55 protein-coding genes and 2 pseudogenes (1 of these 57 running past the window's edge) are annotated in these 57,035 nt (G+C 68.4%); 28 read left to right on the forward strand and 29 right to left on the reverse strand.

The annotated features are described in order from the left end of the window. Positions 1-52 precede the first annotated feature (52 nt). The 3 genes from F8566_RS22110 to F8566_RS22120 form a co-directional block, all read right to left on the reverse strand. Complete coding sequence (locus tag F8566_RS22110; RefSeq protein WP_151562788.1) at positions 53-553, reverse strand: pyridoxamine 5'-phosphate oxidase family protein; 501 nt, start codon at positions 551-553, stop codon at positions 53-55. Between the two features lie 82 nt (positions 554-635). Then, a complete protein-coding gene (locus tag F8566_RS22115) occupies positions 636-911 on the reverse strand; it encodes a VOC family protein (RefSeq protein ID WP_192809797.1) in 276 nt (91 codons plus the stop codon). Positions 912-1,005: 94 nt separating this feature from the next. Next, entirely contained in the window at positions 1,006-1,554 is a 549-nt protein-coding gene (locus tag F8566_RS22120; RefSeq protein WP_151562790.1) for a cysteine dioxygenase family protein, read from the reverse strand. Between the two features lie 104 nt (positions 1,555-1,658). Between F8566_RS22120 and F8566_RS22125 the strand changes: the two genes are divergently transcribed. The 6 genes and pseudogenes from F8566_RS22125 (at position 1,659) to F8566_RS52670 (ending at position 7,715) form a co-directional block, all read left to right on the forward strand. Continuing rightward, positions 1,659-4,310 carry an ATP-binding protein gene (locus F8566_RS22125; RefSeq protein WP_151562792.1) on the forward strand — a complete coding sequence of 884 codons (2,652 nt, stop codon included), beginning with the start codon at positions 1,659-1,661 and terminating at the stop codon, positions 4,308-4,310. 837 nt (positions 4,311-5,147) lie between these two features. Beyond that, positions 5,148-5,626 (forward strand): annotated as a pseudogene (locus tag F8566_RS53025) (phage holin family protein). Continuing rightward, positions 5,623-6,378: a DUF3618 domain-containing protein gene (locus tag F8566_RS22135; protein WP_151562793.1), complete on the forward strand. Its 756-nt coding sequence runs from the start codon at positions 5,623-5,625 to the stop codon at positions 6,376-6,378. The pseudogene F8566_RS53025 and the gene F8566_RS22135 overlap by 4 nt, the downstream one beginning before the upstream one ends. Positions 6,379-6,384: 6 nt before the next feature. Further along, positions 6,385-6,651, forward strand: coding sequence for a DUF4235 domain-containing protein (locus F8566_RS22140; RefSeq protein WP_151562795.1), 267 nt, complete (start codon positions 6,385-6,387; stop codon positions 6,649-6,651). A gap of 73 nt (positions 6,652-6,724) precedes the next feature. After that, positions 6,725-7,126: pseudogene (locus tag F8566_RS52665) on the forward strand (YihY/virulence factor BrkB family protein); the annotation flags it as partial. Positions 7,127-7,211: 85 nt separating this feature from the next. After that, entirely contained in the window at positions 7,212-7,715 is a 504-nt protein-coding gene (locus F8566_RS52670) for a YihY/virulence factor BrkB family protein (RefSeq protein WP_318836431.1), read from the forward strand. A 276-nt stretch (positions 7,716-7,991) separates the two neighbouring features. Here the strand turns inward: F8566_RS52670 and F8566_RS22150 are convergent, their stop codons facing one another. From F8566_RS22150 to F8566_RS22195, 10 genes are all read right to left on the reverse strand, one after another. Then, positions 7,992-8,231 (reverse strand): hypothetical protein, encoded by a 240-nt coding sequence (locus F8566_RS22150; RefSeq protein ID WP_225993406.1) that lies wholly within the window; start codon positions 8,229-8,231, stop codon positions 7,992-7,994. Positions 8,232-8,471: 240 nt separating this feature from the next. Beyond that, positions 8,472-9,218, reverse strand: a complete 747-nt coding sequence (locus F8566_RS22155; RefSeq protein WP_151562797.1) for a hypothetical protein — start codon at positions 9,216-9,218, stop codon at positions 8,472-8,474. A gap of 97 nt (positions 9,219-9,315) precedes the next feature. After that, a complete protein-coding gene (locus F8566_RS22160; RefSeq protein ID WP_151562800.1) occupies positions 9,316-10,035 on the reverse strand; it encodes a hypothetical protein in 720 nt (239 codons plus the stop codon). Positions 10,036-10,191: 156 nt separating this feature from the next. Then, on the reverse strand, positions 10,192-11,019 hold the full coding sequence (locus tag F8566_RS22165) for a hypothetical protein (RefSeq protein WP_151562802.1): 828 nt from the start codon (positions 11,017-11,019) through the stop codon (positions 10,192-10,194). A gap of 1,050 nt (positions 11,020-12,069) precedes the next feature. Continuing rightward, positions 12,070-12,390 carry a transposase gene (locus tag F8566_RS22170; RefSeq protein WP_264159387.1) on the reverse strand — a complete coding sequence of 107 codons (321 nt, stop codon included), beginning with the start codon at positions 12,388-12,390 and terminating at the stop codon, positions 12,070-12,072. Further along, positions 12,290-12,754: a hypothetical protein gene (locus F8566_RS51455; RefSeq protein WP_225993431.1), complete on the reverse strand. Its 465-nt coding sequence runs from the start codon at positions 12,752-12,754 to the stop codon at positions 12,290-12,292. The genes F8566_RS22170 and F8566_RS51455 overlap by 101 nt, the downstream gene beginning before the upstream one ends. A 200-nt stretch (positions 12,755-12,954) precedes the next feature. After that, positions 12,955-14,547 (reverse strand): GMC family oxidoreductase, encoded by a 1,593-nt coding sequence (locus F8566_RS22180; protein WP_151562808.1) that lies wholly within the window; start codon positions 14,545-14,547, stop codon positions 12,955-12,957. Positions 14,548-14,574: 27 nt separating this feature from the next. Then, the gene (locus F8566_RS22185) at positions 14,575-16,251 is read right to left on the reverse strand and encodes a hypothetical protein (protein WP_225993407.1); all 1,677 of its coding nucleotides are present in this window, start codon (positions 16,249-16,251) and stop codon (positions 14,575-14,577) included. 80 nt (positions 16,252-16,331) lie between these two features. After that, a complete protein-coding gene (locus tag F8566_RS22190) occupies positions 16,332-17,378 on the reverse strand; it encodes a terpene synthase family protein (RefSeq protein WP_151562810.1) in 1,047 nt (348 codons plus the stop codon). 29 nt (positions 17,379-17,407) lie between these two features. After that, complete coding sequence (locus F8566_RS22195; RefSeq protein WP_151562812.1) at positions 17,408-18,730, reverse strand: cytochrome P450; 1,323 nt, start codon at positions 18,728-18,730, stop codon at positions 17,408-17,410. 462 nt (positions 18,731-19,192) lie between these two features. Between F8566_RS22195 and mvk the strand changes: the two genes are divergently transcribed. The 9 genes from mvk to F8566_RS22240 all read left to right on the forward strand — a co-directional run bounded on the left by mvk (position 19,193) and on the right by F8566_RS22240 (position 29,779). Beyond that, a complete protein-coding gene (gene mvk, locus F8566_RS22200; RefSeq protein WP_151562815.1) occupies positions 19,193-20,101 on the forward strand; it encodes a mevalonate kinase in 909 nt (302 codons plus the stop codon). Beyond that, positions 20,095-21,162 carry a diphosphomevalonate decarboxylase gene (mvaD, locus tag F8566_RS22205; RefSeq protein WP_151562817.1) on the forward strand — a complete coding sequence of 356 codons (1,068 nt, stop codon included), beginning with the start codon at positions 20,095-20,097 and terminating at the stop codon, positions 21,160-21,162. Before mvk ends, mvaD begins: the two co-directional genes overlap by 7 nt. Further along, entirely contained in the window at positions 21,159-22,292 is a 1,134-nt protein-coding gene (locus F8566_RS22210) for a phosphomevalonate kinase (RefSeq protein WP_151562819.1), read from the forward strand. Before mvaD ends, F8566_RS22210 begins: the two co-directional genes overlap by 4 nt. Then, positions 22,289-23,446, forward strand: a complete 1,158-nt coding sequence (gene fni, locus F8566_RS22215) for a type 2 isopentenyl-diphosphate Delta-isomerase (RefSeq protein ID WP_225993408.1) — start codon at positions 22,289-22,291, stop codon at positions 23,444-23,446. Before F8566_RS22210 ends, fni begins: the two co-directional genes overlap by 4 nt. Then, on the forward strand, positions 23,443-24,549 hold the full coding sequence (locus tag F8566_RS22220) for a hydroxymethylglutaryl-CoA reductase (protein WP_151562821.1): 1,107 nt from the start codon (positions 23,443-23,445) through the stop codon (positions 24,547-24,549). Before fni ends, F8566_RS22220 begins: the two co-directional genes overlap by 4 nt. 22 nt (positions 24,550-24,571) lie before the next feature. Next, positions 24,572-25,807, forward strand: a complete 1,236-nt coding sequence (locus tag F8566_RS22225) for a hydroxymethylglutaryl-CoA synthase (protein ID WP_151562823.1) — start codon at positions 24,572-24,574, stop codon at positions 25,805-25,807. Between the two features lie 53 nt (positions 25,808-25,860). Continuing rightward, complete coding sequence (locus F8566_RS22230) at positions 25,861-27,162, forward strand: pyridoxal phosphate-dependent aminotransferase (RefSeq protein WP_192809799.1); 1,302 nt, start codon at positions 25,861-25,863, stop codon at positions 27,160-27,162. A 53-nt stretch (positions 27,163-27,215) separates the two neighbouring features. Further along, a complete protein-coding gene (locus tag F8566_RS22235) occupies positions 27,216-28,277 on the forward strand; it encodes a polyprenyl synthetase family protein (RefSeq protein WP_151562828.1) in 1,062 nt (353 codons plus the stop codon). 365 nt (positions 28,278-28,642) lie between these two features. After that, the gene (locus F8566_RS22240) at positions 28,643-29,779 is read left to right on the forward strand and encodes a hypothetical protein (protein ID WP_192809800.1); all 1,137 of its coding nucleotides are present in this window, start codon (positions 28,643-28,645) and stop codon (positions 29,777-29,779) included. Positions 29,780-29,838: 59 nt separating this feature from the next. On the opposite strand, the gene F8566_RS22245 is transcribed toward F8566_RS22240, so the two are convergent. From F8566_RS22245 to F8566_RS51460, 4 genes are all read right to left on the reverse strand, one after another. Beyond that, the gene (locus tag F8566_RS22245; RefSeq protein WP_225993409.1) at positions 29,839-31,194 is read right to left on the reverse strand and encodes a tetratricopeptide repeat protein; all 1,356 of its coding nucleotides are present in this window, start codon (positions 31,192-31,194) and stop codon (positions 29,839-29,841) included. A gap of 740 nt (positions 31,195-31,934) precedes the next feature. After that, positions 31,935-32,114: a hypothetical protein gene (locus F8566_RS22250; RefSeq protein WP_151562835.1), complete on the reverse strand. Its 180-nt coding sequence runs from the start codon at positions 32,112-32,114 to the stop codon at positions 31,935-31,937. Between the two features lie 71 nt (positions 32,115-32,185). Then, a complete protein-coding gene (locus F8566_RS52675; protein WP_318836435.1) occupies positions 32,186-32,632 on the reverse strand; it encodes a hypothetical protein in 447 nt (148 codons plus the stop codon). Further along, on the reverse strand, positions 32,523-32,786 hold the full coding sequence (locus F8566_RS51460) for a hypothetical protein (protein WP_318836434.1): 264 nt from the start codon (positions 32,784-32,786) through the stop codon (positions 32,523-32,525). The genes F8566_RS52675 and F8566_RS51460 overlap by 110 nt, the downstream gene beginning before the upstream one ends. A gap of 574 nt (positions 32,787-33,360) precedes the next feature. Between F8566_RS51460 and F8566_RS22265 the strand changes: the two genes are divergently transcribed. Together F8566_RS22265 and F8566_RS22270 are read left to right on the forward strand one after the other, a co-directional pair. Continuing rightward, positions 33,361-33,915 (forward strand): hypothetical protein, encoded by a 555-nt coding sequence (locus F8566_RS22265; RefSeq protein ID WP_192809801.1) that lies wholly within the window; start codon positions 33,361-33,363, stop codon positions 33,913-33,915. 336 nt (positions 33,916-34,251) lie between these two features. Next, positions 34,252-35,172 (forward strand): hypothetical protein, encoded by a 921-nt coding sequence (locus F8566_RS22270; protein ID WP_151562838.1) that lies wholly within the window; start codon positions 34,252-34,254, stop codon positions 35,170-35,172. A gap of 152 nt (positions 35,173-35,324) precedes the next feature. On the opposite strand, the gene F8566_RS22275 is transcribed toward F8566_RS22270, so the two are convergent. Further along, the gene (locus tag F8566_RS22275; RefSeq protein WP_151562840.1) at positions 35,325-35,690 is read right to left on the reverse strand and encodes a hypothetical protein; all 366 of its coding nucleotides are present in this window, start codon (positions 35,688-35,690) and stop codon (positions 35,325-35,327) included. Positions 35,691-35,972: 282 nt separating this feature from the next. Here F8566_RS22275 and F8566_RS22280 point away from each other — a divergent pair, with 282 nt between their 5' ends. The 5 genes from F8566_RS22280 (at position 35,973) to F8566_RS22300 (ending at position 39,790) form a co-directional block, all read left to right on the forward strand. Continuing rightward, positions 35,973-36,995: a PP2C family protein-serine/threonine phosphatase gene (locus F8566_RS22280; RefSeq protein ID WP_151562842.1), complete on the forward strand. Its 1,023-nt coding sequence runs from the start codon at positions 35,973-35,975 to the stop codon at positions 36,993-36,995. A gap of 98 nt (positions 36,996-37,093) precedes the next feature. Further along, on the forward strand, positions 37,094-37,297 hold the full coding sequence (locus tag F8566_RS22285; RefSeq protein ID WP_151562844.1) for a hypothetical protein: 204 nt from the start codon (positions 37,094-37,096) through the stop codon (positions 37,295-37,297). A 172-nt stretch (positions 37,298-37,469) separates the two neighbouring features. Beyond that, positions 37,470-38,051, forward strand: coding sequence for a hypothetical protein (locus F8566_RS22290; RefSeq protein ID WP_151562847.1), 582 nt, complete (start codon positions 37,470-37,472; stop codon positions 38,049-38,051). A 481-nt stretch (positions 38,052-38,532) separates the two neighbouring features. Continuing rightward, entirely contained in the window at positions 38,533-39,054 is a 522-nt protein-coding gene (locus tag F8566_RS22295) for an EF-hand domain-containing protein (protein WP_192809802.1), read from the forward strand. 265 nt (positions 39,055-39,319) lie between these two features. Beyond that, positions 39,320-39,790, forward strand: coding sequence for a hypothetical protein (locus tag F8566_RS22300; protein WP_151562852.1), 471 nt, complete (start codon positions 39,320-39,322; stop codon positions 39,788-39,790). Here F8566_RS22300 and F8566_RS50040 read toward each other — a convergent pair. Further along, on the reverse strand, positions 39,771-39,947 hold the full coding sequence (locus tag F8566_RS50040; protein ID WP_192809803.1) for a hypothetical protein: 177 nt from the start codon (positions 39,945-39,947) through the stop codon (positions 39,771-39,773). The two genes, F8566_RS22300 and F8566_RS50040, sit on opposite strands and share 20 nt — an antisense overlap. 10 nt (positions 39,948-39,957) lie before the next feature. Beyond that, complete coding sequence (locus F8566_RS22305) at positions 39,958-40,740, reverse strand: phytanoyl-CoA dioxygenase family protein (RefSeq protein ID WP_151562854.1); 783 nt, start codon at positions 40,738-40,740, stop codon at positions 39,958-39,960. Positions 40,741-41,601: 861 nt separating this feature from the next. Between F8566_RS22305 and F8566_RS22310 the strand changes: the two genes are divergently transcribed. Together F8566_RS22310 and F8566_RS22315 are read left to right on the forward strand one after the other, a co-directional pair. Further along, positions 41,602-44,307, forward strand: coding sequence for a helix-turn-helix transcriptional regulator (locus tag F8566_RS22310; protein WP_151562856.1), 2,706 nt, complete (start codon positions 41,602-41,604; stop codon positions 44,305-44,307). Positions 44,308-44,893: 586 nt separating this feature from the next. Further along, positions 44,894-45,526, forward strand: coding sequence for a DUF1579 family protein (locus F8566_RS22315; RefSeq protein WP_192809804.1), 633 nt, complete (start codon positions 44,894-44,896; stop codon positions 45,524-45,526). Between the two features lie 818 nt (positions 45,527-46,344). Here the strand turns inward: F8566_RS22315 and F8566_RS22320 are convergent. Further along, the gene (locus tag F8566_RS22320; RefSeq protein WP_151562860.1) at positions 46,345-47,208 is read right to left on the reverse strand and encodes a class I SAM-dependent methyltransferase; all 864 of its coding nucleotides are present in this window, start codon (positions 47,206-47,208) and stop codon (positions 46,345-46,347) included. A gap of 127 nt (positions 47,209-47,335) precedes the next feature. Between F8566_RS22320 and F8566_RS22325 the strand changes: the two genes are divergently transcribed. Together F8566_RS22325 and F8566_RS51465 are read left to right on the forward strand one after the other, a co-directional pair. After that, positions 47,336-48,031 carry a winged helix-turn-helix transcriptional regulator gene (locus tag F8566_RS22325; RefSeq protein ID WP_151562862.1) on the forward strand — a complete coding sequence of 232 codons (696 nt, stop codon included), beginning with the start codon at positions 47,336-47,338 and terminating at the stop codon, positions 48,029-48,031. 153 nt (positions 48,032-48,184) lie between these two features. Then, complete coding sequence (locus F8566_RS51465) at positions 48,185-48,748, forward strand: nuclear transport factor 2 family protein (protein WP_225993410.1); 564 nt, start codon at positions 48,185-48,187, stop codon at positions 48,746-48,748. On the opposite strand, the gene F8566_RS22335 is transcribed toward F8566_RS51465, so the two are convergent. After that, positions 48,679-49,203: a CGNR zinc finger domain-containing protein gene (locus F8566_RS22335; protein WP_151562864.1), complete on the reverse strand. Its 525-nt coding sequence runs from the start codon at positions 49,201-49,203 to the stop codon at positions 48,679-48,681. The two genes, F8566_RS51465 and F8566_RS22335, sit on opposite strands and share 70 nt — an antisense overlap. Positions 49,204-49,229: 26 nt before the next feature. Here F8566_RS22335 and F8566_RS22340 point away from each other — a divergent pair, with 26 nt between their 5' ends. Both F8566_RS22340 and F8566_RS22345 read left to right on the forward strand, forming a co-directional pair. Further along, the gene (locus F8566_RS22340) at positions 49,230-50,561 is read left to right on the forward strand and encodes an MFS transporter (RefSeq protein ID WP_151562866.1); all 1,332 of its coding nucleotides are present in this window, start codon (positions 49,230-49,232) and stop codon (positions 50,559-50,561) included. Beyond that, a complete protein-coding gene (locus F8566_RS22345; RefSeq protein ID WP_225993428.1) occupies positions 50,498-50,719 on the forward strand; it encodes a site-specific integrase in 222 nt (73 codons plus the stop codon). Before F8566_RS22340 ends, F8566_RS22345 begins: the two co-directional genes overlap by 64 nt. 4 nt (positions 50,720-50,723) lie before the next feature. Here the strand turns inward: F8566_RS22345 and F8566_RS50045 are convergent, their stop codons facing one another. The 7 genes from F8566_RS50045 to F8566_RS22380 all read right to left on the reverse strand — a co-directional run. Next, positions 50,724-50,990, reverse strand: coding sequence for a hypothetical protein (locus tag F8566_RS50045; RefSeq protein ID WP_192809805.1), 267 nt, complete (start codon positions 50,988-50,990; stop codon positions 50,724-50,726). Between the two features lie 88 nt (positions 50,991-51,078). Then, complete coding sequence (locus F8566_RS22355; RefSeq protein WP_225993411.1) at positions 51,079-52,104, reverse strand: C40 family peptidase; 1,026 nt, start codon at positions 52,102-52,104, stop codon at positions 51,079-51,081. 149 nt (positions 52,105-52,253) lie between these two features. After that, positions 52,254-53,192 (reverse strand): M56 family metallopeptidase, encoded by a 939-nt coding sequence (locus F8566_RS22360; protein WP_151562868.1) that lies wholly within the window; start codon positions 53,190-53,192, stop codon positions 52,254-52,256. A 4-nt stretch (positions 53,193-53,196) separates the two neighbouring features. Then, the gene (locus F8566_RS22365) at positions 53,197-53,577 is read right to left on the reverse strand and encodes a BlaI/MecI/CopY family transcriptional regulator (RefSeq protein WP_151562871.1); all 381 of its coding nucleotides are present in this window, start codon (positions 53,575-53,577) and stop codon (positions 53,197-53,199) included. Between the two features lie 78 nt (positions 53,578-53,655). Then, positions 53,656-55,080 (reverse strand): NADH-quinone oxidoreductase subunit N, encoded by a 1,425-nt coding sequence (locus F8566_RS22370; protein WP_151562873.1) that lies wholly within the window; start codon positions 55,078-55,080, stop codon positions 53,656-53,658. Continuing rightward, positions 55,077-56,561 carry a complex I subunit 4 family protein gene (locus F8566_RS22375; protein ID WP_225993412.1) on the reverse strand — a complete coding sequence of 495 codons (1,485 nt, stop codon included), beginning with the start codon at positions 56,559-56,561 and terminating at the stop codon, positions 55,077-55,079. Before F8566_RS22375 ends, F8566_RS22370 begins: the two co-directional genes overlap by 4 nt. Continuing rightward, positions 56,558-57,035 carry the 3' portion of an NADH-quinone oxidoreductase subunit 5 family protein gene (locus F8566_RS22380; RefSeq protein ID WP_151562875.1) on the reverse strand. The gene runs 1,385 nt beyond the window's last position, so only the last 478 of its 1,863 coding nucleotides appear in the window; its start codon lies beyond the right edge, outside the window; it ends in the stop codon at positions 56,558-56,560. The genes F8566_RS22375 and F8566_RS22380 overlap by 4 nt, the downstream gene beginning before the upstream one ends.

Here is a 57,035-nt window from a genome sequence, read left to right on the forward strand (position 1 = left end):
GTCCACCTCACCGACGCCGGACTGGAGGCAGCCAATAGGCGCATTCCTGCTCTCAGGCGCGCTGGCGTTCGGCTCGCTGCCGGATCAGCTCCTCGACCGGGCTCGGCAGAGTCGTCTCGAAGTCGATCAGCTTTGCCCAGGTCGGGGTCACGACGATCCGGACCATGCCGTCGTGGTAGAGCGAACGGATCTCTTTCTCCCACTCGACCCGTTGCTCGGGCGTCATCTCATAGGTGCTGGTCGACTGGAGATACTCGTCCGGGATGCCGTCGACGTAGTCCAGCTCGGCCCGGCCGCGGATCAGCAAGATCTTGGGCGGGTGCACCTCGGTGTCGATCGTCAGGGCGACCATCGGGTTCTCGCTCAGGGCCTGAAGCTTCGGAGCGTTCTTCGGGGTGCACACGACGATCTCCGAGCCGTTCCAGGCAAAGATGATCGGGATATTGCGGGGTGTGCCGTCCTTGGCGACGTAGGCCAAGCGGGTCATGTCGCGAGCCAGCAGTTCCTGACTGAGCGGCCGGTTCAGAACCTCGGTGATCTCGTTCGGTTGCACGGTTTCCTCCTATTGTCGTTCTCAGTCCACCCAGTGGATCGTTCTGGCGGGTCGCCGGTCGCGGGTCGGCCGCGACGGGCCGTCAGCCGAGCTCCTCGGCCAGTGCGACGACGATGCCCTGGGGGCCGCGGATGTAGCAGAGCCGGTAGCTGTCCTCGTACTGCCCCACATCCCCGGCGAGTTCGGCGCCGTGGGCGAGCAGGCGGGCGATGGCGTCGTCGATGGCGTCGACCCTGAACATGATGCGGCGAATGCCCAGCGTGTTCGCCGGAGCGTCTTTCGGCACGCCGCTGATCGCCTTCGGCGTGTGGTGCTTCGCCAGCTCGATCCGCCGGTGGCCGTCCGGGGTCCGCATCATCGCGATGTCGACTCGTTGGTCGTCGACGATCTTGCCGATATTGTCCTCCGCCGAATCGTCATGCTGGCCTTCGTTCTTTGGGCGTACGGCGCGCTCATTTGGTGGCTTCGGTCGGGAGATCGTAGAAGCGGCGGACGCTGGAGCCGACGCGGCGCAGGTCGGTTCCGTAGATGTGCAGGGAGATGGCGGTGTCGTCGCTGATGTTGCGGACGCGGTGGATATCGCCGGGCGGGGCGAAGCCGCTGACCTCGCCGGTCCGGTTGGCCTTGCTGCCTACCTCGGTAAGGGTGGTGCCGTCCTCGGAGAGCTCGTACAGATCCTCGTGCTCCACGCCGGCCAGGACGCCGAACACGCACCAGGTCACGTGGTCGTGGACACGGGTCAGCGCGCCGGGCCGCCAGACGATCGCCACCATCGAGAACGATCCGTCCGGCTCCACGTGCAGGCGATGGCTGCTTGAGGTGCCGCGCTCGCCGACGAGCGGACCCGCGGTGAGCAGTTCGGGTGGCGGCAGGTGCTCGTGCAAGGCCTCGGCCACGTATGACGCGGTGTCGCGCCAGCCGGCCTCGCGGGCGACGGCTCCGCGTACTGCGGTGATCAGTTCGTCCAGCTCCACGGTGGAGCGCACGGCTAGGGTGTTCATGGTGTCTCCCTTCCGGGTGTGCTCCCAGCGTCCGCCCCGGGGGGACCTGTGGTCATCCGTGCTGACCGCAGAGCACCACGGATGCCACCACGGAAAGGGGACCGGTGGCGGAGCGAATATCAGAGCGGGAAGCCGAGGTGCTGGCCGCGCTTGGCGCGCGGCTGTCCAACGCGCAGATCGCGCGTCGGCTGCACATTTCCGTGCGCACGGTGGAGAGCCACGTGTCGTCGCTGCTGCGCAAATACGGCATGGCCGACCGGTGGGCGCTGGCGGAGCTGGCCCGCTCCACGGAGCGGGAACCGGGTCCTGTCGTCGGCCTTCCGGTGGCCGGCACGACGTTCGTGGGCCGCGACGCCGAGTGCGCCGCCGTACTGGCCGCGCTCGAGGAGGCCCGTCTGGTGACGCTGCTGGGTCCGGGCGGCGTGGGCAAGACCCGGCTGGCCGCGGTGGCCGCCGAGAACGCCGTCGCGTCGTTCCCGTCCGGCGGCGGGTTCGTGGACCTGGTGCCGGTACGTGACGGGTTCGTGGCCCGCGCGGTCGCGACCACGCTCGGGGTCACTGAGGGCTCGCATCAGCCGCTGGACGAGGCGGTCGCGGCGCGGCTGGGTACGGGGCGGTCGCTGCTCGTCCTGGACAACTGCGAGCATGTGATCGACGAGGCGGCCGCGTTCGCGGAGCGCATCCTGGCCGCCTGCCCGGGCACCCGCGTACTGGTGACCAGCCGGGAACGGCTCGGCGTCCCGGGTGAACGCAGCGTGCCGGTCGCGCCGCTGCCGCTGGGTTCGGACGCTGAGCGGCTGTTCCACGACCGGGCGCTGAGCGCCGACCCGGAGTTCGTGGCGGAGCCCGCGGTGATCGCGGACCTGTGCGCGCGGCTGGACGGCATGCCCTTGGCGATCGAGCTGGCCGCGGCGCGGGGCGCGTCGCTGGGCGCCACAGGGCTGCTCGCCGCCTTGGAGGACGCGCTGCGGCTGCTGTCGGGCGGGCGCGGCGGCGACGAGCGGCACCGGTCCCTGCGCGCGGTGCTGTCCTGGAGCTATGACCTGCTCGGCGAGGAGGAGCAGGCGCTGTTCCGTCGGCTCGGGGTGTTCGTCGGAGCATTCGACATCGACGCCGCGGCCGCCATCGGCGGGGACCGGGCGAGCGTCGCGGACCTGCTCGGCCAGCTGGTGGACAAGAGCCTCGTGGTGCACGTGCGCGGCCGGGTCAGCCGATGGCGCCTGCTGGAGACCGTACGAGCCTTCGCGCTGGCCGAGATGACGGCCGCGGGCGAGGAGGACAAAACCAGGGCGCACCACCTTCGCTGGGCCGCCGACGCGGCGTCCGCCACCGAGGGCAGGCTCGGTGCCCCCGCGTGGCGGGAGGACTTCGACGCCATGGCCGCGGATCTGCGGGCCGCGCTGGCCGCATCCGGCGGTCCGGGCGAGGTGACGCATCGGCTGGCGAGCGCACTGGCACACCTGACTTTCGCCCGCCGGCACCTGCTGGAGTCCTTCGCGCACCACCGGACCGCCGCCGCGGTCGCGCCGGACGCGGCCTCGGCGGCACGTGATCTGCGCGCGGGAGCCGGATGCGCGCACGTGAGCACCACGTCCAACCAGCACGTGTACGAACTGCTGCTGGAGGCGGCTGAACAGGGGCTGCGGGCCGGGGACGACCGCGGCCGGGCAATCGACCTGGCCCGCGCGGTCGAGACCGCGTGCCGGTTCCCCGAGGCGTTCGAGACCGGCATACCGCACGAGCGCCTGCGCGGCCTCCTCGACGACGCGGTCGCGGCCGGGCCCGGTGACGATCCGGAGGTGGCGGCGTGCGTGGCCGTGGCCCGCGCGTGGCTGGCCGGCCCGGCCAAGGGCGCGCCGGACCCCGAGCTCGCCTCGGCCGCCGTCGCCGCCACCCGGGTGACCGCGGATCCAGTACTGATCAGCTCCGGGCTGGGCGCGGCGGCGACCGCGGCACTGCACGCCGGACGGCTGCGGGAGGCCAACCGCATCACCCGGGAACGTCTGCGGCTGCTGCCGTCCATGGACGGCGACGACCCGTACTGCGCGCCCGAGATCTGCAACACCTACGGCCGGGCCTGCATCTACGCGATCATGGCCGGCGACCTGCGCGGCGCGATGGCCGCGGCACGGGCCGGCATCGAGGACGACCTGCTGAGCGACACCCACATCACCGCCAGCCGTCTGGTCCAGCCGCTCGTGCTGACCGGCCGGTTCCGCGACGCGATCAGATACGCCGAACGGATGTGGGACCAGTGGGAACGCGCCGGACGGCCAGCCCCGCTGTGGATGCTCCCGGCCGTCTGCACAACGGTGCTGGCGTCCGCGATGGTCGAGGAAGACGTCGCGCTGTGGCGATCCCGCGCCGCGGAGGTGGCCGGCGGCACGCTCGGCACAGCCGCGGTCGCGGCGTTCGTCGACGCCCGCCTCGCCCTCCACGACGGCCAATACGACGCCGCCGCCCCCCTCGTACGCCACGCCTTCGCCGTCAACGCGCCGCTGGACCCGTACCTGGCGTACGCCCGGGCGGCGGGCGCGGAACTGGCCGTGGCGGCGGACATGCCCGACGCCGCGGCCCTGCTGGCGGCCGCCACCCCGCTCGCCGAGGAGAACGCCTGGACAGCGGCCTGCCTCGCCCGAGCCCGCGGACGCCTCCACAAAGACAGTTCCGAGCTGGCCCGCTCCATCAAAGCGTGGGAACACCTGGACGCCCAAGCCGAACAAGCCCACACAGAAACCCTGCGAGCCCAACCTTAACGATCTTGTTCCGCGAGCCAGACCACACCGAAGGCGAAGACCGTCGCCGACCGGCGCGACAGGTGAGGGTCTCGCGCTCGGAACTCGGGTCACCGCCGCGAGGAGCCCGAAGAGCATCAGGCCGCCCCTTCCGGGTCCAGGCTGTCTACAGGAATTCCGGGCACCGCCTGGCCCGCAAGATCTGCCACGGCGGCAACGGCCCGATCCGCCAAGCTTGCCTGAAGGACGAGCAGACCAACTGGCGGCGCTCGGCCTGGTCGTCAACGCCGTCGCCCTGTAGAACTCCCGCTACCTGTCGGCGGCCGGGGTGCTGGCCGCCGCGGGTGGCCCTGGTGTGCGTCGGGCGGCGGGGCGCAGGATGGCGGCGATGCTGGTGGCGGGGCCGGTGACCAATGTGATCGGCAAGCGGGTGATCGGCCGGTCCGGCAGCCCCCGGTTGCGGGGTCGGCGGCCGGGCCGGTGCCTGAGTCGGGGGCGTTTCCGTCCGGGCCTACGGCTGCCGCCATCGCTTTCGCTGCAGCGGTGGTCGCGGCAGCGCCTATCCCTGGTGTGCCGGTGGCCAGGTTGGCCGTGGTCGCCTATGCACGCGTGTATACCGGCGCGCTATCCGAGCGGCATCGGCGCCGGCTCCGGTGCGGGTCCGGCCGGAACGCTGACCGCAGGTCGCGCTAGGAACGGCCCCTTTCAGCCTCTTGTTCTCAGCCCTCTTGCTTGCGGCGGTATTTGTCCAGGTCCCAGGTTTAGGCCTTTCAGGTCGGGCACGCCCAGAGACACCCCAAGTGCAATGAATCAAACCCATGATTGGGAGCTCGACCAGGGAGCGGGAGGTGAACCGCGATGAGTTCGGTGCGGCCCTCGGCGCAGGCGAACGCCCAAGAGCGCGCCGCCCAGGCACACACCGCGCACCCGACAGGGACGTCCTCATCGACGGTCGCGGAGCAGGGCACCGGTGAGCTGATCAAGCAGGCCACTCAGCAGTTGCCGGACCTGGTGCGGGCGGAGCTGCGGCTGGCGGTGGCCGAGATCAAGGACAAGGGCACGCACGCCGGCAAGGGCGTCGGGCTGTTCGGCGGTGCCGGGCTGGTGGCCCTGTACGGAGCGGCGCCGTGGTCGCGGCGGTGATCGCTGCGCTGGCGCTGGTGCTGCCGGTGTGGGCCGCCGCACTCATCGTTGCCGGCGTGCTGTTCACCGTCGCCGCGGTGCTGGCGATGATCGGCCGCACGCAGACCGCGCAGGCCACGCCACCGGTACCGCGGCAGGCCGCCCAGAGCGTCAAGCAGGACATCACCACCATCACCGAAAGGGCACACCGATGACCGCACAGGACCGCCCCGGCACTCCCGGCACCCCAGGCACGGCCAGCGGTACCGGGGCCGGTACCGACAAGCCGGCCTCGGTGACCATCGCCGACACCGGCCAGCCGCAGGCCGGACCACGCTCGACCGCGGCGGCTTCCACCGAGGAGCCTCAGGCCGAGCTGCGGGCCGACATCGAACGCACCCGCGAGGATCTGGGTGACACCGTCGAGGCACTGGCCGCCAAGACCGACATCAAGGCCCGCGCCACGGACAAGGCCCACGAGCTCAAACAGGCCGCGACGACGACATCGCGGCACAAGTTGCACGCCGTCGGTGGCAAGGTCGCCCCGGCCGCACGGCAGGCCCGCGACAAGGCCGGTCAGTTTGGCGCCAAGGCGCGCCAGGCCACCACCTCCGACGATGGCGCCGAGCAGGCCCGCCGGGCCGGCACGGTAGTGATCATTGGCGCGGCCATGGTCGCCGCCGGGGTGCTGGTGTGGCGGGTACGCCGTGCCCGCCGGGCCCCTGCCACCATGCCCGAGCGGCTGCGCGCCAAAGCGGCTGAGCTCAGCGCCGCTGTGAAAGACAGCGACCTCTCCGCGCAGGCTGCTATGCGTGGCCAAGCCGCCGTAGCCGGGCTCACCTGCGGTATCCGCAACGCCACCAGCGCCCCGAGCATCAATCCCCGTCTTCAAGGGGCCGTAGCCGCCGCGACCGTCCTGATGGTCACTGCACGCCTGCGCCGCCGGAGCCGCTCACGCGAGGAGTGAGGAGCAATGAAGATCATTTATAAGGTGCTGTCGCTGCTGTTCAGCGTGCTCGGCGGGTTGCTGGCCGGGGTGCTGTTCAAACAGGCCTGGAAGTTGGCCGCGGGAGAAGACGACGCTCCCGACGCCGACGACCCCGACCGCAGCTGGCGCGAGGTACTCATCGCCGCGGCCATCCAGGGCGCGATCTTCGCGCTGGTGAAAGCGGCCACCCAGCGTGCCGGCGCCCAGGCGGTCCGCAGGACGACCGGGCGCTGGCCCGCCGACGAAGACTGATCCCATAACTGACCCGCGACTGACCCCGCGCCCGCCCAAGGAATGGGCCACGGCCTGGGAGAGGTGATTCATGATGGCCAAACACACCACGACACCGCGCACGTCCCGGCCCGCGCCGGAAGCTCCCACCGCCCTGCCGACCACCTCGTGGTGGGGCGCGGTCAAACGCAGTTTCGCCGAGTTCAAAGACGACAACCTCGCCGACTGGGCCGCCGCCCTCACCTACTACGGCGTCCTATCGATCTTCCCCGCCATGCTGGTCGTGGTGTCCCTGGTCGGACTCGGCGGCCAGCAGGTCTCCCAGGACCTGATCACCAACGTCGGGCAGATGGCTCCCGGATCGGTCAAACAAGTCCTGGTCAACGCCCTCACCGAACTGCAACGCGGCCAAGGCGGCGCTGGCCTGGTGGCGCTGCTCGGCCTGGCCGCCGCGCTGTGGTCGGCGTCGGGCTATGTGGCGGCGTTCATGCGCGCCTCCAACGCCGTCTACGACGTGCCCGAAGGCCGTCCGATCTGGAAGACCCTGCCGATCCGCGTCGCGGGTCACCCTGGTCACCCTGGTGCTGCTGGCCGCCTCCGCGATCGCGGTGGTGATCTCCGGGCCGCTGGCGCAGAAAGCCGGCGACATCATGGGTCTCGGATCGGCCGCAGTGACGACCTGGAACATCGCCAAATGGCCCGTGCTGCTGCTGGTGGTCAGCTTCCTGTTCGCGCTGCTGTACTGGGCCTCCCCCAACGCCAAACACGGCTTCAAATGGGTCACCCCCGGCGGCATCCTCGCCCTGGCCCTCTGGCTGATCGCCTCGGCCGGTTTCGCCTTCTACGTCGCCAACTTCTCCTCCTACAACAAGACCTACGGCAGCCTCGCCGGACTGATCATCTTCCTGGTCTGGCTATGGATCACCAACATCGCCATCCTGCTCGGCGCCGAACTCAACGCCGAACTCGAACGCGGCCGCGCCATCGCCGCCGGACACCCCGAACAACACGAGCCCTACGTCGAACCCCGCGACACCCGAAAGATCGACGACGACCGACGCGACAACGACCTGGGCGCCACCTGACCGTTCCAGCCCTCAGCGGTGTTCCCTCGGCCCGGCAGGAGAAGATCTTCAACGCCCCGACCTGCCCTTCGTAACCCGCCAGGCACCATCAACTGTCCAAAGATGTCCCCACCGGGCGGACGATGCGGAAACCCCAGCCACAGCGATTCCCCAAGTCCGAGACGGACAGGCAAAGTAGCGTGCGCGCACCACTGGCCCTCTTCCCTGGGAAGAGTCGCCCGTCGGAAGCTCACTGGACAGCGATCGATCCTCGACAAGGCCAACAGCCTCACCGGGTCATCGGACGCACACATCACGGCCAGATTGCGGAATCGCATCCTTATCTTGAGTGGCGGGTAACACTCGCAGCGACAACGTCAACCCGGTTTCGAACGACTCGTCCGGGACCGGTTTGAGCAGTGGCCGCTCGACGGCCAGGTGCTCGCCGATGGTCCGTGGCCGGGCACCGATCCGGCGTGCCTCGTCCTCGATGTCCCACTGGTCGACCAGCGCGTTGAGCTCGGCGAGGGAGCTCACCTCCGGGACTGGGACCAGGTGGTTGCGGCGGAACCAGCCGATTGTCGCCTTCCACTCCGCCCTTCGTGCGCGCCGTCGGGGCCTGGGCGGCCGGCCGCGATGATTCCGCCCCGGCGTATTCCGGCCGTGCCCCCTCCGAACCGGTGAAGATCACCGGTTCGGCGTGCGCGCCGTCAACACCCACTTGGTGAAGACGGGAAAGGTGCAGGCGATGTGGGTGGCGGGGCTGCCGCGATCCCGTCAGTGCAGCTCGGCGCGCTGCCCGTCGAGTTTGGTCTTGACCTGTTGGCGCAGAGGGCCTTTGACGGGTTGGGAGTGGGCGTACTCCTTGGTGATGTGCTCCAGGTCGGCGGTGGAGACTTTGATGGTGTGCTCTTCGGGGTCCAGCGGGGTGGTGAGCAAGTTTTCCTCGGGTGCGGGGTTGGCGTGTCCCGCGGCGATGATCATGCGGGGTCCGGACCGGCCGGTGGTGACGTAGGCGACGATGACGCTGCCATAGGTGAAGCGTTCGGGGTCGGTCGGATCGGGTTGTTCGTCTTCGCCGTCGGTGGAGGCGTCGGGTGGATCGGCCAGGGTTTGGGTGAGGTGGTCCAGTTGGTCGTCGCTCAGGCGGTCGGCCAGCTTGGCGATCACTTCTTCGCGTAGTTCGACGATCGGGGAGACGCAGGTGGTGAAGGCGAACGGTTCCTGGGTGCGCCACATCCCCGGCTTGTTCAGGACGTGGGCCCAGGCGGTGAACCATTTGGTGTCGTCGGTCGGAAGCGGTGTCTTCTTGGTGGTGGCGAGAGTGGCCAGCAGCACAGTGTTGTAGGTGTCCTCCCATTGCTGGTCGGTGATCTGGGGGTCGAACACCAGCAGCACGGCGTCGGCCAGGATCACCAGCGGTGCCGTTTCCCGTACCGCTGGGGTCGTCGGGCCGGTGCTGGAAGCTGTGCCGGTTGCGGGCACAGCGCCGATGGTGGCGCTGGTGGGTGGGTGTGTGGACATGGTCGTCCCTTCCTGTTGGGTTGCGCTGGCGCTGACAAGACGGCGGCAGCGGCGGGTGATGACCAGCGTGGCGGTGGCGGCGCACAGGACGGTGGTGTCAGATCTGCAGGTCCTGCAGGCCCTGCTCCGCGTTGGCGGCCAGGGCCTGTTCCACTCGCTGTCGCTGCGTGGCGTACTCGCGGCGGTCCAGGCGGCGGATGCCGTAGGAGGTCGACACCACGGTGGTGGCTTCCCGGATGGTGTGGAACAGCCCGTTGGTGACGTGCTCTTGGGTGTCGTACCAGAAGTTCACCATGTGGAAGACCGGGCCGTTGGCCTGGTGATCGACGTGGGTGAGATAGAAGCAGCCTCGGCGGGCACCGCTGGGCGCGGTGCCGAATCGTGCCAGGGCCGGGTTGCCGGAGGTGCGGGCCTGTCCGAGGCGGGCCAGGGCTCGGTCGACCAGGTTGTGCATCTGCGGCGCCGATCCGGGGATGGCGGCGAACCTTTGGCGGATGATCTGGTCGACTTCCAGCGGTCCGGCCGGTCGGTCCCACTTGGCGTTGCCGCTGAGGTACTCCCAGCCGACCTGGTCCAGGTACTGGCTGTGGTTTTCGAACCACTGCCGCGGGTCGCCGAAGATGTCACCGTAGGTATCAGCGCAGTTTTGGCCGTACAGCAGACTAGCGTCCACGTCGTGGCGGTCGCGGGCCTCAGCGGCCAGTCGCGCGGTGGTCACCACCGCGCCGGTGCGTCCCAGCACGCGCAACCGCGCGGTGGCCGCGACGGCGCCGGGCATCGGGCGGCCCGGCCGACGTTGGGTGTGGGGCGGGTTCATGGGCACCTCATTTCACCAAGGGGTGGAACCGACCGGCAGTAGGTACTGCTGGAGCATCAGCTACGAGGGAAGCCTTACGGATCACAGGCTGCTCGGCGGGTGGTGCGGTGCCGGTCGCCTCGGTGGAGGCCTGGCACCGCACCGGTCGGCAGCCGGTCAGATCTCCAGTTTGTTCAGCTCATCTTCGGCGGCCTTGCCGAGCTTGATCCGCAGCAGCTCGCGTTGGGGCTTGCCGCTCTTGGGTTGCGGTTTGGTGAACAGGGCGGTGGACTGCTCCATCTCGGCGCTGGAATACCACACCCGGGTCTCCTGGGTGCGCCACTTGGCCACCAACAGGTTGGTGACGTTCTTGTCGGCCTTGAAGTAGAACGCCGACATCACGATCCGCGGCCCCGACTGGCCGGGGTAGGCGTACCCGATCGCAAGCTTGACCGCCTGGTCGCCGTCGTGCCCCCTGCCGAAAATGTTGGCCCTGGGGTCGCCCTTCTCGGCCAGCTTGACCAGCTTGTTGATGGCGTCAGCCACCGTGGTCCTGATGGCCGCGGCGTTGGGAAGGTTGCGGACGATCTGCTCCAGCACCTCCAGGGCGACCGAGTTCAGCGAGAAGGTCGCCTCACTGCTCTTGTACTCCTGGAACTCCAGCCCGTGGATCGTCCAGTAGCAGAGCTTGCCCATCACCTGCTTGTAGTTGCGGTACCACTCGGGCATCTGCGTTTCCTGGTCGTACCGCTTGTCGGAGTTGGCCTGCGCCAGCAAAGTGGACAGGTCCACATCGCTTTGCTGCTCGGCCGTCAGCTTCGGGTCGCTGACCAGGAGCATCCGGTTCTTGACCACCGTGGCGGTTTTGGCCTGGCCGTCGCCGGAGTAGACGACCGCCTCCGCATCGTCGAAACGCTCGCCTTGGCCGCCGGTGAACTCCGGCAGCTCCAGCGTCTGCAGCAGGCCCTCGGCCTCGCTCGCCGACGCGACATCGCTTTGGGTCATGTCTTTCCCTCTTTCGGCGATTTCCCGGCACATTGCAGCCGGGCTTCCGCGCCCACTCCTGCCCCGGCCGCAACATCACCTAACCGCCGAAAAGAGCTCCCAGTAGCGAAGTTTACCTAGATGACGCCATTCTCCAACGAAGGACGCAGCAAAGGAGATAACCCTTGGAACTAGGCTACTGATACGGTGGCGAGGCGGATTCGCGTCGATCTTCCTCCCGGGCGAGTCGATGTCGACATCTGATTCCGCAAGGGCAGCAAAGTAGCTTTCTATCGTCCTCGCGAGGTGGTCGTCTTCTCATGCAGCTGGTCGGCACGAGGTAGTGGACCCGGCGGCCGGGCATGCAGCTGAAGGTGCCACAGGGCGGCGGAACGCCGGTCGTCGACAGCGCGCCCGCAGCCACAGCGGGCGCGGACTTCAAGGGATCCGCGGCCAGGCGTAGGCCCAGCACCCCGCCCGCCGTCCGTCAAAACGCCCTCGATCGGCGGGAACCTGGCACAGGTGCGTCTTGCGCGCAATGGCGCGCGGTTCGTTGCTCGAAAAGAAGAAACTTGGCCAGCTCCCCTGGCATCGATTTGCGAACGGCGGCCTCAAACCCTTAATGGCACATGGATATTTCATATTGTGAAAAACGATGGTGCTGGTCAGGTTAAATGGCAGAGGTCGGAGTCGCCATGCCTTGGTGGCCGATCCTGCCTTGATCAGGAGGATGGCCTTGACGCCACGCGCAGCGCGTTCCGCCTCCGCTTCGACTCTGGCCGCCACAATCGAAACGGCACTTCGGTGTCAATGTCCTCGGACCGGTCACTGACGCCGTCAAGATGATGCTTGTCGGTGGGTAGAGGCCGCCGGGCATGTAGACCTTCATGAGGCCCAGCGGACACCTACAACGACCGGTCGGAGGTCCGCGCGGTGGCCAGGACCGATGGCATGACTCTTTTCTGATCGGCTTCTGAACCTGGCTGTAGCGGCCGGGGCCCTCCGGGAATCTGACGTCAGGTGATCGTCTCGGGAAGCTGACGGGTGAACCGAATACACGCCCGTACCCCGTCAATGCGCCGTGACTAGTGGATGTGCGGCCACCTCTTGCCCTGTTGCCCCGGCCGCAAGGTGCGAGTCGGCGGCCGGGGCCTGCCCGGGAGCACTCCCGGCCAGCTGGGTGAGGTGGATCAGCGGGAGGGGATGTCCAGGACCCAAGCGAGGATCGTGCGGGCGCTGGTGCAGGTGCCGCGCAGGGCGGCGGCAACCAGCAGCAGCCGTTCGGTATGGGTTAAGGGAAACCTCGGCCAGGTCCTCGGGCCCGATCTTCCAGCCCTCGACCTGCAATTGCCGGACGACGTCGGCGATGTCGAGTGTGTTGTGGAGGATCACACCGTTGGCGAGCAGCGAGTTGAACTTCATCGCCTTCGGTGCCGGCGGCGGTCCCGTACAGCATCCGCCACAGCACCCGCTCGCGCAGCCCATGCTCGTCGCCTGTGAACAGCTTGTCCAAGCGGCCGCGCGGGATGGCGTGGTCACCGCGGCGGGCGGTCTTGCGGCGCTCCATCCGCTGGGCCGGATTGGTCTCCAGGACCTCCTGGCGCTGCGCCCATGTCGCGAACAAGGCGAGTGCGGGCAGGTGCCGGTTCCAGGTCGCGGCCGCCGCGGTGTCCCACCGCTCCATCACCGCGGCGAAGTACTCGGGCGTCACCTCGGCGACGGGACTGGCGCCGCCGGGGAAGGGGACGACGGACACGACGGGTCTCCCGGGTTGATGTGACACACACAACGGTGCCGAGCCACCCCGTGCCCGTCCAGCGGCGAACTCGGCGGACGCGAACCGCCGCAGGCCGGTGTGACAAGTAAAGCTAATGCTGTAGCGAAGGTCACCCCGTAGTACGGCTCGGTCAGCCATATCCACCCGATCTTTCCCGAGTACTACGGCGACCGCGTCTTCTATGGGTGTTGTGCGCGTATGAGATCGGCTGCGCGTTCCGCTAGGGCGACGACGGTCGCGTGGGGGTGGCCGCGTCCGATATGGGGGAAGACCGAAGCGTCAGCGATCCTCAGACCGGTAATGCCGTGGACTCGTAGGGACGTATCCACTACCGAGGTCTGGTTGTCGGATCCAAGGCGGCAGGTTCCGACTGGGTGAAAGCCGGTGCTCGCGTTCCTTCGGATGAAGGCTTCGATCGCGGTGCGGGTGGCGTCCGGCGCGGGGGAATCCATCCAATCCCCAGCGTGGACTGCGAGGGCTTCGGCATCGAAGATATCCATCGCGCTGCGGATACCCTCCACAAGGACGTTCAGGTCGCCGGGCTCAGTGAAGTAGCCCGGGTCGATCCGCGGCGGGTGTGCCGCCTCGGGATCGCGCAGGACGATCGATCCCCGCGATACCGGCTGGAGCAGGTTGATGGCCAGGCTCATCGCATGTGCCGTCGGCGTGCCGTAGCCACCGTCGACGAAGGGTCCCGGGACGAAGCCCAATTCGATGTCGGGGCCGTCCAGGCTCTCGTGGGTTCGCAGGAACGCCAATGCCTCCGCGGCGTTCGAGGCCAGCGGGCCCCGGCGCAGAACCGCCCACGAGAGCAGGTCGCGCACTCCCCCGGCGCCATAGAGGGAGATGGGCCGGCGGCAGGCGCGGACGAGGAATACCAGAGGGTGATCCTGCAGATAGTGACCGACAGCCGGCAGTTCGTGGAGGACGGTCGTTCCCGCTGCCGTCAGATCTGAAGGGCGGCCGATTCCTGAAATCTGCAGCAGGTGCGGCGTGCTGATCGCGCCGGCGGCCAGGATCACCTCACCGTCGACCCGGACTCTGATGGTCTGAGACCCCTGCCGGAGGGTGACCGAGACGGCTTGCCGGCCATGGATCTCGATGCCGGTGCACAGGGTGTCGGTGAGGACCGTCAGGTTCCGGCGCTTGGCGGCCGGCCGCAGGTAGGCGTCTGCGCTGCTCCAACGTCGTCCTCGCCATTGGTTCAGCGGACTGTGGCCCACCACGTCCGTGCCGGGCTCGGAGTTCAGGTCGTCCACGTGCTGCAATCCGGTCTGCTCGGCGGCTGCGACGAACGCGGCTGTGAGCCGGTGGGGTCTGCGTGGACGTGTGACATGGAGCGGACCGGCATCACCGTGCAATGCCGGTGTGCCGTATGAGGAACGCTCTGATCGCCGGAAATAGGGAAGCAGATCATCGAAGGTCCAGCCGGGCTCCCATGACCGGAAATCAATGGCCCGGTCGCGGCAGTAGACCTGGCCATTGAGGGATGAGCTCCCACCGAGTGTCCGGCCTCGAGGCCAGCGGACGCTGCGTCCGTCCAGCTGCTTTTGCGGTTCGGTGCGGAACGCCCAGTCGTATTCGCTGTCGAACAGTTCCGCGAATGCCAGGGGGATTCTCATCTTCAGGCTCTTGTCGCGTGGTCCCGCCTCGACGAGCAGGACGCGAGTTCGTGGATCTTCGGTCAGCCGGCTTGCGAGCACGCAGCCGGCGGATCCGGCGCCGACCACGACGTGGTCATATGAGCTTGATCTGCTGGAATTGCGCTTCATGTCTCCATCCCGGCGTTCGCTGCCGCTCTAGCCATCCAGTTCGTCGCCGGCGACTGCGTCGCTTCGGTAGCCCACGCAGTTCCAGAGGAAATGCGGGTGTGCGCAGCCGAACATGTAGGCGAGGAGCGCCGTGTCCTCCTTCCAGGTCGGAGGTGCGTTAAGGGCGTGGAAGAGCTCTGCTCCCACGGCACCGGCGTTCAGCTGGACCTCGCGAGCGCCGTTCCCTCCTGCCAGGCAGGCTCGGACTGCTGCGACGTAGGTGCGGCTGAGGATCTTCCAGGTGATTTCGAGGTCTCCGTGCCATTCGCCGTGGAGTGCCTCAAAGGCGGCCAGCTCTCGATCGAAGAGGCGCCAGACATCGGGTGCGTACGTGCGGCACAGATTCGAGAGACGACGGGCTTGAGAGCTGAGGCTGTTCACACGGATCTGCGGCCCGGATTTCAGGGTGATGCCACCGGAGAGGAGTCCGGTGCAGGAGTTCGGTTCGATGCCGCACAGCGGGCAGTCCTCCAAGGGCGGCAGTTCATCGATGATGCCGTCGAACCACAGTGCGTGGCGGCCGGTGAGGGCCATCCAGACGATGGTGGTGTCCATCAACCACGTGTTCCACAGAACGCCATGTGATTCGGGCATGCAGCCGTATTTGACGAGTGCGATGGCGCTCGCGGCGTACATGGCCTTGTCGTGCGTGGACACGGAGCCGAGCCAGAAGTTGCTGATCTCGCCTGTGACGGCGTCCGCTCTGGTGTCGGTCATGTCGTCCAGCACCCGGCACAGGACCAACGAGGCGAGATTTCCCTCCTGCCACAGCTCCGCCTCAGGCGGCACATGCCAGAACAGGCAGTCGAGCGTCTGCAACAGCGCGTAGGTCAGTTTGTCGAGCGGATTCGCCTGCGGGAGCGTGATGGCTCCGCGGGTGTGGCGAGTGAGCCAGTATTCGTCCACGGCGCGCTTATGCGTGGCGTAAAGCCCGCTCACCAGCGCACGGGCCCCGTTCGTGCTCGCCTGGTGCGTAAGCTCCTGACCGACCTTGCGGTGCAGGCCTGAGATGTCGACGGAGTTCGCGACACGCTTGTACTCCTGGAAGACGAGGATGTCGTCCTCGTTTCGGAATCGGAGCCCGAGGTCGTGGTCGGAGTCGCTCATTTTCCTGGTCCATGCCCATCCCCCGGACAGGACGCTGTCGAGTTCTCGCCGATACGGCCACGTCTTGACCAGGAGTGGTGCACCGGCGCTCTTCCTCCAGTCGTAGTCCTCAAGCCGGCGCGGAGGTGGCGTCGGCAGATGCGAGCAGAGCAGACAGGTGCAGCCGGTGGAGTCCGCAGTTTCCACGGGCGCGGCCTCGGCTCGCTGGCGCCAGGCCGATTCCAGCAATTCACATGCGAGCCTGCACATCCGCGTATCGGTGGACGCGAACGGGAACGCATCCCGGATGGCCGCCAACCTCTGGTCCAGTGCCAGCAGCCGGGCCTGTCCTTGCTCGTCGGGGCGCATGAGTTCCCTTGACGGATGGGCCAGCGCGCCATCGATGAAGATCTGCTCCCGCCGCACCGGCCCAGACTGGTCGCCTGAGGCGGCGAAGCGGGCGAGTCCAGCCGCCTCTTGCCGCAGATACTCCGGGTGGCGGACGCTGATGTGCGACCCGACCAACTTCCGGAACTCCTCTACGACCCCTTCTGCTTGGAGTGGTCTTGTATCGGTCATGCTCACCTCTGGGTGATGGTCATCGGGGCGGGCAGCCGGGCTGTGTACCGCCGCATGAAAGGGTTGCCATGGCTTCTCGGTCAGGCTCTGGAGGTCGATTCCATGCCGGGAACTCCGGCTTGGAAACCTGGTGACAGAATGTCCTCGGTATAGGCGCTGCTGTCTGGCGCGAAGGTCTTGTAGCGACCGGAGTTGATCGCCCAGTCGTGGTTGCCGCGAATCCAGTCCTTCACACCGTCCAGGAAGCGGTCCGCTGAGTCGCGCTGGACGTCGTCGAGGCGGAGCTCCTCGTAGGCTTCGGGCACGTTCGACTCGAGGGTCATGAACCGGGCGAGAGCCTCCCGTGTCATCTCAGCCGCTCTGGCGACGGCTTCCTCTCGCGAGAGACCACACCGCTGATGCAGCACTATGACGAGGTTGTGCGCTTCGTGCCGGCTGGTCTCCCGCTCGTAGGAGTGAATGTCGTTCATAAAGGCGATCGTGTCCGTCGCGGCCACTCGCAGCTCGCGGAACAAGGGATGCGCGGCGGCGGCCGCCGGCATCTCGAATCCGTAGGTCCACTCGGCGATGTCGTAGCTGTGATCCAGCCCGACCGACTGCCGGCGGAGCCTGATGTAGCCGTCCAGCTCCGGAATGTATCCCTCCGCGGTGAGGCGTACCTCCCACACGTGCGCGGTCAGCCATTGCGCGAAGTGCGCAGCGAACCTCTCCTGCCAGGTCGCCGGTGTTCTGGCCGCGATCCGCTGCCAGAGCGCCGCCCACGCCTCGGTCACCGGGCAGACGAATTCCACGGAGGCGCCGACCGGACGGAACGGGACGACGGCCATTTCGGCCGCGGTCCGTGCCACGCGCGGCAGGCGGCCAGGCATGTCCGGATCGAACTGGTCGTCAAAGAGGAAGCCGATGGAGAAGAAGTTCAGGGTCTCTGCCAATGCGTCGGGGTCCGCGGCGTGATAGATGCGGGCGGCTGCATCGGCGAGATTCCACAGCCTGTACCGTTCCCGGCCTTCCTCTGAGGCGGTCAGTCCGCTGGCGGCCAGCCACTCCACGTTCCGCTCTCGCGCCCAGTCACGAAACGGGGACACGTGCGGGGCGAAGGGGATCTCGAATCGAACTTTCTGCGGCATCGTTGATCAACTCCAGATGGCGTCGAGAGTCACCGGCGGGCCGGTCGCATGGGAAGGGAACGCGGAGCGAGAACGGCGCGCCACGCGGCACGGACGCGGAAGCTCGGTGTGAGCTGAAGTCGCCAGCGCGCGGCGATGGAGGCAAGGGTGAGCGCGGCCTGGTTCTTGGCGAAGCCGTCGCCGATGCATTTGCGCGCCCCCTCTCCAAAGGGGACGAAGGCGCCGCGCGGTAGCCGCATCTCGCCGTCCAGCCACCGGTCGGGGTCGAAACGGCCGGGATCGGGGAAGAGCTCGGCTCGGCGGCCGAGGAGGTACGGGCTGAAGACGATCGTCGTGCCGGCGGGGACGGGGTGCCCGGCGAGTTCGACGTCGGCCGTGGTCGTCCGCGTGAGCAGCCACCCTGGCGGGTAGAGGCGCAACGTCTCGGTGACGACTCGTTGCGTCAGGCCGAGCCTTGGCAGGTCGTCGTGCTCGGCGACGCTCCCGGCGAGCACCGCGTCGGCTTCGTCCTGCAAGCGTGCCTGGATCTCGGGATGGCGGCCGAGCAGGTAGCAGGCCCACGACAGCAAAGCGGGCGTGGCCTCGACTGCGGCGAGGAAGAACATCAGGACCTGGTCATGGATCTCCTCGTCGGTCATGCCAGGCCCGTCGTCATCTTCGGTGGTCAGCAACATCGACAGCAGGTCGCCGTGATCGACGCCCGCACGCCGGTAGTCAGCGATGAGCCCGCCGGTGAGCCGGTGCAGGCGGTCCCGTGCCCGGTCGAACCGCCGGTTGCCCGTGGTGGGGATCTTCCCGATGAGCGTCACGGGCAGCACCACGCGCCGGGCCACGCCGCGGGTGACGGCCTCGACGCAGCGTCCGATCTCAGTGATCAGCGGCGCCTCGACCGCGTTGGCGAACAAGGTCCGGGTCACCGTGGCCATGGTGAGATCGTGCATTTCAGCGGGCACGTCGATCATCTGCCCGTGCTGCCACGACCGGATGACCGCGTCGATCCGCTCGGACGCCACCGCGCCATAGCCGGGCATCCGCCGTCGATGGAACGCCGGTTGCACCAGGCGCCGCTGCCTGCGGTGATCCCGATGCCGGCACGTCCCCAGGCTGTCACCGACCACGTCCCGGAACCTGTCGATGAAGGGACCGCCTTTGTCGAAGGTGCGGTCGTCCACCAGGACCTGGTGGACGAGGTCGGGATGGCAGAGCACATGAGCCCGCCACGGACCGAGCTTGATCTGGACAAGATCCCCGTGCGCGGGCAACGAGTCCAGAAAGTCCAGTGGCCTTCTGCCGAGCTGGTACGCGTGCCCCAGAACGGGCACAGCCCAAGGAGCGGACCCTGTCGTGAGCATGGTCACCACCAGTTCGGCGGCACATGCCGCCGGTTCCTCGATTTCGACAGCGAAAAGTCATGGACCAGTTCCACTGTCACCGCTCTGTTAGCTGACTTTGTTGGTTCCGGTACTATCGCCCGCCGTTTCGGCTCGTAACTCCCATCCAATGTCGAACATGTCGCGCTGATGGCCATGTCGCGCTTTGCGCCTTGACCAGCGCAGGTGCGCGGCACGCTGAGCGTCGAGCATGGCGGTGATCGACCACCGCCTGGCACGTTGCCTCTGTCGGTACGCCGAGGGCAGGGTGGCTCTGTTGGCTGGTCAGGGCGGAAGGCGCGACACCGGGGACGAAGCGCGACACATCTCGGAGGCGGATCGTGTTGGTCGGGCGCGCGTGGGGTGATTCTTCAGGGACGTCGGCAGTCCCGCCGGCGGAGTGAACCGATTCTCTGCTTCGGAGTGGTCATTGTGCGCGGGTCGATGTTCGTCCAGGAGGAACGTGTCGGTGCCGGCGTTGCTCACGGTAAGGCGGTTCTGCTGGGTGAGCACACCGTGGTTTATGGGACGCCGGCGATCGCGGTTCCCATTCCGGCGCTGGCTGTTTCAGCCTCGGCTCGTCTACGTCACTACGCAAGCGACAAAAGAAAGCCGGACTTGGAGGTCGCGCTCGATGACGCGCTGCGGTATTGGAAAAGGGATGGCGACGATCTGGAATTCACGTTCGACAGTTCTATTCCGTCCGGGCGAGGTCTGGGGTTCAGCGCCGCATGCGCCGCGGCAGCCGTACGTGCGGCCGCCGACCTGTACGGCGAGACGATGGATGCGGACACACTGCATGACCTGATCCAGAAGAGCGAACGTGTGGCGCACGGCCGGGCCAGCGGCGTCGATGCTCGCACGGTGGTAGCCCGTGGGCCGATCTGGTTCGAGGACGGGGATGCTCGCCCGCTTGCCGTCGGAGCCGACGCGGTGGTCGTCGTGGCCGACACCGGGATCCCGGGCGCCACCCGGAAGGCGGTAGACCACGTCCGTGCACGTCTGGCGGCCGATCCGAGGTGGGCTGAGGACACAGTGGCGCAGGCAGCGTCGCTGGTGAGAGGGGCCGTCGAAGACCTGGCCGCGGGCCGCGTCGCGGCGCTGGGGCAGCGCATGCTCGATTTCCACGACGTGCTCGCCTGTCTGGGTGTGAACACTCCCGCCACTGATCGACTGGTGACCGCGGCGGTCGAGGCCGGGGCGCTGGGCGCGAAGGTCACCGGCGGCGGGTTGGGCGGCTGCGTCATCGCGCTTGCTGACCCCCATGGTGACGCCGCGCATCTGTGCGAGGCGCTGCAGCAGGCCGGGGCGGTACGGACGTGGCCCGTCCAGATGGGGAGCGCATCATGCTGAACGAGGCGTCAGTGGATGTTCGCGCGGGTGTCACGGCGGTGGCGCATCCGAACATCGCGCTGGTGAAGTACTGGGGCAAACGGGACGAGTCGCTGGCGCTGCCGGTCACCGGCAGCCTGTCGGTGACGTTGGACATCTTCGCGACCACCACCCACGTCACGCTCGCTCCCCCGGTGCCAGCGGACATGAACGGTGACGCGGGCCTGACCGGTGATGTGGTCACTCTGAACGGCCGCCCGGCCGGGGGTGCCGCTGCTGAGCGGGTCCAGGGATTTCTGGACCTGGTCCGGGCACTGGCGGGCCGGCGGGAGCGTGCGGTGGTGGAGTCAGTGAACCAGGTTCCGACCGGCGCTGGGCTGGCGTCGTCGGCGGCCGGGTTCGCGGCGCTGGCCGCCGCCGCGTCGGCGGCCTACGGGCTTGACCTGGACGGCCGTGCACTGTCGCGGCTGGCTCGGCGGGGGTCGGGATCGGCGTGCCGTTCGGTGTTCGGCGGGTTCGTGCAGTGGCACGCGGGCACCGGGAGTGGCAGTGCGGGTGATGTGAGCTCGTTCGCCGAGCCGGTGCCGGTCGGGCCTCTCGATCTGGCCCTGGTGGTCGCCGTCACCGACGCGGGCGCCAAGGAGGTGCCGAGCCGGGAGGCGATGCGGCACACGATGGCCACCTCCCCGCTGTATCGGGCCTGGGCTCAGGCCAGCAACACCGATCTGACGCGGATGCGGCACGCCCTGGCCCGCGGGAACCTGACGGCGGTCGGCGCGATCGCCGAAGGCAACGCGCTAGGTATGCATGCCGCGATGCTGGCCGCGCGTCCGGCCGTGCGCTATCTGTCGGCGGGTTCGCTGGCGGTGCTGGACGCGGTGAATGCGCTGCGGGCCGACAACGTGGACGCCTACGCCACGGCCGACGCAGGCCCCAATGTCGTCGTGCTCTGCCCACGCGCCGATGCCGACCGCGTCGCCGAGACGGTGGACGCGATCGAAGCGGTCAGGTCGGTTCATCTCGCACGCCCCGGTCCCGGCGTCCGGCTCCGGAGCGAACGCCCGGGCGGTGATGAACGATGATCACCCGCACAGCGCCTGGCAAGTTGTTCGTCGCGGGCGAGTATGCGGTCCTGGAGCCGGGTTGTCCCGCCGTGTTGGTGGCGGTGGACCGCTACGCGACGGTGACCGTGACCGCCATCAACGGCCCCACCGCGCTTTCCTCCGATCGCGCGGGAGAGCTCGTTCTGCCGCGCCGACCTTCCAGCCAGAGCTTGGGCGGACGACCCAACCGGCCGACCAACGAGCCGCACGTTGAATCGGACGTAGAGGCCGCCAAGAGCGGATCGTTCTCGTATGTGCTGTCGGCCGTGCGGGTCGTGGAGCGCCTGGTCGCCGAACGCGGCATGCCCACGTGTTGCTTCCATCTGTCCATCAGTACCGATCTGGCCGCGCCGGACGGCCGCAAGCTGGGGCTTGGCTCCAGCGGCGCGGTCACGGTCGCGACGTGCGACGCACTGGCGCGCTTCTACCGTCTGCGGCTGGGCCGCGAGGAGTTGTACCGGCTGGCGATGCTCGCCACCCTCGCCGTGGCACCGGACGCCTCCGGCGGTGATGTGGCGGCGAGCGTCTTCGGCGGCTGGCTGCTGTACTGCGCCCCCGACCGCCAGAGTGTGGCCTCCCTCGCAGATGGCGGCGGCATCGCTGCCGCGCTCGATGCGCCGTGGCGCGGGCTGACTTTGCAGCCGCTGCCGGCTCCGGTGGCCGCCCATCTGGAGGTCGGCTGGACCGGCGAGCCCGCCGCCACCACCGATCAGGTACGGCGACTGCTGGACGGCCGGTACCGGGCAGCACATCACCGAACGTTCCTCAACGTCAGCACCGATTGTGTGTCCACCCTGGTCTATTGGCTGACGCACGGCGACGTCACGCGGATGCAGGAACAGATCAGATGTGCCCGCCACGTGCTGGGCGCTCTGGACCGCCAGATGTCGCTGGGCTGGATGACGCCCCGGCTGCGTGCGCTGTGCGCCGCCGCCGACGCGATCGGCGCGGCGGCCAAACCATCGGGCGCCGGCGGCGGTGACTGCGGCATCGCCCTGCTGCGCCGCGACCAGCAGCACCAGGTGGCGGAGCTGCATGACCGATGGAAACGCGAGGGCGTCCAGCCGCTCGACCTGCGCGTCCACCCCACCGAACAGGACCTGACATGACCGAAGACCGCACCGGAAGCCGTACCAAAGACCGCGCCATGAACGACACCACGAGCGGCACTGCGGGCGGGACCGGGAATCGTAAAGACGACCACGTCCGTCACGCCGTCGATCAGCAGCACCGCGGCCCGGACGCCGGCCGGTCCTCCGACCACTCGGCCAGCGACTTCGACTCGGTGAACTTCGTGCACCACGCTCTGGCCGGCATCGACCGCGACTCCGTCGAGCTGGCGGTCAAGACGCCCGCAGGCATGTGGCAGGCCCCGCTGTACATCAACGGCATGACCGGTGGAAGCGCCGGGACCGGGAAGATCAACGGGGAGCTGGCCGTGGCGGCCCGCGAAGCGCGAATCCCGATCGCGTCCGGCTCGATGAGCGCCTACCTTCGCGATCCGAGCCTGGCCGGCACCTTCCGCGTCCTGCGCGACGAGAATCCCGACGGCGTGGTGATCGCCAATCTCAACGCCAACGCCACCGCCGATCAGGCGCGGCGGGCCGTGGGCCTGATCGAGGCGAACGCCCTGCAGATCCACCTCAACGCCCTGCAGGAGATCGTGATGCCCGAAGGCGACCGGGATTTCGCCGCCTGGCCTGCCAACATCGAGACCATCGCGGCCGCGGTCGAGGTTCCCGTGATCGTCAAGGAGGTCGGTTTCGGCCTCAGCCTCGATACCGTCCGCAGGCTGCGAGAGCTGGGCGTCGCGGCGGCCGATGTCGGCGGGCGCGGCGGAACCAACTTCGCCCGTATCGAGAACGAACGCCGGTCCCGAGGCGACTACGCGTTTCTCCAAAGCTGGGGCCAGTCCACGCCCTGCTGCCTGCTGGACACCGCAGGGGTCGAAGGCATCGACATCTTCGCGTCCGGCGGTGTCCGCTCTGCCCTGGACGTCGCTCGAGCCTTGGCGCTCGGCGCGACGACGGTGGGTGTGGCCGGCCGCTTCCTCAGCGTCCTCATGGAGCAGGGAACGGCCGCGCTGGTGGAGGAGATCGGGGATTGGCTCGAAGCCCTTCGACGCGTCATGACCGTCCTCGGCGCGGCCACACCCGGCGACCTGGCCGGCTGTGACCTGCTGCTGACCGGCCAGGTCGCCGCGTTCTGCCAGGCGCGTGGCATCGACCCCGCCCCCTACAGCACCAGGAGTACCCGGACATGAACAGCCCGGACACGAACGATTCGCACACCGAGACGAACGCCAGAACACGCACCGAGACGCACACCAACGAAGGCTCCGCGATCGTGCCCATGAAATGGGTGGGCCCGATTCACGTCACCGGCAACACCGTCAATGACAAAGTGTCGGTGCCGCTGGCCACCTTCGAGTCCCCGCTGTGGCCCTCGGCGCAGCGCGGCGCCCGCGTTTCGGCCCAGGTCGAGAACGGGATCGTCGCCACCCTGGTGGACGAGCGCATGACCCGGTCGATCCTGCTGGAGGCCGACGACGCCCCCACCGCCTTCAAGGCGGTCCAGCGGCTGTCGGCCGAGTTCGACCAGCTTCAGGACGTCGCGTCCGCCTCCAGCCGGTTCGCGCGGCTCATCGGCCTCAACCATGAGATCACCGGGAACCTGTTGTTCCTGCGCTTCGAGTTCGCCACGGGGGACGCGGCCGGCCACAACATGGTCACCCTGGCCAGCGACCACCTCATGGACCACGTCCTGACCACGGTGCCCGGCCTGCGGTACGGCTCGATCTCGGGCAACTACTGCACCGACAAGAAGGCCACCGCCATCAACGGCATCCTGGGCCGCGGCAAGAACGTCGTCACCGAGATCCTGCTGCCCGCCGACCTGGTCGACGACCAGCTGCACACCACCGCGGCGAAGATCGCCGAGCTCAACGTCCACAAGAACCTCATCGGCACCATGCTCGCCGGCGGGATCCGCTCGGCGAACGCCCACTACGCCAACCTGCTGCTGGCCTTCTATCTGGCGACCGGGCAGGACGCCGCCAACATCGTCGAGGGGTCGCAGGGCATCACCCACGCCGAAGACCGCGACGGCGACCTGTACTTCTCCTGCACGCTGCCCAACATCATCGTCGGCACCACCGGAAGCGCCAAGAACAACGGCTTCGTCGCCGACAACCTCGGTCGCCTGGGCTGCCGAGACGAGCACCAGCCCGGCGCCAATGCCCGCCGCCTGGCCGTTCTGGCCGCCGCCACCGTCCTGTGCGGTGAGCTGTCGCTGATGGCCGCGCAGACCAACCCCGGCGAGCTCATGAAGGCCCACGTGAAATACGAGCGCCGTCCCACCACCTGACGAGAAACCAGAAGGAGCCGGCATGACACCGAACACCACCGAGCGGCCGATCGGGATCGATGACCTTTCGTTTTCGACCACCCACTACCGCCTCGACCAGGACGTCCTCGCAAGCCGCCTCGGCGTCGACGCCGCCAAGCTGCACACCGGCCTGGGGCAGGACGCGTTCAGCGTCCCCGCCACCGACGAGGACATCGTCACCATGGCCGCGACCGCCGCGCAGCCGATCATTGCCCGGCACGGTCCGGAGCGGATCCGCACCATCCTGTTCGCCACCGAAACCGGCGTCGACCAGTCGAAGGCCGCCGGCCTCTACGTCCATGGCCTTCTCGGTCTGCCCGCCACATGTCGCGTCGTGGAACTCAAGCAGGCCTGCTACTCGGCCACCGCCGCCCTGCAGTTCGCGACGGCGTTGATCGCCCGCGACCCCGGGCAGCAGGTCCTGGTTCTGGCCAGCGACATCGCCAAGTACCAACTCGGTTCTGAGGGGGAACCGACACAGGGCGCCGCGGCCGCGGCGATGCTCGTCACCGCCGATCCCGCCGTTCTGCGCATCGACCCGTGCTCGGGGGTCTACTCCGAGGACATCTCCGACTTCTGGCGTCCCAACTACCGCACCGAAGCGGTCGTGGACGGCAAGCTCTCCATCGACGCCTACAAACGCGCCACCCGAGAAGCCTTCGCCGACTACCAGCGGCGCGGCGGCCGGTATCTCGACCAGTTCGCCGCGTTCTGCTACCACCAGCCGTTCACCAAGATGGCCTACAAGGCCCACCGGCACCTGCTCGAGCACGCTGGCACACCCGGCCCCGACGGCGACTCCAGGACCACAACCGACGCCTCGGACTCCGCAACCGACGCCGCCGATCTGGACGCGGCGCTGGCCGCCACCACCCACTACAACCGCGCCATCGGCAACAGCTACACCGCCTCGGCCTATCTCGCCCTGGCCTCCCTGCTCGACCACCGCAAAGACCTCGCCGACCAACCCATTGCCGTCATCAGCTACGGCTCGGGTGCCGTCGCCGAATTCTTTGGCGGCACAGTCGTCCCCGGCTATCGCGACCACCTTCGAACCACCGCCAACGCCCACGCCATCGCCCGGCGCCAGCCCATTGACTACCAGCACTACCAGCGGCTCCACCACGAAAGCGACCTGACCGACGACGCCGATCGCAAGATCGAACAACAGACCACCGCCCCCTACCGGCTGGCGGCGATCGCCGACCACCAACGGATCTACGAGGCCACGATCTGACCCGACCCGACGACACGACACGACCACTGGACACGGAAACCATGCCTGCAGAAATGATCTCTGAGGAAACCCCGTCCATCCAGGGGCAGCCGGCCGAGGGCCTGACAGCGGATGTGTCGGCGACCTTGCGGACCTCGACCGTGCGCGCCGACACGAGTCCTGCGCGGCGCATCCCGCTGGCGTTCGGCGACGCCAACATTCCCGCACCATCCGTTCTGGCCAAGGCTTTGGCAACCCATACGCATATGAACGCCTACGGCCCGGTCGAAGGAGCGAGCACGCTCCGCGACGCGGCCGCCGGCTACTGGACCCGCCGCGGCCTGGCCACTGATGCCGAGAGCGTGCTGGCCGGGCCGGGCAGCAAGGCGCTGCTGTACGCCCTGGTGCTTTCCATCGGCGGGCCCATCGCCATCCCCCAGCCCAGTTGGATCAGCTACGCCGCCCAACTTCGCATGATCGGCACCAAGCCCGTCTCCATTCCCATCTCGGACCACGACGGCGGGATCCCGGATCCCGGCACGCTCGCCACCATTGCCACAGCGGCACGGCAGATGGGAACTCCCCTCAAAGCTGTCATCGTGACTCTTCCAGATAACCCGACAGGCACCTTGGCGAGCCCGGAAACCGTGGAGGCGCTGTGCGCCGTCGCGCGTGAACACGAATTCACCATTGTTTCCGACGAGATCTACCGTGACCTCGTCCATGACCCGGCCCAGACATTTCTGTCCCCCAGCCAACTCGCTCCAGAACGAACGGTGGTCACCACCGGCCTCAGCAAGAACCTGGCGCTGGGAGGATGGCGTATCGGGATAGCCCGCTTCCCCAACAGCGAAGTCGGCGACGCACTGAAAGCCAATGTTCTGGGGATCGCCAGTGAAATCTGGTCATGCGCCAGCACACCGGTGCAAGAGGCAGCTGCATACGCCCTCAGCGAGCCTCCAGAGGTCACCGCATATCTGGATTCCGCGCGGGAGTTGCACGCAAGAGTGGCCCAAGCCGTCATGGCGGTGTTCCGGTCCGTGGGAGCACTGACCCCGCTGCCGGCCGGAGCCTTCTACCTCTACCCCGACTTCGAGCCGCTGCAGGCGGCACTGTGGTCGGCCCGGCAGATCGGAACCGGCTCGCAACTGGTCGACCACCTGCGCCAGGCTCACGGCATAGAAGTGCTGCCGGCACGGGTCTTCGGAGAACACCATGACCCGCTCCGTCTGCGCGTGGCGACCAGCCAGCTCTACGGCACCACGTCCGAGCAAAGAGCCGAAGCACTGAACAGCAGCGACCCGGCGAATTTGCCGTGGATCTCCGACCAGCTGCATTGTCTCGAGCGAGCCCTCCGCGGCCTCTGCGAGTCATAGCCGACCCGGCGAAACAACCAACGTATTCAGGCCGTACCGGCCATGGAGTGGTGATGGAAACCAGAGCGGCAACCAATGTCCGGCTCAACTCCGCAGCGCAGACGCCACGCTCAGCCGAGGCGGTACTAGCCGAAGCTCATCGGATAGTCCAGCCCGCGCAGCGGGCGGCGTTCGAGAAGCTGACAGCGGAAATCAGGCATGTGGCGGGTTATCACGCGGGGTGGTGGGACGCCCAGGGCCGGCCTGCTGAGGAGAGCGGCAAAGCGGTACGTCCGGCGCTGGCAATGGCGTGTGCCCGGGCGGCGGGTGGTGACGCCGCGGTGGAGGCGGCGGTGCCGGCGGCGGTGGCCGTGGAGCTGGTGCATGACTTCTCGCTGCTGCACGACGACGTGATGGACGGCGATGAGCTGCGTCGGCACCGGCCCACGGTGTGGACGGTGTTCGGAGTCGGCCAGGCGATCCTGGTCGGGGATGTGCTGCTGACGGCGGCGGTGCAGCAGCTGAGTACCCAGCCCACCGCGGGGACGGCCGTGCGGACGCTGACCGCTGCCGTCCAGGATCTGTGCGCCGGTCAATGGGCCGATGTGGCCTTCGAGCAGCGAGACGACGTCGACCTCGCCGAGTGCTTGGCGATGGCCGAAGGCAAGACCGGTGCGCTTCTGGGTGCCGCCTGCGAGCTGGGAGCCATCTCCGCCGGTGCCGGCGAGCAGGCCGAAGACCGGTATCGGGAGTTCGGACGCCAGCTGGGAGTGGCGTTTCAGCTGGTCGATGACCTGCTGGGAATCTGGGGCGACCCGGCGGTCACCGGCAAGCCCGCCGGCTCGGACCTGGCCTCCCGCAAAAGATCGTTGCCGGTGGTGGCGGCCCTGCGTTCGGGCACCAAAGCGAGCCGTCGGCTGGGCAGGCTGTACCGCGGTTCCGACGAACTGGACGAGATGGACGTGGCGCAGGCCACCGAGCTGGTCGAGGCCGCGGGTGGACGCAACTGGGCCACCACCGAGGCCGAACGGCGGCTGGCCGCGGCGATGGACGCCCTGCATGCGGCCCGTCCCCACACGGACGGGGCCGCCGACCTGGCTGTCTTGGCCGACCTGATCCTGCAACGAGAGCACTGACCATAGTCACCGGTGCTGCCCCCTCCGGCTCTCGGGTAGGCGTCCGCGTGGCTGGGCGATTTGGCGATTCCTGACTTTTCACTGGCGACCGGGTGACGCAATGGCGGGGATCGTCGTGGTGAGGTCTCTCGGGGGGATTCATGAAGCGGACACTGCGGTTTCAGCGGTTCTCGATGAAGGGTGATGTGCTGCCAGGAAAGGTCCTGGTCGCCAGTTCCTTCGTCGATGCCGAGCGAGGGAATGTACGGTGCCCGGCGGCTGCCTTGCTTGCTGCCGTCCTGCGGCAGCAGGGCTGTGACGCGGACGTTTCGGTCTGCGTAGGGACAGTGCCTCCCGGTGGGGATGGTGTGCCAGGTGACGCGGTGATGTTCACGGTGTCTTATGTCAATCGTGATGGGACGCCGTCGGGCGTCGCGGTCCAGGCTCATCGCGACGATGCCGCAGGGCTGACGGTGGCCGAACGGACGGTGCGGGAGTGGAGCGAGGCGTTGCGCAGCCGCCGGCTCCTGGTAGCGGATACGGCGCCGTTGTGCTGGGGAGGCGCCCGAGCCCTCGACGTGATCAGCAAGGCGGTGCGGCGGGGCTCCGCACCGGTGTACGTCCTCGGCCGTCCGGCCTCCTCTCCATCCGTGGCCGGCGGGCTGAGACGAGCAGGCGCGGTGTTCACCGATGATCTGGACACGATCCCCGACGGCGCCCAGGTGGTGATCCCGGCGCACGGAGCGGGAACGCAGGCGCGCGCCCATGCCGCCGCCCGGGGATGGAACGTGGTGGACGCGACGTGCCCGCTGGTGTCCGCGGCGCACAACGACGCGTCCGTCTACGCGGATCGCGGCGACACTGTGGCGGTGATCGGACGGCAGGAGCATGCGGCATTGCCGCCGCTGGCCGAGCAGGCAGGTGACGCCGGACGAGTCGTCCACACGGTGGCCGATGCCCAGGCACTGCCGGTACCCGACGCCGAGCGGCTGTCCTTCGTGATCGAGCCGGGCCTGCCGGTCGAGGAGGCCATGCCGATCGTGACGGCCCTGCGAGACCGTCATCCGCGCCTGGCCGGACACCATCTCGACACTTTGTGCGAAGCCGTCTCCGACCGATCGGAGACCGTCGCCGCCATCGCGTCCGCCAGCGACCTGACCCTGATCGTCTGCGCCGACACCGGCGACGCCGACGCCCGGGCCGTCCATGCCCAGGCGAGCCGCGCCGCCCAGGCCACCGGCGCGCAGGTGCGGATGGTGACAGGCCTGTCCGGCCTGTGCCTGGAGGACCTGGCGACCGCCACGACGATCGGACTGATCACCACCCTGACCGCGCCCGAGTGCCTGGACCGGCAGGTGATCGACGTCTTGTCCGGGTTGGGCCCGCTGTCATCGCGGCGGCGCGGGGTACGCACCCGCCCGGACGACACCGGCACGGTGACCATCGACCGGCATCACAGCGCAAGTCATCACGACGTCCGTTCTCCTTTGCCGACGCTGGGCGAGGCTCCTGCTCAGGTCTGAGCGTCCGCCGAGTGTGCGGGAGTCGCGACGTGGCGGCAGGTCACGCCGGGTGGTGCTGGTCACGCGGCCGCGGCGCGGGCCAGCAGTTGCCGGATGGCCGGGTGGGTGCCGTGGGGCCGTAGCCGTGATCGCATGATGTCCAGCGCGGTGCAGGCGCGGCCGCTGGTCAGCTGGGGGTAGTCCTCAACGAAGGCCTGCCAGGCGGCGATGGCCGACTCCAGGTGACCTTGGTCCAGGTGCAGTTCGGCCAGCCGCGCGTGCAGAATCGCGCGTGAGCGCCGTTCACACAGCGGACGGTGCCGGATGGATGCGCTCAGTGCGGTGATCGCGCCTTTGCCGTCGCCCAGAAGCGCGCGTACCGCCGCCTCCTGGTGGAACAATGCCGCCGGGTGGTAGCCGCCCATCGGGGCCCCATCATCCGGAACGGTGACCGAGGTCGCCTGGTCCAGGTGACGTTCGGCGGCCGACAGCGCCGACACCGCGCCGCGCCGGTTGTCGGCGGCCGCGGTGGCGACCGCGAGCTGCCCCCAGAAGAAGGCCTTGTGCACCGGACGGGCCGCGCCGCGGCTGGTGATCACGGCGACCTCGGCCAGGTGCTCGGCATGCCGGCGATGCCCCAGCACACGGGCCTGAACCGACATCGCCCGCAACGTCACCGCGTAAGCAGCCGGGTCACGGTTGCGGGTAGCCAACTCCAGTGCCGTCCGGTAATACCGCTGCGCCAGCCCATGGCACTCATCGTCAAAACACATGAACCCGACCAGATAAGTCAGCTCAGTAGCGGCCGACAACAGCCGCCGACGCAACCGCCGGTCCATCGACTCCCGCAACCAGGGTGCGACATCGCTGGTCAGGTAGGCCATCAACGCCGCACGGGCACGACCGCCACCGAAGGTGGTGTCGCTGTCGGAGAACACCTGGACCATCGACTCGATGGTGGCGACCTGCCCCGGCCCCAGCCGCGAGACCTCCGGCACGCTCACCTTCACCGGACGCGACTCAACTGCCTCGGCCCATCCCGGAACGGTCAGCAAAGCCAGCCGGTAAGCGCCGCCCGCCACCGCCTGGGGATGAGCTCCGGTGAACCGGGCCAACTGCGTCAACTCAGCCCCCGCATCCGGCCGGGACGCGCAGCCAAGCGCGGTGGCCCCGTCCCGCTGTGGTCGGCGCCCCTCCGGGCCGAGCCCGATATCCACGAGGGTGAGCGTCCGGCGCAGGCCACGAGAGAACGCCTCAGCGATCAGAGCGGGCATCGGCGGGCGAGGCCGACGCCCCGCCAACCAGTGCGTCACCGACCGGCGGTCCAACCGCAACATCAGCCCCGACTCGGCTGCCACCCCGTTCACCCGGCGGGCCAGCTCGTCCTCTGTCCAGCCGACCTCCTCCAGCAGCGCCCGCAACTGCCGATTCGGCACTCGACCGGTTGCCACAGACCGTCGCACAGGCATGTTAGAAAACCCAAGGACTATGCGCCTCTCGGCGCGAGCCTTCCGTTGACTGGAAATCTTGCTTTCGAGCTCCTTGCGCTTCTTTCCCAAATTCCTCGAGTTAAAAGCCATCGTTAAGCATCTACGTCAAGTGCATACCCCCATCTTTTCGGCTGCCTGAAAGGGCCGGTTGAGGGCTCTTGATAAGCACCTCACCAGGCGCGTCGGTCATTCCCGTCGACATCGCATCACGGCCGCTCCAAAACCACAGCAACCAAAAGAGCAACCATGATCTCGCCAACTCCACCCCGTGCATTCGTCATGGTCTGGCTGGCGCCGTCCTGAAGCGCGCGACAACAGGCTGATGTGCGACAACGTCGCGTCCCTGGCTCGGGGTCTGACCGTGCTGCCCTCGGCCATGGCCCCAGAGACCACCGCCCAGAGGCTCGGGGATAGTCGACCGCCCCGAAGGGACACGCAATGGAACCCATCAGTCGAAGGAGGACGTGATGGATAAACAGATCAGGAGGGCCATTCCCACAGCCCCGAAGACGCTGCCCCTGCTCGGCCACACTCCTGCTCGACGACCGCACCTTCGACAAGGACGGTCCGATTTTCGACCGGGCTCGGGAAGTGGTGGGCGACGGCCTGAGCACCTGTCCGCGCCGTGCGCACCGCCGCCTGCGGCGGCTGGTCCAGCCGACCTTCCACCCCACCCGCTTCCCCGGCTACGCGTGGGCCATGACCGCCCGAATCACCGAGGTGACCGGCTCCTGGCGCGACGGCCAGATCCTGGACGTGTGTACGGAGATGATGACGATCACTTCCAGCGTCACCGTCGCCACGATGTTCTCCGACACACTGCCCGACCCGGTGGCCGACCAGCTGCTCGACGACGTCACCATCATTTTCGACGGCTGGTACCAGCCATGCTCATGGTGCCGCCGCTGGACCGACTGCCCATCCCAGGCAACCGCGCCTACCAGCTCGTCGCGTTCTTCCTTGGAGGCACCGAGACCACCGCCACCATCTGCTCGCCCGGCACCCCCACATCGAGCAGCGGCTGCACACCGAGGTCGACACCGTCCTCGGCGCCTGGCCGGCCACCCAGGACGACCTTCCCAAACTGGGAGGAGACCGGCCGCATCATCACCGAGACCTCCGCCTGTACCCACCTGCCTGGTTGCTGACCCGTGCGATCACCAGCACCCGCCTGGGCCGCCACCACCTCCCCAACGGCGTGGGGCTCATCCAGAGCGGCGCTGCCGGACTCGGTGTTTGGTACAGCGCCGTGTCGGACCTGGCGCATCAACAGCTCATATGAGCCGATCAACGCGGCCGAGGGCCACGCGGCAATCAGCCGCCCCACCAGCGAGGGTTCGGCCACCGCGACATTGGCCGCCAGGCTCGCGGCGCTTCCGGTCACCAGCAGTGCCCACGGCAAGAAACCGCTGCGCCGTCCCTGCCGGGAGTCGGGCCAACAAAGTCATCGAAGACACCGCGATCATCCCGTCCACCGACAACGGGATGAGCGCAGCTGTCCGCGGAGCCTCACCATGGGCCAGAGTCGGCTCATACATATGCCGGTACGACACCACCGCCGCAATCAAAGCAAGCAGCACGACCGAGGCGATCGTCGCCGCCCGCACCACAGAACCCCCACCGCGTGATCATCTCTCCGTCGGAGCCACCCTCCTCCGCGATCACAAGGCTCGTCATGGCTCCGTGTGCGGACATTTCAGTCAAGGCATTCCCCACCAGCCGGGGAGCCAGCGGGAGCCAATTCGGGAGCCAACGCCTTTCGACTCCTTCAGACTCACCCCGGCTCCCCCGGACGTTTGTGCTGGTGAGGGGCCTACTTTCTCGACTCGGACCGACGTAGATCGACTGGCTTTTGTTGCCTGGGGGTCAAGGGGTCGTGGGTTCAAATCCCGCCGTCCCGACAGAACGCCAAGGCCTGATGATCACGGACTTTTCCGAGGTCACCAGGCCTTTTGCGTATCCGACCACAGCGGCTGACCGTCACTCGACGAGCCGCAGCCGGGGACCATCCGGGGACCGCCGCACACTGAGGTGAAGGCTCAGCGCCTCCCCCGCCGCCCTGATCGACTTGGCATCCGGATGCAGATACCGCTGCGTCGTGGACAGTGACCCATGTCCAGCGATCTTCCGCAGCACATGAACCGGAACCCCGGCATCAGCCGGCTCTTCGCTACGGAGGCCGTCTCTGGCGGACTGCCCGTGCACATTGCCGCCAAGCACCGCGGCCTCGCTACGACGCAGCGCTACACCGCGATCTATCAAGACGATGTGCTGCGACACTATGGCGCCTTCATCGCCCGCCGCCGGGCAGAGCGGTCAAGCGAGGAATACCGTCAGCCGCCCGACGCCGAATGGGCCGAGTTCGAGCAGCACTTCACCCGAAGGCGTGTCGAGCTCGGCACCTGCGCGTGCCCTTACGGCACCCCGTGCCGCCATGAACACGCCTGGCTGCGCTGCCCGATGCTCAGACCGGGCCCTGACCAGAGAGTTCGCCTTGCCGAGATCATCACCAACTTGCATGAGCGAACCAAGGAAGCCACCGACCGTGGCTGGCTCGGCGAGATCGAAGGGCTGGAGGTCAGCTTGACCGGAGCCCTCCAGAAGATGGAACACCGCAGAACCCGAACGCTGGTGCCCCTCAATCTCGGAGCCACCAGAACGACGTGAAACGGCTGTGATCTGTCACCGACCGAGATATCGCCGGACGGGGGTGTTCACGAGTGCGTCCGACTGCAGCAACCGAGAGGTTTGTTGATCGCCTTCCCGGACGAGCACTGATCGTTTCCCAGATTGGCCGCGTTGCAGGGTCCTGGCGTCATGTGAGAGGACCCGAGTCCTGGCCCGGCAGCTACAAGACCAGCCGAAGGCCTGAACAGCGGAACAGACCCCGCCGCACGGCCTAGGCGCCGGTAGCCCCACCCATGCAGTCACGTTTGTCACAGACCGCAAGATGAGTATCTGTACTCATGCGTCGCTGAGGGGCATACCTCCAAGCTCGCCTGCATGAAGCCCTTCGCGTCGGCGCCCAGCCTGAAGGCTCAACTCCTCCTGGCCGCCGGGAACAGCCTGACCGTCGCCGCGGGCTGCGTCGTGGCCATCTTCTTGGTGAAGAGATATGCCCTCGGTGACTGCGAGGGCCTGGGTTGCCTGGGCACTCTGGTCACCACCGGGCTCATGGTGCTGGTGGCCGGAGTGTCCCTTCTCGGGCTGCTTCTGTACGTCACAGGTGTGCGGCCGACATGTGTGATCACCCCGCTCGGTGCCGTGTTCACCATGGTGGTGCTTTACGCGTGGCAGAACATGTCGCTTCCCTGGCCGGACTGGGCCCTCGTCTTCGCCGCCGGTCTCGGGTACGCCGCGGCGACCCTGGCCGCGTCCGCCGACGCCCACGTGGCGGCCCGACTCACCGCCGCCGGCACGGTCCTGGCCCTCCCGCTGGTGTCGGGCCCCATCCACACGCACCAGAGCCGCGAATCCGCGAAGCACATCCTGGCCGACGCGAGGGTTCCATTGCTCGGCCCGGACCTACCGAGGTACGGCATCGACTACGCCGCCGCCAATCCCTCCGGTGACCGCTTCTACTACGCCCTGAAGCCCCGTTCGGCACCTGAGCGCCTCACTCCCGAGGACCGGGAACGTCTGGAGATCCGCGTCACCGTCGCCGCTGTCAATCCGACCTTCGCGCCGCCCCGCCACTGCAACGCCCCCGGCTGGAGCAGCGAGCCGCGTGACCCGCCGTGCCCGCAGGTCGCCCCGCAGACCTGGCGCTGGAAGCGGGACGACTCCACCGCCTACCTGGTCCGGCGAGGCAGCCATCTCGCCGTGATCGAGGCCCGCCAGGGCCCGGCGGCCGAACCCGTGCTCCGTCAGATCGCGCGGACCCTTTCTCCCCGCCCGCCCACGTTCTTCGTCCCCATCAAGTGAACCGATCTTGGATGAGACGAAGCAAGGCCTGATGAACTCCCGCCGGAGGCAGTCTCGGCCTGGCTGGACGACCGCGCCCGCTCCTAGGACGCGAGCCAGGCCAGTTCATCGCTCAAATTAGTCCGGAGAATCTACTACGCCGAACACGACGCCTACCTCATCCCGGACGACAACCCGGCTTGACCAAGAACATAAAGGCACCCTCCGGAGCCAGGCTTCGTCCGAGCGCTCAGCGTGAACGTGGTGGCGTCGTTCTCGATGGTGAAGTCACCCAGGACGCCATCGCCGCCCACGGCAGCAGGGAGTAGCTCCGGGCAGCCCAGGTCGCTCACGTAGAGGATGCCGTCAGCCTTGCGGACCTCGATCTCCTCGCCCTCGGCGAATTCAGGAGAGAACTCGATCGACACGAATCCATCGGTGATGGCCTGCGCGCAGGTCCCGGCGACGGGGACACCGCAGGCATTCACTCGGGTGGCCCGCAGCCTCCGGCCGCGGAGGCTGTTCCAGCAGATGGTCACGGGCTGGGTTCCTTCGCGGGATACCCGGCCCATGGCCAGCGGCTTTGAAAGCTTCCTTCAGGTCAGCGCCTGAGGGCAAGATCAGCGCTGGGCCGCCAGGACGACGGGATAGGTGCCGCAGTGTGTGCAGTGCGGGTTTTTTGGTTGTTTCTACCTCGACACAGTCACTGTTGGTGAGATGCTGACTACTGGCTGCGGGAAGGCTGACTAGCACCCACTGGTCGGGGGAAGCCGATGCGTTCCGACAGGCGATGGCTGCTGCTGGCGCTGGCGCTCACCTCCGTGATCGCGATCGCCGATGCGGCGCTGGGCGCCGCCGTGGTCTTCATCGGCCTGTTGATCGCCGGGCCCATGCTGGCCTCGGCCCGCTGCACCGGCCTGTGGACCGCGCTGGCCGGCTGCTACGCGGTGGTGCTGGCGGTAGCGGTGGGCGTCCCTGATGAGTTCTTCGGCACCGCTGACCATCTGACGCGGTGTCTGATCGTGGCGGTGGGCGCGAGTTTCGCCGCCCTCGCCGCGCGGATCCGCACCGACCGGGAGCGGGCGCTCACACGCATGACACAGGTGGCCCAGGTGGCCCAGCAGGCGCTACTACGGCCCATACCGGCCGAGGTCGGTCAAATGTCGTTCGCCCACCGGTACCGATCCGCCACGCGCGAGGCGCAGATCGGCGGCGACCTCTACGACGTCGCACTGACGCCCTACGGACTACGGCTGATCATCGGCGACGTGAAGGGCAAGGGCCTTCCGGCCATCCAGCAGGCAGCCAGCGTGCTGCGCTGCTTCCGCGAAACGGTATTCGCCACCGCCAGCCTCACCGGCTTGGCCAAGGAACTGAATGCGCGCATCAGCCCCGAGCTGGCAGCCGAGGACTTCGTCACCGTGCTGCTGGCCGAGTTCGCCCCCGGACAGGTACGTCTCGTCAACTGCGGCCACCCACCTCCACTACGCATCGGGCCCGGATCCCAAATGCTGCACCCCCCACAGCCCACCCCACCGCTCGGCCTCAACCCCGAACCGATGCTGCAGCACGTCCGCCTAGACCCAGACCAGCGGCTGCTGTTTTACACCGACGGCCTCATCGAGGCCAAGGACTCCCACAGCACCATGTTCACCCTGAACCATCAGGCCATCGCCGTACTGAACGAGCCGTTGCTGGAAGCCGCCCTGGAGGGGCTGCTGGACCTCGTCCTCAACCATGTCTGCGGCCAGTTCGAAGATGACCTGGCGCTGGTGCTGTGCCAGCCCACCCTGACCTCCCACATCGAGCAGCCTGGCCAATCCCGCCTGCCTGGCCTGCCCTGAGCCGTCGCCCCTTCAGCCCGCACGAGTCCCGCGGGTCTGGCGGCGCTGGCCGCTTCGGCGTTTCGGCTCGGGCCCAGCGGGCTCTGGCTCGGGTTCGGGTGCCGCTCGATGTTGCCTCTCTCGAGGAGGACGCGTCGGCGTCCGCGCACGACAACTACTGGCGGCTGATCGGCGCCAAGGGCATCAAACACCGGATCAGCCGCCGCGGCACCGCGCACGGCTCTGGCCTGGGCAAGCACCGCTACATCGTCGAACACACGATCGCGCTCCCGCACTGGTCCCGCCGCCTGCACATCCGTTGAAAGATCCACGACGACATCCACCAGGCCTTCATCACCCTCACAGCAACCAACATCTGCTGGCGCCACCTTGTCCACTGACCTTTCTGTTAGGACCTTTAAGACCCAGCACGCGACGCATCGCCACGGTGGGTTTGAACATGCATGATCGCGGCACGGTGAGAAGGTGTGGCAGGTGAGGTACTCAAGTCGTCGGCTCGTTCTGCGAAACAGCGTCGCGGACGCGGACATCTGGGCCTTCGCCAAACGAAAGGGCTGGCGGTATCTGGGCCATGTGCCGAGGGACCCGGAGCGGGGCGTCTTCTACGAGGCCCGCTGGGACCTGGGCGAAGAAAACCTGGCTCACTTCATCATCGATGAGTTCGCCGATGTCCTCTACATGGTCGTCCAACACCACGACCCTCAAGCCGCCGAGGACGTCGCACGGCAGATCGAAACGGGCCTGCCTGTCGACTCGCTGGCGCACCTGGCGGAGAACTTCGATGTGAACATGTATCCGGCAGGTTGGGCGAAGGCCCTGCTTCGTCTCGCAGTCGGAGCTCCTCTCTCCCTTGACGAGGAGGTTCGAATCCGCATCCATGACTCGGTCGGTCATCGCGATGCGAGGGTCCGGATGGCGACCGTTTGGGCCATCCGCTATACGGCCTGGCCAGAGCTCCACCCGATCCTGGAGCAGATGGAGCGATCGGAAACCGACCCGGACGTGGCCCAGGAGATAGCTCGAACAACAGAAGCATTCGCAGCAAAATTCACCTGAGCTTGCCTTTTGATCCTTATTTTCGCGAGGGTGTGGCCGGCAACCCTGATGTGCCGGAGGAGCGGAACAGCGCGCCTTACGACGACCCCTGGTGGATCTCAACGCCGAAACCCAGGACGCATCCAAACGAAAGTCACGCCAACGTGAGTCGCCGTGGTCTGCTTACCGCGACTTCTCGCTCCGATGCTCGTCATGCCCCGAGCCAAAAGCTGGCAAGACGTGTTCATCATGATCCAAGCCGACGAGGCGTCTGTCTGGATGGAACACGACCTGCACCGGCCTGGATTCTTCGTGCCAAAGCCCACAGCGCAAGCGCCAGCGGCTCTACCGCGGCCAGGGAGTGATCGGCGAGTTTCTGTCAGCCGATGGGCTGAACGACTACTACCGTTCCACCGAGTCTTCGAGCACTCTGCGCTATAGACTCGGCACGCTATGTGAGCGTACGGTGACGTTCTCCGCAGTCATGGAGAGGGAGAGTCACATGAGCGACGGCGTGGCGCCCTGGTACGGGCGCAGTTTCGACCTGCTTGACACCGACCGCAACGGAGTGATCGAGGCGAACGATCTGGCGGCGCTGGCCAACGGGCTGCTTCACGCGGGCGATATTCCCGTCGACTCGGCGAAGGGTCAGGCGCTCCGTGCCGCATACCAGCGCTTCTGGGAGATCATCAGCGAATACGCCGACGCCGACTCGGATCGGCGCATCACGCGCGAGGAGTTCATCAACGCGATGGACGGCGGGATGAGCAGGGGCTCGATGTTCACCGAGGGCGTCACCGACGCGGTCGCCGCGGAGTTCGCGGTGGTCGACGCCAACGACGACGGACAGGTCGACCTGGCGGAGTTGCAGAGGTTCCTCCAGAGCGCCGGCCTCCCGGAGGACGAGGCCCGCCAGACCGCGGCCGACATCGACCTCAACGGCGACGGCATCGTCTCCCTGGAGGAGTACGAGCAGGCCTGGCGCAGGTACTACCTCGGCGGAGACCCACAGACCCAGTCATAGCGGAGCGGCTCCGGCCGAGCCGTGGCCGCAGCCAGGCCCGGGCGGCGCCAACGGGGGCCTGAAGCGGCCTGGGCCAACGGGGGCCTGGAGCGGCCTGGAGGGATGGTCGCAGGGGCGCTCAGGCAAAAGGGACTCACCGCCCCTGCGGTGCAGGCAGTCTCCACCGGGCCGCAGGGCACCGCAATGCCAGCCTGATGCCGCGCAGGGGGCCGATCCGGTGATCTGCCCCCTGCGCGGCCGCTGGGCCAGGTTCTACAACAGCGTCGTGAGCGCTCCAGGCCAGCAGCCCGCCCCTGCCCCTGCGCCGGCGGCCGGGACGCACTGGTCGTGGTGGCTGGTCGGCGCGACCGTCGTCGCTCTCGGCCTGGTCGTCGTGGTGGTGTTGCTGTGGCCGGCCACGGCCTGGTGGGTCGAGCACGTCGACGGCATCGACCTAGAGGAGAAAGTCCCCAAGACCGGCCAGGAGATCTTGAGCGGAAAGGACCGGCAGGAGGTCCTGGACAAGGCCCGCGGGCCGTATCACCGCGGTGGCCACCGGAATCCAGGCAGCGGTCGCGATCTACTACACCGCCTGCCGACTACCTCCTCCAGCACACCCTGCTCGGCCGCCGCCAACTTCACCGACCTGCAGTCAGGCGGCCTGCTCGTAAGCACGAAACCGGCAACATCGACAGGCCGTCCACCGAATCCGGATGGACGGCCTGTGTTGCTTGAGGTCAGGCGGTCAACCAGGTGAAGACTGCGCGGGTGCCAGGCAGGAGGCCGTCGAGATGTCCGATGTCCAGGACCCAGAACATCAGTTTGAACTGCTTGGCCTTCCACAGCGAGAGCACCTGACCGTTGCGCACTTGGTCGGCCCACAAGGTGTTGGAGGCGACGCCACGACGGCACATTTGTGGATGGTCACCGTCCGAGGCCTCGCCTGATCGCGGTCTCGACGGGCGACAAGGCCCCATCCGCGCGGTCGAGCCGGAGCGGTCCGGCCGGGACGAGCTTCGGCTGGCCCAAAAAGCGCGGATTCTTCCCGAGGTGTGGCTGGCCAGCGTGCACCAGAAACGGGTGGCACAGGTAGACAGCGCCCGCGCTGCCCGTGACGTGGGCCAGCCGATGGTGCCCGGTGGCGGCGTCCACCCGCCGGGCCAACTCCCTGGCGTCCAAGCCCTCCTCGCCCTCGGGTTCGAGGACCCGCGCCACGTCCAGGTGGGAGCCGACGCGGAGGCGGGTGGGGGCGTCGTCCTCCCCCACGTCCGAGAGCAGAAAGAACATCAGCAGAGCGCGGTCCCTGGAATGGACGTTCGCGCGCCAGGTCATGTAGTCGTTGGGATCGGAGTCGGGGCCGGGGAAGCTCACGTCGACGTGCCACCCGTCGACGACGGCCGGTTCGTTCCCGGGAAAGCGGATCACGAAGCCGCCCAGACTGGTGCGCGGCGTCCAGCGTCCCTTTCCCACGAGGGTGTCGAACGCAGCGTGCAAGCGTGGCGTGTTGGCCGCGGCTACGAACGGCGTCTGCGTGTAGTCCGGGCGTGCCGCCACCGGCCGCGGCCATGTGGCCGGATCGGCGGGGTCGGCGCCGAGGTCTCGCCAGATGATCTCACGGCACTCGTCCGCGATCTCCCGGGGGAACGCGCCCTCGATCCGGACGAAGCCGTCCTCGATGAAGGCGTTCACCTGTGCGTGGTCGAGCATGATCACACAATGGCTGCCGGAGCGCCGTCGCCGCCAACCATTATCCGGCGGTCCGGCTCAGGAGCCGGGCCGGGATGGGAGCCTGGGTGGTGACCGGCGGTGCCTGATACGAGACGGCGATCCCCCGCGTCCGCTCCGTCGTCGACAGGGTCGCCCGCCGCCTGGCCATCGACTGGCTACCGTACGAAGTCCTCGCCGCCGAAGGCATCTTCACCGTCGACGAACGTGTCACCGCCGCCGGAGACTGGCTCGCCACCGAATCCGCCAAAATCGCCTCCGTCCAAGCCGAAGTACCCTCAGCCGGCCCCGACGAAGTCATGGCGGCGTTCCGCACCGAACTGGCCACCGGCATCGGCACCCCGAGCCGACTGCAAAGGCCGTGAACCCTGGCACAGCGACGGGCCGCACTGCTCTACCAAGTCTCGGTCGCACCCGATCTCAAGGGACCGCAGCGGGGGGCACTGTGGCGTCGACGTCTTGGAGGCGGTTGGCGTAGCCGCAGGGCGTCGAGTTCCCGGGCGGTCAGCGGTTGCGGCGGGGGTCTTTGATCTCGCCCGGGTCCGGTAGTTGTCTCGCGGCGTGGAGCAGGCGTTCGGTCAGCGCGGGCCGGACCAGGGTGCCGCCTTGGGCGAGGGTGCGGCATTAACCAGGCCGTCGTGGTGCCGGACGTTCCGTACACGGTGAACGGCAACGACCTCAGCGCCATGGCCGCCGCCGCTCACATCATCCATGAGGGCGGGCACGAGCGGACGCCTGGCCGCATTCGCCGAGTTGCGCACACGCGGGCTCCTCCAGCTGGCAACGCTCACGCCTTGAGTGACATGCGAAGCTGGTGGCGATCATCCTTCGCAGAGGAGAGCGATGCTGTACGGGCGGGAAAAGGAGCAGGAGGCGATCGCGCGGCTGCTCGACGATGCTCGTGCTGGCCGGGCTGGGGTGCTTTTCCTGCGCGGGGAGGCCGGCATCGGCAAGTCGGCCTTGCTGGAATACGCGGCGGTCACGGCGCAGATGCGCCTCCTCCGGGTGAGCGGGGTGGAATCGGAGGCTTCGCTGCCCTTCGCCGCACTGCACCTGCTGCTGCGCCCGGTCATCGATCGCGTCCGGGCCATGCCCGCGCGTCAGGCGGAAGCACTGACCGCGGCCTTCGGCATGGCCGACGACGCCGCGCCCGCCGAGCGCTACCTGATCGGCATCGCCACACTGAACCTGCTGATCGAGCTGTCCGCGGACGGGCCGGTGCTGTGCCTGGTGGACGACGCGCAGTGGCTGGACCGCGAGTCGGCCGACACGTTGGCGTTCGTGGCTCGCCGCCTGCACGCCGAGCCGGTGGTCATGGTGCTGGCCGCCAGGGATGAGCCGATCCCTTTTCCCGCCGCCGATGTGCCGGAACTGCGGCTGGGGGGCTTGAGCAGGGCCATGGCCGATCGGCTGCTCGCCGAGAGCACCGCGGAATTGCCGCTGGCGGTCCGCGAGCAGATCGCCGTGGAGGCGCAGGGCAATCCGCTGGCCCTGCTGGAGTTGCCGCGGATCCTTACTCCCGAGCAACGGGCGGGGGCCTCTTCCCCGTCGGCCTTTTCTTTGGGCGGGGGTGAGCCGGTGAGCGGCCAGGTGCTGGCCGGTTTCCGGGCGCGGATCGCCGCGTTGCCCGACGCGGCGCGGACCTGCGTGCTGGTGGCGGCGCTTGAGGACACCGGCGAGCTGGTCACGCTGACACGGGTGCTGCGGGAGCTGGGCTCCGCTTTGGACGATTTCGCTCCTGCCGAACGGGCCGGGCTGGTCACGGTAACGGAGGGCGGAGTGCGTTTCCGTCACCCGCTGGTGCGTACGGCGGCGCGGCTGTCGGCCGACGTGGCGCAGCGCATGACGGCGCACCGGGCGCTGGCACGGGCGGTGGACGACGACCGGCGCGCCTGGCACCTGGCGGCGGTGACTCTTGAGCCCGACGAGGAGGTCGCCGCCGGCCTGGAGGCGGTGGCGGTCCGGGCGCGGCAGCGGGGCGGCCAGGCGACCATGGCGGCGGCCTACGCGCGGGCCGCCGAGCTGTCGGCTGATCCGCAGGCGCGCCGGCGTCGGCTGGCGGCCGGTGCGGTGGCGGCCGCGGCGGCCGGGTTATGGCAGCGCGCCGACGATCTGGCCCACCGTGCCGGCCTGCTGGGTCCGGCACGGGACCCGGGCGTGGCCGCGGAGCTGGCCAGGACACGGTCGATCCTGGCCTTCCGGTCGGGACGGCCGCTGGAGGCGGCCCGGCTGCTGCAGGAGGGCGTCGCGGCGATCGTTGAGACCGACCCGGTGACGGCGCTGTCGATGCTGGGTCAGGCCAGCCTGTATGTGTGGGGCAGCAGCACCCACCCTGACCAGGTGCCGCTGGCCCGCCGCACCGAGGAGCTGACCCCGCGCCTGGATGGGCCGCTGGACGCGGTCCGCACCTTCAACCAGGGCATGCGCCAACTGATCGAAGGCGACATCACGATGGCCGCCAGCGCCGCCACCGGCCTGAGCCGCGAGGAGTCGTTGCCGTTCGAGACCCGGCTGCTGGCTGCCACCGTGGGCCTCATCAGCGGCGACCTGGAGGGCATGATCGAGCTCGCCGCACGGTTGGTCACCGAGTGCCGCGAGGCGGGGAGGATGGGCCACCTTGCGCAGGCGATGACGCTGCTGGCCGTGGCTCAGCTGCTCGACGGCCGCCATCGAGCCGCGCAGGCGAGCGTGGGTGAGGGGCTGCGCATCGCCGAAGACCTCGGGTCGCCGTACTGGCAGGACTATCTGACCGGTCTGGCCGCCTGGCTGGCCGGAGTCGCGGGGGAAGAGGAGCGCTGCCGCGACTTGGCCAAGCGGGCCTCCGCTCGTCAGGAGGTATGGACGCTGGGTTTTGCCTGGGCCACCTACACGCTGATAGTGCTCGACTTGGGCGCGGGCCGCCACGAGTCCGTGCTGCGGCGGCTGGACGATGCGGTGACCGGACCCGCGCGCCACGCGCACCTCTGGTCGCTCGCCAGTGCCGATTACGTCGAGGCCGCGGTCCGCTTGGGCACTCCTGAGCGAGCCGGGTGGGCCCTGGCACGCATCCGCGCTCTCTCCGAGGCCGTCCGCCAGCCTTGGGTCGATGCCCTGCTGCACCGGTGCGAGGCTCTGCTGGCCGGATCCGGGGAGGGTTTCGAGCGGGCATTGGAGCGGCACCGGCATTCTGGCAAGGACTTCGACCGGGCTCGCACCCAGCTGCTGTACGGCGAATGGCTGCGCCGCCACCAGCGGCGGGGCGAGGCCCGCAGGCATTTGGAGGCGGCTCTGGAGACCTTCGACCGCCTCGGCGCAACCCCCTGGGCCGATCGCGCGGCCGCAGAACTGCGCGCCTCCGGCGTCCCGGTCTCCCGCCACGCCGACGTGCTGGGAACGCTCACACCTCAAGAGCTCCAGGTGGTTCGGCTTGCCGCGACAGGTGCCTCCAACCGGGAGATCGGCGCGCACCTGTTCCTGAGCCCGCGGACGGTCGCCTACCACCTGTACAAGGCCTTTCCCAAGCTGGGCGTGAGCTCGCGTGCCGAACTGGCCGGCCGCGTGCTGACCTAAGCGGGCGGCTCCGCCGTACACCTGAACCCAGTCATGTGACGGAAGTGGCGCGGCGGCATGCGCCCCTAATGTCGGCGGCATGACCATTCCCACCTACTCCCTGACCGGACGGGACCGACGCTGTGCGCCGGCCAGAGATCATGGACGCCGGGGGCGTGCAGGCCCTCGCGTACGGGGAGCTCTGGCCAATTCGCGCCGGACGCGTACCGCACCAGCGACCGGTCGGCTGGACCCACCTCTCCACACCAACCTGCTCGCGCTGTCGGATGCCGAGACGCACACTCGACGAGTCGCAGATCCACCCAGCCGTAAAGGAAGTCATTGGCCGGCCGCCCGCGCCTTTGAGCAGTGGGCGAGAGCCCACACCGAAGATCTCCGCTGACCGGTCGCGGCTGACTCCCGAGATCAAACCGGCTGTCGGTCCGGGTCGGCGCCTGCCGTCTCCCACCCGACCCTCGCTTGGGCAGCCACCGGCATCCCGTTCATCGTCCACCACCAGGACCCGGCATGACCCTGGTCGCTGATGCCGCGGCCGCCATTTCACCTGTGACCGTCCCACGAACCGACTCATGGAGTTGAGCAGATAGTGATCAATAAGATCTCCCTTCCGGCCGCAGCGGCCGCCCTCATCGTCGGCCTGAGCGGCGTGGCGGGCGCGTCCGTCCAGCACCAGCCCGCCGCACAGCGCCCGGTCGCCGCCGCGGCGGACAACCTCACGCCCGGCCTACACCACCGAAGGCTCGACCCCCTGATCGGCGAGTGGAAGGTCGTCAAGACCAACTACTTCCTGGGAGGGGGTGTGCCGGTCGTCTCCCGCGACATCACCGTCAAAGTGCGCTGGATCAGCAAGACCGGTGGCCGCTTCCTAGAGGAAAGGGCCGAAGGAACGCTCGCCGGAAACCGCTACTACCGCGTCGGGATCCTGGGCTTCTCCAACATCGACCGCCGGTACGAATGGACCACCTTCGACAACGCCACCCCCACCGCGATGACCTACCGCGGCGCCCCCGTCACCGGCGCCCCCTCCATTCTGTCCATCCCCGGCGCATTCACCGACCCTGGCCTGCTCGGCCCCGAATATCTCGGCAAGAGCATCCCCATGCGCACCGTCATCACCATCGCACCCAATGGCCGCCACACCTTCGACCTCTACTTCACCCCACCCGGCCAGGCCGAACGTCTCGCCGACCGTGTCGTCTACACCCGAAAGATCAGGTAGGGACAAGCGTCCTGCCGCACCCACGTTCGTGCTGCCGCAGCAGCCTTCCACGAGTTTGGACTACACGCTCCGCCGCGCGCCTGTGCCGGCCTGCAAAAAGGCCTTGGGAGACGCCGACGAGGATCTGGCCTATGCCGCGGCGTTCGCAAGAAGCGCCTAGCCAGGCACGGTCGTGCGCGCCGTGCCGGACATAGATCCGGGGGACGGACGACAGGCTTCCCCGATCTCGCGCTGATCCGGGTCGACGGTGTGCCAGGTGACCATCCTGGGCAACGACTTGTCTCCCAGACAGAGCGTGTTGTACGCGGCGGGTTCAACGCACCATGCCGGCACCCGTCGGACGGTCGACCGTGCCACTGGGGTCCCGGACCGGCAGAGGCGTGTATTCAAGTGTCGCGAGTTCTCCGCTGAGGAGTGGGCCGTGGTGACCCTGTGTTTTTGCCGGGAGCGTAGCGGCTGTAGGTGGGTCCGGTCCGGGCTGTGATCTTGGCTGTGGTGATCGGGTGGAAGCCGAGGTCTTGGGCGACGACGGGTGCCGGGCTGTCGTGGAGGTGCTGGGCCAGCGCGGCGCTTCGTGCGGAAGTGGTCGAGATACCGAGGCGGGTGAGATGTTTGCCGAGGGTTTCGGGGTGGGGAGGCTGGCTGGCGCAGCGGCCGGGGAACAGCCAGGTGGAGTCGGGATTGTGGCCGTCTCGGTAAGGCAGTCTGGCCCGGCGGGCACCGCCCGGAAGGGCTCTGCGTCCCTCATGTTCCTAGGAAGGCCTGGGATAATCACGAGCAATGCTCGTCAGCTGGCAGCTCCTGCACGCACCGTCCGGCTAGACAGGGGTCGCGGCGGCGACAACGAGCATCTCGCACGGCCCCTCAAACCCCTTGGGTCCATCGAACTGGGTGAGCTGTTCGCTGATCTCCCGCCAGGCGTCCTCCCGCTCCTCCTGGCTGAGCCCCGACATCATCTGGTGGAGGGCGCCGAAGGACTCGCGTTCAAACCGCACGCACTCGGCGGCGCTGTCCAGGCGCAGCGGTGACGGGACTCTCGTCACGGTGATCCCGGTGAACCCCGCCTCAGCCAGGGCCTGCTCGGCGACCCCGGGGCCGCCGAGGCTGAACGGGCCGGGCTGCCCGGGCGCGGGCGGAGGAAGCTGGGCGCGCCGGCGAATGATCGAGACAGGGATCGCGAAGAACGGGTTGGCGTCGGCGGTCGAGTACACAACGGCGGATATACGGCCGCCGGGGCGCAGGACCCGGCGGATCGCGGCGAGGGCGGCCTGCTGGTCGGGGAAATAGATGAGGCCCACACGCGAGATCGCCGCGTCGTAGCCCGTCTCGGCCACCGCGGCCAGATCCTCCCCGTCGGCCTCCACGGTGTCCACGTTGGACAGACCCGCGTCAGCGGCGGCTTGAGCGGCGTACGCCAGGATGGCGGGCGCGATGTCGGTGGCCAGCACCCGGCCGGTCGGGCCGACCCGGCGGGCGGCGGCGAGGGTCTGCCCACCGGCGCCGGCCGCGATGTCGAGTACCCGGCTGCCCTGGCCGATCTCCGCGGCGTCGAGCATCGTGTCGGTGGCGGCGCCCAGCCAGGACTCGATGGCCGGACCCCACCGGTGCCAGGCCTCGGCGGCCTGCTCCCACTGCGCGCGGGTCGTGGCCTTGAAGGCGACGGGATCGAACGTGGTGCTCATGGCGACCTCCTGTGCTCTGCGTTCACCGGGAAGTCAAGTCCGCGCCGGGCTCCAGAACCAGTACAGACTCTGGACCTAGCCGGTCCGGAATCTGTACCGGCCGGGTCGTCTCGGCCACAATGAGGCGGTGCGGGACTACGGCCAGTACTGCCCGGTCGCGCTGGCCAGCGAGGTGCTCGCCGACCGGTGGACGCCGCTGATCGTGCGCGAGCTGGTGCTCGGCAGCCGGCGGTTCAACGACATCGACCGGGGCCTGCCCGGCATCTCACGCTCGCTGCTGCGCCAGCGGCTGCGCCACCTGGAACGCAAGGGTGTCCTGGAACGGGTGCCGATCACCGGCGGTCGCGGGCACGAGTACCGGCTCACCCCCGCCGGCCACGATCTGGAAGGCGTCATCATGGCGTTCGGGGAGTGGGCGGTGCGCTGGATGTTCAGCGAACCCCAGCCGCATGAGGTCGACCCGGTCACCTTGACCTGGTGGATGTCCCGCCGGCTTGCGACCGACCGGCTTCCCGAGGGACGCGTCGTCATCGAGTTCGACTACCGGGGACCCGATCCGCTGCGGATCTGGCTGGTCCTCGACCGTGGCGAGCCCTCGGTGTGCACCGACCACCCCGGCTTTCCACCCGACGTCATCGTGCTGACCGACCCGGTCGCCCTGATGCGGGTCTTCTCGGGCATCGTCACCTTCCCCCAGGCCACCGCCATCGGCGCGGTCACGCTGACCGGCACCCCGCACCTGGTACGCGCCCTGCCCACCTGGTTCGCCTGGAGCCCCTTCGCCCCGGCCGTCCGCGCCAGGCGGTCATGGCCAGCACGGTGAACACCACGCCGGGACGGGTCCCCGCAGCGTCGGGCAACTCCTCCGCGCTCAGGGTCGCCACCGCCTTGATGCCGGCGGCAGGTATGAGACAGAGGCCTCCAGTCTCGGCTTCCGCTTGCAGACCATACGTTCTAACGGGTCTGGGCCCAGGCCGTGCACTCAGGCGACATGGACGGGGTGCTCGCCGACCACGCCACCGACATCGTGATGTTCGACGTGCCGCCGCCGTACGAGGGCGTTCGCGGCATCGACGCCTACCGCCAGACCTGGCCCCCATTCTTTGAGTGGCAGGCCGGCGGCGCCTCGTTCGAGATCGAGTCGCTCGACGTCACCGCCGGCGACGACGTAGCGTTCGCGCACGCCATGCTGCGTTGCGGCACCGCAGAAGAACTGGCCGCCAACCCGGCCAACCGCCTGCGGCTGACACTCGGCTTGCGCAACGAGGACGGCCGGTGGGTCGTCGCACACGAACACCATTCGTTCCCGTTCACCGACCAGCCGAGCGCCGAAGAGGTGCGGGCGCTGCACGACACATGGTTCGACGCCTCCGAGGCCAACGATCCGTCAGATCCTGGCCTGGTCCCTGGCGGAGAACGGCGTCAACCATCCACGGACCTGACGGAGATCTCGCACTATCCCGCAACTGGTCAGGTGGCCGCGGCTCGCGCCCGGTGCCTGCGGACGGCGTCGCGGTTGGCGCAGCGCTGGGAGCAGTAGCGCTGCCGTCCGGTGCGCGAGGTATCGGCGAAGGCCGCGCCGCACTCGGTCACCTCGCAGCGCCGCAGCCGGTGCATGCCCCGGCCCGCCAGATGCAGTGAGGTACCGACCGCGAACAGCGTGAACAGTACGGAACCGAGCGGCTCTTCCGTGTCCCGGTAGTGCAGATGCCAACCGGTACCGGAGTGGGAGGTCAGTCGTGGGAAGGCAGCGGCCTTGGCCAGCATCCGGTTCAGCAGATCGGCGCGCTCCTGCTCCCCTGCGGCGTCGACGATCGCCTCCCAGGCGTCCAGTGCGGCCTGGGCGCGGCCGAGATCGTCCGCTGTCACCGGGCGCTCCATCAAGAGCCCGGCGGCGCTGCAACGGTCTGCCAGTTCCGCCGCGTGCTCGGGCCGACGGTTGGCCAGGGCCGAGGCCAGGTTCACCGCGTCCTCGCCGTAAGGGTTGAGTTGCATAAGACTATTACAGCAGTGTGGTCGGCATGGGGCAACAGACCGCCGGACGTGCCGGATCCCAGACCGCGGACCCGTGGCGCTATCGCTGGATCGTGCTGGGCATCGCCACTTTCACCCAGGCCGCGTCCGGCTTCTTTGTGGGTGGCATCGGAGCGCTCGGCGTCCACCTTCACCGTGCCCTGGACCTGAGCACGGCGCAGCTGGGCCTGCTGGTCTCGGCGGCCCAGCTCGCGCCGCTGGCCGGGCTGCTGGTGGCCGGCGAGCTGCTGGACCGCTACAGCGAGCGCTGGGTTGTCGGGATCGGGGCCGGTGTGGTCGCACTGGCTCTGGGAGCGGGGAGCCTGGCGCCGGGATACACGGCCCTGCTGGTCGCGCTGCTGGTGGTCGGCGTGGGATACAGCACCGTCCAGCCAGGTGGGAGCAAGTCGGTGGCTTCTTGGTTCGACGCGTCACAGCGCGGATTCGCGATGGGTATCCGGCAGGCCGGGCTGCCGCTGGGCGCGGCGCTCGCCTCGGCCGTACTCCCGTTCGTCGCTGAGGAGTTCGGCTGGCGGGCGACGCTGCTGACCGGCGGCTTCGCCGCGCTACTCGGAGCCGGACTCTTCATGGGCTCTTACCGTCGGCCGCCGACGCTACCCACCCTGCAGGACAAGGGATCGCCGGACCCCCTCGCGGCACAGCTCCGCGCCCGGCTGCGAATGCTCCGTGAACCGTCCACAGTGAAGATCATGCTGTCGGGGATCAGCCTGATCTCGGTGCAATACGGCGTGGGCGTCCTGACGGTGCTCCACCTCCACCAGGCGTCAGCGGTCGGCGCCGGGCAGGCGGCCCTGATCCTGGTGGCGTCCCAGGGCGCGGGCGTTGCGGGCCGGATATGCCTGGCGGCCTGGAGTGACCGGACCAGTTCCGGGCGCTATGCCATCGTGCTGGTCTGCATGGTCGCGGTGATCGCTGGGCTGGCAGTGCTGGTGACACCGGCCGGGCGGGCACCGGTCGTCGCTTCCTGCGCCTTCGTCTGGCTGGGCTTCTTCGGATTCGGCTGGTACGGCCCATGGGTCGCCTACGTCACCGAAGAGGCCCCACCGGGCAAGACCGGCTTCGCCCTGGGGCTGGCCATGTCCGTCAACCAGATCGCCATCGTGACGGTGCCGCCCGTGCTCGGCCTGCTGGTCGACCTCACCAGCAGCTTCACCCCGGCATGGGCACTGCTGTCCCTGCTGACGGTCATCGCCCTGGTGGTCACGGCAGAGACGGAACGCCGCACCCGCGGCGGCACACCTTCGCCTGCCGCCTCATCAACCAGGACGTCCCGCAAGAGGTCGTCCGAGTCCTTCTGGATCACGAATCGCACCGAATGACCGCCAGTTACGCCAAGATCACCGACCAGACGGTCCGGCGGCACTGGGAGCAGGCCACCAAGGTCAACATCAAGGGCGAACGGGTCTCCCTCGACCCCGACGGGCCCCCGCCCAAGCGCAGTGGGCCCTTGTATTCCGCCGCTAGAGCTCACCGATGACCTATTAGAACGCTTGCACTATCCGGTCCCTCGCCGCGTGTTTTACCAGGTCACCGTCGAGATATCGATCAGGGAGCGGGCGTGCTCGGGGATCTTGGTCAGCGCCTCGGATTCCCCTCTGGGCGGCGCGACGTTCGTCGGCTCGGACTTCAGCTGTGAACGCGTCGCCGGTCAGGAGGTCACCTACCTGGGCGAGATCGAGTCCGGCCTCGACGCCGAGCGCTCCGTCGGCCACGAACTCCCGCACGCCGCACCCGAGCACGAACAGCATGTCGGGCCGGGGGTGATCAGGTTGTTAGTGGAGCAACGGATCAAGCTCCACTGCGTGCTGGAACTTCGGACGGCCGGATGGGGGCGGGTCAGGCGACGCGGACTCCGCCTGCGAAGGGGCGGCCGGAGATGGAGCTGACCTTGACGACATCACCGGTCTGCGGGGCGTGGACCATCTTGCCGCCTCCGATGTACATGCCCATGTGGTGCAGGTCGCTGTAGAAGAAGACCAGGTCGCCGGGCTGGAGCTGGCCCTGCGAGACCCGGGTGCCCGCGGTGAACTGGCTGCCGGTGTAGTGCGGCAGGTTGATCCCTACTTGGGCGTACGCGTACAGGGTCAGCCCTGAGCAGTCAAAGCCCTTGATGTTGCGGCCCTGCGCGGTGCCATAGGTGGGCCCGGAGGCACTGCCGCCGCCCCACGAGTAGGGAACGCCCAGCTGGCTCAACGCCGCACGGACCGCGCCCATCGCCTTGGCCGAAGCCTTACCGGGGGCGACCTTCGGGGCCTGCCCTGGCTTGGACGGCGTGATCTTCCCCAGCGCCTTCTGAACCTTGGTGAGCCGGGTCTGCAGCTCACGTCGCTTGCGTTCGGCCTCGGCAGTGAGGTCGCGCACCTCCTTGGCGCGCGACTCCGCCGACCTGCGGGCCCGTTCGGAAGACTGCACGGCCTGGAGGAGAGCCCCGACTTGTGTGCCGTGCTGCTGGGCGAGGAAGTTCAGGGTGGCGGAGCGGTCCAAGATCGCCTGCGGGTCGCCAGATGAGACCATGGCGGTGGTGGGGTCGACCGCGCCGTTCTTGTAGGCGTCCGCAGCCACCTGCGCGACCTGGGCACGCACCTTGGTCAGGGTTTCGTTCTGGCGCCGCGCGTTGTCCTTGGCGACCTTCGCGGCACGCTGGGCTTGTTGCAGCCGCACCCGCAGCCCGTTGTACTGCTCGCTGAGCTGTTCGGCCTGATCGGCGAGCTTCTTCTCCTGCGCGGTCAACTCCCGGCGCGAAGGCTCTGCCACGGCCGGCTCCGCGGGCAGGAACACCAGCGTCGCGGTGACAACCGCTCCAGCCATGGCGGTGAAGCGGGTGAGCCCATGGCTCGTGCCCGTGGCGCCTCGTCGCTGCATCTGCGCATCTCTCCTGTCGTTCGCCGACCCAGCGCGTCACCGCACGGTGCTCCTACAGGGCATAGGAGCCATGGCTCTGACAGAGCGTAGGAGGTTGTGTCCACATACGCCACCCGAGTTGGCAAATTGCCTCATTTGCCGCAGACGTGTCAGCAGACTCCGGCAAGTGAGGTGAGCGTGGCGGCAGCGGTGATCACCGGTATCGCCGCCGTGCCGGCAGCCACGATCCAGGCGGCGGCTCGCCGCGCACGGTGCGGCGTGACCGCGGACGTGGGGGCCTCAAGCCGTGTGAGGCGCCTCGACAACAATCCTTCTCCAGTGCCGGCTGCCGCGAGGGCTCCGGCGAGTCCGGGTGTGGATGCGACCTGGCGTAGCGCGCCGGCGAGGGTGTGCCGTCCCCACCTGCGCGCCGCCGCGTCGTCGGCGGACATCTCCAGGAGCACCGGAAGAGTCGCCTTGGCGAGGCGGACGGTGGGCAGCCAGGGCAGCAAGGTGTGCGCCAGGTCCAGGAAGAGCAGCAGAGCGTGGTGGCGCTGACGCAGGTGGGCGCGCTCGTGTGCCAGGACGGCCTGGAGTTGGAGGCCGGTGAGCCGGGTCTGGGCGCCCGTGCTCACCACGATCGGACGCCAGCGTGAAGGCAGGCAGTACGCGACCGGGAGTGGATGATCGAGAAGGAGGACGTCGGCGTTCCGGCGATCCTCTCGTGCGACGAGATGCAGCATCGAGCGGTGCTCACGCCGGCGGCGGACGGCGCGCCAGAGCCGGGGCAGCCCCTGCGCCAGCCGCGCCCCGCAGGCGCCGAGGAGCGCCAGGCTGGTCAGGCCGCCCAAGGTGAAAGCCACCGGCGAGTGGTGAGGCAGGCAGTCGTGCAGCCACTCCAGGAGCCCATGCCCGGGGGTCGGGGGTACGAGCAACGCCATCGAGGTGAGAGCGGCCGTCGCCGTGACCGTGCCCAGCAGCAGACCCGCCCAGCATGCGACCAGAGCACCCGGATGGTCGGCGAGCGGACGCAGCCGGACCAGCACAGGCCCTGCCAGATACCCCAGCAGGATGGTGGCGGCGATCAGGCCGATCAGCAGCACGGACATGCGTTCAAGTTACTTCCTTGCCACTGGCGCGCCGGCGTAGCGCTTCCAACAGCTGTTGGGCGTCTTCGGGGGCGACGCTCTCGGCGAACCTTGTGAGGACCGCGCCATGGTCGTCGTATTCGGTGAGCGCTCCCAACATCAGATCGACCGCGTAGTCCTCACGACCTCGCTTCGGTGCGTATCTGAAGGCCAGGCCATCTGGGGTGCGTTCGATCATCCCCTTGCCCACAAGGCGTTCCGCCACAGTCTGGACTGTGTTGTAAGCGAGCGGTTTGCGCGCACCGTCGTTCAGCGTCTCCAACAATTCACGAACCCGCAGCGCCCGCGGCGCCGACCACAGCACGTCCATCACAGCGCGCTCAAGAGAGCCGCTCAATCCAGCCACAGCGTCACCTCCATTTCCTCATTGTGCCGTCGAAAGCCCGTGTGCGGCCGGCTTCATGGGGCGCCGTCCGGTTCCCGGTCATCGAACGAGCATTCCGCTCAAGCCGTCAAGCGCCGGTCCGGCGACGAGGCCGAGGGCGACGGCGGCCACGGCGCATCCGTACGCGACGCTTCGACTCCATGAACCGGCAGGCTCCAAAGCGGTCCCCTGGCTGGAAGACGGGACCTCCCGGGCGAACAGGGGCACCACCCAGCGCAGGTAGTAGAAGAGGCTGACGACGGTGTTGATCGCCGCCACGACCATCAGCCAGGCGAAACCCGCGTCGGTGGCTGCCGTGAACACGCTCACCTTGCCGACGAACACAGCCGTCGGCGGCGTACCGACCAAGCCGAGCAGGCAGACGATCAGGGACAGGGCGAGGCCCCGATTGCGGCGGAAGAGCCCCGCGTAGCTGGAAAGCGTCGTGGCCTTTGGGAATTCGGCGACGACGGCGAAGGCGCCAAGGTTGGTGATGGCGTACCCGGCGAGATAGAACAACAGGGCCGCAAGCCCGAAGGTGTCGTCGCGTCCGGCAGCGACCACCGCCAGCAGCACGTAACCGACCTGGCTGATGGTCGAATAACCGAGCAGGCGGCGGGGGCTGTCCTGGAAGAAGGCGGCGAGGTTGCCCAGCGTCATGCTCGCCGCCGCGATGAGCGCGATGAGCAGCCGCCAGCGCGCCTCGGCCGGCTCCAGTGCCTGGTCGAACAGCCGGTAGACCGCGACCATCCCACCGATCTTCGGGATGGTGGTGACGAAGGCCGCGACCGGAGCGGACGCGCCCTCAGCGACATCGGGAACCCAGAAGTGCCCGGGGACAGCCCCGATCTTGAACGCGAGTCCGGCGAGCAGGACGACGATGCCCACGGCGACGGCACCGAAGGGCGCTCCTCCAACCGCCTCACGGAGCATGCCATAGCCGGTGGCCCCGGTCGCCCCGTACAGGATGGTGACGCCTGCGAGCATCGCGACGCCCAGGAAGGCGCCCATCAGGTAGTACTTCAGCGCCGCCTCGGTGCCGGCGGTGTCCTTGCCGAAGCCGCTGAGCGCGTACGCGGGGATGCTGGCCAGCAGGTAGGCGGCGACCAGCACGAGCAGGTCGCTCACCCCACCGAGCAGCACCGTGCCCAGAGCGGCGAGCAGCAGGAGCGTGACGAACTCGGTCTCGCGGGCGTGCCCGCGGATGGTGTCGCGGGAAATCCCGAGCACGAGCAGCATCGCGGCCATCACCGTGATCCGCGTGGCGTGCGTGCCGATGTCGATGGCGTACGTGTCGAAGGCCATCTCATCGGGCCCGGCGGCCGCGACAAGGGCGGCGGCGATGCCGGCCACGAGGGCCACAGCGGCGAGGACCGAGACGACCCATTGCCGTGCCCGGGGCAGGAACAGGCCGGTGAGCAGACCGAGGACCGCTCCCCCGAGCAGGATCAGCTCGGGCAGCAGCGCGACTGGATTCTCGTTCACCGGGCGACCAGCTCCACCACCGTGCGCGAGGCGGGTTCGATCACATCCAGCAGGAATCGCGGGAAGATCCCGATGATCAGCGCCATGACGAGCAGCGGCGCGATCGCGGCCGATTCGGCGACCGTGAGATCAGCGAACGCGGTGTCGCCCGTGCCGAGGAAGATGCGCTGGTAGGCGCGTAGGAACAGCCCGGCCGTGATGAGGATCCCCAGCACGGCGAGCGCAGTCGCGACCGTGGCGGTGGCCAGGCCGCCGGTGAAGATCTGGAATTCGGCGATGAAGCCGGAGAAGCCCGGGAGTCCCAGCGAGGCGAACGCGGCCACGGCGGTCAGTCCGCTCAGCATGGGAGCCTGCCCGGCGAGCCCGCCGTACTCGCCCATCTCGTAGGTGCGGCGCCGGTCGTAGAGGACGCCCGCGATCAGGAAGAGCCCGCCGGTGATGAGCCCGTGGCTGACCATCTGGGTCACCGCGCCGGTGACCGCGAGCTCCCGCGCCTGCGCGTCACCGCGTGCCAGCACGCCGGCCGCGCCGACGGCGAGCACGATGTAGCCCATGTGGTTGACGGAGGTGTAGGCCACCATCCGTTTGAAGTTCTCCTGGGCCAGCGCCACCAGCGCCCCGTACAGAACGCTGACGAGCCCGACGAGGACGATGATCCAGGCGTAGCGGCGCCAGGTGTCGGGCAGCATCGGCATGGCGATGCGGACGAAGCCGTACGTGCCCATCTTCAGCAGCACCCCGGCGAGGATCGCCGAGCCTGCGGCGGGCGCGTCGGTGTGCGCGGGTGGAAGCCAGGTGTGGAACGGCACGGTCGGGGTCTTGACTGCCAAGCCGGTCCCCAGTGCGAGCAGCACCAGCCCGGCGGTCGTTCCTCCCCTGGCCAGCGGGTTCTGCCGGGAGAGCTCGACCATGTCGAAGGTGTGCGGGTCGGCGGCGAGGAAGAGCCCGATGAACGCCACGAGCAGGGCGAGCGAGCCGAGGAAGGTGTAGAGGAAGAACTTCAGCGCCGCCCGCCCGCGCTCACCATGCCCCCACACGGCGATCACGAAGTACATGCCGACGATCGACAGGTCGAAGAAGACGAAGAACAGGATCAGGTCCAGCGCCGCGAACAACCCTAGGGAGACCGACTCCAGGAAGAGGAAGAGTGCGGCGTACACACGGAACCGGCCGCCCTCGGGTGCCGGATAGACGGCGCAGGCGAGGAAGAGCACCGCCGTGAGCGCCAGGAGCGGGAGTGAGAGCCCGTCGACGCCCACGTGATAGCCCGAGTCCACCGACGGGATCCACTGCAGGTCCGTCTCATGACCGATGCCTTCGCCCGCGTCATAGCCGATCCACAGCCAGACCACCAGGGCGACGTCGACCGCGGAGACCGTGACCCACGCGACCCGGACAACTGTGCCCGTCATGCGTGGCACCGCACCCAGGATCAACGCGGCCGCCAGCGGCAAGAAGATCACCAAGCTGAGCACGGTCACCTCACCAACACCAAGATCACCGCGAGGACGGCGAACAGAGCCGCCGCCTGCGCGTAGTAGGCGTGCAGTTGTCCTGTCTGCGGCCGCCGGGCCAGGCGGCCCAGCCCACGGAAGGCACCGGCGACCGCCCCCACGACCGCGTCGATCGGGTGTTCCGCCCGCAGGTCCGCCAGCCGCGCCGCCTTGTGGACGGCATCGGCGGCAATGTCCACTCCCCTGTCCACGACCCGGTCGTCAAAGCGGGCGAGCGCATGGGCGAGCGCGAATGCCGGGCGGACGAGCAGCAGATGGGCCGCGCGTTCCAGCCCCAGCCAGCTCGCCAACGTGACCTGTGCGCGGCTTGGCAACCGCACCCCACGACGTACGACGGTGATCGTGCCGAGTACCGCCGCCAGCGCGAGCACGGCCGACAGGAGCAGTTGCCATCCGGCAGGCTCGGTCGCCGGAGAACCGATCAGTTCGGCGAACGCCTCG

The organism is Actinomadura rudentiformis (assembly GCF_008923185.1).
Lineage (GTDB): Bacteria > Actinomycetota > Actinomycetes > Streptosporangiales > Streptosporangiaceae > Spirillospora > Spirillospora rudentiformis.

What these genes read in the sequence shown, in the direction of transcription:
- F8566_RS22265 (WP_192809801.1), top strand. Translation starts at nt 33,361, where the DNA reads ATGTCCAGCGATCTTCCGCAGCACATGAACCGGAACCCCGGCATCAGC.
- F8566_RS22115 (WP_192809797.1), bottom strand. Translation starts at nt 911, where the DNA reads ATGATGCGGACCCCGGACGGCCACCGGCGGATCGAGCTGGCGAAGCAC.
- F8566_RS51460 (WP_318836434.1), bottom strand. Translation starts at nt 32,786, where the DNA reads ATGTATGAGCCGACTCTGGCCCATGGTGAGGCTCCGCGGACAGCTGCG.
- F8566_RS22335 (WP_151562864.1), bottom strand. Translation starts at nt 49,203, where the DNA reads ATGCAACTCAACCCTTACGGCGAGGACGCGGTGAACCTGGCCTCGGCC.
- F8566_RS22220 (WP_151562821.1), top strand. Translation starts at nt 23,443, where the DNA reads ATGAACAGCCCGGACACGAACGATTCGCACACCGAGACGAACGCCAGA.
- F8566_RS22140 (WP_151562795.1), top strand. Translation starts at nt 6,385, where the DNA reads ATGAAGATCATTTATAAGGTGCTGTCGCTGCTGTTCAGCGTGCTCGGC.
- mvaD (WP_151562817.1), top strand. Translation starts at nt 20,095, where the DNA reads ATGCTGAACGAGGCGTCAGTGGATGTTCGCGCGGGTGTCACGGCGGTG.
- F8566_RS22340 (WP_151562866.1), top strand. Translation starts at nt 49,230, where the DNA reads ATGGGGCAACAGACCGCCGGACGTGCCGGATCCCAGACCGCGGACCCG.
- F8566_RS22240 (WP_192809800.1), top strand. Translation starts at nt 28,643, where the DNA reads ATGTTCACGGTGTCTTATGTCAATCGTGATGGGACGCCGTCGGGCGTC.
- F8566_RS22250 (WP_151562835.1), bottom strand. Translation starts at nt 32,114, where the DNA reads ATGATGGTGACGTCGTCGAGCAGCTGGTCGGCCACCGGGTCGGGCAGT.
- F8566_RS22165 (WP_151562802.1), bottom strand. Translation starts at nt 11,019, where the DNA reads ATGACCCAAAGCGATGTCGCGTCGGCGAGCGAGGCCGAGGGCCTGCTG.
- F8566_RS22210 (WP_151562819.1), top strand. Translation starts at nt 21,159, where the DNA reads ATGATCACCCGCACAGCGCCTGGCAAGTTGTTCGTCGCGGGCGAGTAT.
- F8566_RS22295 (WP_192809802.1), top strand. Translation starts at nt 38,533, where the DNA reads ATGAGCGACGGCGTGGCGCCCTGGTACGGGCGCAGTTTCGACCTGCTT.
- F8566_RS22160 (WP_151562800.1), bottom strand. Translation starts at nt 10,035, where the DNA reads ATGAACCCGCCCCACACCCAACGTCGGCCGGGCCGCCCGATGCCCGGC.
- F8566_RS22185 (WP_225993407.1), bottom strand. Translation starts at nt 16,251, where the DNA reads ATGACCGATACAAGACCACTCCAAGCAGAAGGGGTCGTAGAGGAGTTC.
- F8566_RS50040 (WP_192809803.1), bottom strand. Translation starts at nt 39,947, where the DNA reads ATGTGCCGTCGTGGCGTCGCCTCCAACACCTTGTGGGCCGACCAAGTG.
- F8566_RS22155 (WP_151562797.1), bottom strand. Translation starts at nt 9,218, where the DNA reads ATGTCCACACACCCACCCACCAGCGCCACCATCGGCGCTGTGCCCGCA.
- fni (WP_225993408.1), top strand. Translation starts at nt 22,289, where the DNA reads ATGACCGAAGACCGCACCGGAAGCCGTACCAAAGACCGCGCCATGAAC.
- F8566_RS22190 (WP_151562810.1), bottom strand. Translation starts at nt 17,378, where the DNA reads ATGCCGCAGAAAGTTCGATTCGAGATCCCCTTCGCCCCGCACGTGTCC.
- F8566_RS22180 (WP_151562808.1), bottom strand. Translation starts at nt 14,547, where the DNA reads ATGAAGCGCAATTCCAGCAGATCAAGCTCATATGACCACGTCGTGGTC.
- mvk (WP_151562815.1), top strand. Translation starts at nt 19,193, where the DNA reads ATGTTCGTCCAGGAGGAACGTGTCGGTGCCGGCGTTGCTCACGGTAAG.
- F8566_RS22355 (WP_225993411.1), bottom strand. Translation starts at nt 52,104, where the DNA reads ATGCAGCGACGAGGCGCCACGGGCACGAGCCATGGGCTCACCCGCTTC.
- F8566_RS22135 (WP_151562793.1), top strand. Translation starts at nt 5,623, where the DNA reads ATGACCGCACAGGACCGCCCCGGCACTCCCGGCACCCCAGGCACGGCC.
- F8566_RS22120 (WP_151562790.1), bottom strand. Translation starts at nt 1,554, where the DNA reads ATGAACACCCTAGCCGTGCGCTCCACCGTGGAGCTGGACGAACTGATC.
- F8566_RS22270 (WP_151562838.1), top strand. Translation starts at nt 34,252, where the DNA reads ATGAAGCCCTTCGCGTCGGCGCCCAGCCTGAAGGCTCAACTCCTCCTG.
- F8566_RS22195 (WP_151562812.1), bottom strand. Translation starts at nt 18,730, where the DNA reads ATGCTCACGACAGGGTCCGCTCCTTGGGCTGTGCCCGTTCTGGGGCAC.
- F8566_RS22320 (WP_151562860.1), bottom strand. Translation starts at nt 47,208, where the DNA reads ATGAGCACCACGTTCGATCCCGTCGCCTTCAAGGCCACGACCCGCGCG.
- F8566_RS22235 (WP_151562828.1), top strand. Translation starts at nt 27,216, where the DNA reads ATGGAAACCAGAGCGGCAACCAATGTCCGGCTCAACTCCGCAGCGCAG.
- F8566_RS22230 (WP_192809799.1), top strand. Translation starts at nt 25,861, where the DNA reads ATGATCTCTGAGGAAACCCCGTCCATCCAGGGGCAGCCGGCCGAGGGC.
- F8566_RS50045 (WP_192809805.1), bottom strand. Translation starts at nt 50,990, where the DNA reads ATGCTGTTCGTGCTCGGGTGCGGCGTGCGGGAGTTCGTGGCCGACGGA.
- F8566_RS22225 (WP_151562823.1), top strand. Translation starts at nt 24,572, where the DNA reads ATGACACCGAACACCACCGAGCGGCCGATCGGGATCGATGACCTTTCG.
- F8566_RS22360 (WP_151562868.1), bottom strand. Translation starts at nt 53,192, where the DNA reads ATGTCCGTGCTGCTGATCGGCCTGATCGCCGCCACCATCCTGCTGGGG.
- F8566_RS22310 (WP_151562856.1), top strand. Translation starts at nt 41,602, where the DNA reads ATGCTGTACGGGCGGGAAAAGGAGCAGGAGGCGATCGCGCGGCTGCTC.
- F8566_RS22305 (WP_151562854.1), bottom strand. Translation starts at nt 40,740, where the DNA reads ATGCTCGACCACGCACAGGTGAACGCCTTCATCGAGGACGGCTTCGTC.